This window comes from Oceanispirochaeta sp. M1, from assembly GCF_003346715.1.
In the GTDB taxonomy this organism is placed as follows: Bacteria; Spirochaetota; Spirochaetia; order DSM-2461; family DSM-2461; genus Oceanispirochaeta.
On the sequence record NZ_QQPQ01000021.1, the window covers coordinates 1 to 57,671 of the forward strand.

Genomic DNA, 57,671 nt, shown 5'->3' on the forward strand with positions numbered 1-57,671 from the left:
ATGAAAATATCAGAGGGAAACAGTACTACATATAGGAGGTTTAGTATGAATAACAATCAGGTTACTATCGATAAAATGAAGGAGATGAGACTTCATGGAATGGCCCATGCTTTCCAGACTCTACTTGAAACAGGGATGAATGAAAAGTACACAATAGATGAGCTTCTGACTCACCTCATCGACTCTGAGTGGGGAGACAGGAGTGAACGAAAACGAGCCAGATTAACCAAGGCTGCCGGGTTCAGGTACCAGGCAAGTATCAGTGAATTGGACTTCTCTCTGAATCGGAATCTGGATAAGAATCTTATGCTCCGTTTGTCAGACAGTGCATGGATCAGGGATGGAAAAGACATTCTGATTACAGGGCCCACTGGTGTGGGGAAAAGTTATGTCGGCAGTGCTTTGGGCCACCAGGCTTGTGATGCAGGATACAGTGTCTTTTATCAATTAACAGGTCGTTTATTGGGAAAGTTGAAGGATGCAAAACATGATGGAACATATCTGAAAGTACTCTCAAAAATCTATAAATCAGATCTACTGATTCTTGAAGACTTTGGACTCTCTCCTTTTGAAAATCAGGGGCGGCTGGCACTACTGGATATACTTGAAGATCGGCATGGAAGGAAGTCTACAATCTTTCTATCCCAGCTTCCGGTATCATCCTGGCACAGCCTTATAGGGGATTCAACAATTGCTGATGCAATCATGGACCGTATTGTTCACAGTTCTATCAGAATAGAGCTTCAGGGAGAGTCTGTAAGGAAGAAAATGTATAAAAAAACTTGACTCAAACCTGCCACCCGGGATTAGATGAAACCAGCGGTTGAAAAAAGCGACTTAGGTGGCAGGATAAAACCGGAATGGGTGGCAGTTTTCACCGGAATATCCAATTTCCAGAGAATGATCTGATAGAAGAGGATCATTACTTCTTAATGGGTGATAACCGATATAATTCTAAAGATCTTCGCCATGGGTTACATTCGCAAGATCGTTTCTTTATAAATGATCAGGAACAGGCTTTTGTTTACAAGTCACTATTAAATCCAACAACAGTTCATGAATCAAGAATAGAAGGATTTGTGTTCTTTCGTTTATTTCCAATTAACAGAATTGGAATCCCTGCCAAATAGACAGAAGGCCGGTTGTCAGTAGTATGGGTGTTTGACACTATTAGTGTAATGCACTAACATTAGGTATGATCAAAAGCTTCCACGATGATCAGACAGAAAGTGTCTGGAACCGGACACGGGTGAAAGGATTCCCTAGTGATATTTTTAAGGTTGCCAGAAGAAAGCTTGGTTTCCTTGAAGATGCCGTAGATATTAACGATTTACGTGTTCCACCAGGAAACCGCCTTGAAGCTCTAAAAGGTAATAGGGAAGGGCCGCATAGTATTAGGATTAATGCTCAATGGAGAGTTTGTTTCCAATGGGTTGATGGAAATGCTTTTGATGTTGAGATTGCAGACTATCACTAAGGAGGTGTCCCATGGCTCATGATTTAATTGAATTATCAACACCAGGAGAAGTCCTGAAGGAAGAATTCCTTGATCCTCTGGGAATAACATCTTATGCCTTGGCAAAAGCTATCTTCGTTGATCCTCCGAGGATTGCGAGTATTATTAAAGGGTCCAGGAAGATCACTGCTGATACAGCATTAAGGTTTTCTCGATTCTTCGGGAACTCTGCTGGATTTTGGATGAATATGCAGACTCGATATGATTTAGAAACTCAAGAAGAAGAGAAACATGAGGATTTAAGTAAGATCCACCTTTATCACACGGCTTCTTAAAATATCTGTCTACTTCCGTAGAAGTAGACAGTGCTTGTATTTCTTGGTAGTGAAGCATCAATACTCACGACTCTTGTTTTCATGCGTGCACCTTGTCTTCCTGGGTATGTAGAAACCCTTAATCGCTGAAGTTCTGCGGCCTTGTACTGAGGAAAACCAATGATCTATCTTGATCCTTTTTATTGTTCGCTAGATCAAGCTTTTTTTTATGTTGATTAGAAGCTTGAATTATTACTGAAATAGAGAGTGCTATGAGAAATAGTGATATTAGGATAAATAAATGGTCACTCATATTCCCTCCAGTAGTCCTGACATATAGTTATTAAGAATAAGATTCTATATTGTGGTTTTTGCTTACAATTACATCTTTAATATAGAAGGCATGCTTAAGATTTGTGTATTTTTCTAATTTTTCCATGCCGTGAGGTCTGTTTAATTCTATTATAATAAATAATGAAATAAGTAATTATAAAAAAAAAGACTGAACCGATAAATCGATTCAGTCTATTAAAAACTATCGGGCTGGGCGGATTTGAACCGCCGACCCCGTGTCCCCCAGACACGTACGCTAAACCCCTGCGCTACAGCCCGTTTTTAATGCCTGAGTAAATTACCACAGGCCTAATTAAATGTCAATCAGCTCTCTGCTGAATTCTCAGGCCTTCAGGAAATCTCCCAGTTCCCTGTAGTAGGTGAGATTATCCAGATCCGCCAGAAAAATATCCAATAGATCAGGATCAAAATAGGTCCCTCGTTCGGATTTCATATAATTGACGATCTCCTCTTTCTCCATGGCCTTTCTGTAGGGTCTGTCTGAAATTAGAGCATCATACACATCGGCTAGTATGAAAATCCTGGCAGCAAGGGGGATATCTTCACCCTTAAGACCTGAAGGATATCCTGTGCCGTCCCAGCGTTCATGGTGATGGTAAATAACCGGAACTGCAGGTTTGAGGAAAGGGATATTTATAACCGAGTCTCTTCCAATTTCCGGATGGCGTCTCATGAGTGTCCATTCATCATCATTTAGAGGTCCCTCTTTTTTGAGTATTCTGTCCGGTATCCCCAGCTTGCCTATGTCGTGGAGGAAGGCCCCCCGTTTCAGCTGTATCTGTTCGTCTTCCGGAAGATTGACTTTCAGGGCAATATTCAGACTGATGCTGACGACCCTGCGGCTGTGCCCCTGGGTTTCAATATCTCTGAGTTCCAGTATCCGGGCCCAGGCCTGAAGAATTTCATCATAGGAGAATTCGAGAATGTCCCGGCTCTTTTTTATGCTTCGTATGAGCTGCTCATTGGTCAGGGCACTGCCTAACTGAAAGAGGCTTAACTGCAGATAATTCAGAGAGGTCTGATCGGCCTTTCCAGGCATTAAAAGCTCAAGGTAGCCTTTCGTTTCCGATGTATAGAAGCGGCATCCATAATAGTATTCCTCTGCTTCTGTATGGAGCATAAGGGGAGTTTTGTCTTCGAGACTTCTTATTCCTTCATAATCATATTCCAGATAAGAACCGGAAAAATCGGGGATGTTCACTCTCTGATTATTAATCCCATCAGGCAGGGCGGCGATACAGACCGCTTCGGATTTATCTCCCTCTGCCAGAGACAGGCAGACCGTAGTACATTGAAGTTCTTTCTCAAGAGATCTAAGGACAATGTGAAGCCTTTCTTCAAAATCCAGACGGCTGTCCATCATGACCATGCCGCTTTGTCTCAGTTGTTCCTGAACCTTTATCTGTCTCATGTTTTCCTGATGCGCAATGATGAGCTGTTTATTGAACAGTTGGGATTTTGTGTAACGGCGGTCCATTCCTTTCAGGATAAGACGGATTGTCATGGATATTATGAGACTGACACAAAGTGCATTTGTGACGATAATCCACCAGTAAGCTCCGAATTCCAGGAACAGAAGATTACTGTCTTTTGCAAAATAGAACAGAGCACTCAATCCCAGAAATACAATAGTATTTATAATGACTACATGCCATGACTTATGACTGCTGGAAAAGACCAGTAATAGTACAATGGAAAGAGATATATAAAACTGACCGGCCCCCCTTGGACCTGTTGTCAGGAGTAAGGCAATACTGACGATATAAAATCCCCAGCTGACAAGCCCCTGTCTGACCTTGTATGGAATCCTGCGGAGAAGCCCCATTAATATAAAGAAAATATAAAAGAAGGGGAGGATCAATGAGGGGAAAATCATACCTTCTATATAAAACTGATAAGTCCCCGCTACCACGGCAGGCAGAGCCAATGTATATATAGTGATCATCAGGTTGATAAAGATAAACTGCTGCCAATATTGAAGGGACGCAGCTCTGGCTTGATCATCCTTTAGGATCATCAGATTTCTGAGTTTGAAAAAGAGTCTGTAGAATTTATAACCTTTGCTTGTCATTCTCTTACCATTCAGCTCTAATCGTAATCCACTGTTCTTGTAGAGGCAAATTAAATTTAGCTTCAGAGTTTTAATATTTCAGCATTTCATGGGATCCGAGGATTCTATTTTTGAATATTCCGTCTGAGAATATATCCCTCTTTTACCTCTGCTCCGGGAATGATTGTGCATGCCTTGCCGTGGTCAATTTTCTCAATGATATTCCCTTCGGGGTCTTTCAGTTTAAAGCCGCTGTCTGCCTGGTAAAGCAGGTCTGGTCCTATGTATTCAATTTCCTGACTGCTGAGAATCTGATTTTTTACGTCCAGGTCATATTCTCCCGGGGCAGTTTCTTTGCCGATGGAGCCAAGAAATTGATAGGGAGATGTTTCCATCTTTCCTGTGGGCTGTTCAATATCATCTTTTCCGAAGTAAAAACCTGTAGAAAATTCTCTATGGCTCACCTTCAAAAGCTCTTCCCTGTATCCTTCCAGATTGGAAACAGACTTTCCTTCCAGTGAATCTATCTTCTTGCGGTAGGCCCGTGTGACGATGGCCGTATAATAGATGGACTTCATGCGCCCCTCAATCTTAAGAGAATCCACACCCGCATCCTTGAGATCCTGGATGTAATCGATCATACAGATATCCTTGCTGGAGAGAATGGAAGTAAAACCGTCACCTTCGAAAATAGGGTAGTATTCTCCGGGGCGTTCAGCTTCTTCAAGTACCATTTCTGTATTCGCCGGACCTTCCAGAGGGCGGTAATCCCAACGGCAGGAATGAGCACAGCTTCCGTCATTGGCAGAGCGGTTAATCATCTCTTTACTCAGGAAACAGCGGCCGGAATAGGCCAGGCACATGGCACCGTGGACAAAAGTTTCAATTTCGATGTCCGGAACATCCCGTCTTATGCGGGCAATGTCCTTCAGAGAACACTCTCTCCCGAGTATGACTCTTTTAAAACCAAGATCACGGTAGAGTTTTACAGCATCGCTGTTCAGGGCGTTTGCCTGAGTACTCAGATGGAGATCCCTGCCGGGAAAGCGCTTCTGCATTGTCCTGACTATTCCGAGGTCACTTATGATAAAGGCGTCGAAAGGGTAGGCTTCGAACTGATCCAGTGAAGCATCCAGACGATCCAGGTCCTGATTGTGAAAGTAAATGTTCAGGGCACAAAAGAGCTTCTTGTCCCCTTTGATCCGGGCAATTTCAGCGGCTTCATCTTTGCCGAAATTATCAGCTTTTGCTCTTAATGAGAAGCTGTGAAGTCCGATATAGGCGGCATCGGCGCCATACTGATATGCGTATTTAAGTTTTTCTACATTTCCTGCAGGTGAGAGTAATTCCATGGTCCTAATTATGGGAGAAATCAGACTCTGGTCAAGAACTCCTCATGTCTGTGCTGATATATTTCCTATTTACCCGTATGTTCTGCTCTTCTGAATATATGTTATAATGGATTTTTAAGTTAAATCAGGAGTTATTTATGACGGAAGAACAGATTCTCTGCTGGTATGGAACTGATCCATTTGAGGCCGGGAAGGCATTAATGGAGGCCTCTGAAGTCTGGAAAAACTGGGGGGAAACTGAGCATATCGGCCTGAAACCGAATCTGGTGGTTTCAAAGACAGCTTCTTCCGGGGCTACGACTCATCCTGAATTTTGTGCAGGGATCATCACATTCCTGAGGGAACAGAATTTCAGCAATATAAGTATTCTGGAAGGCTCCTGGGTAGGTGACCGTACCGAGCGTGCCTTCAAGATCTGTGGTTATACCGACCTGTCAAAAAAATACTCTGTTCCTCTGGTGGATCTGCAGAAGGATTCTTCTATCAGCTGTGAGGCAACAAACGGTGATTACAGAATTTGTGAGTCCGTGTTGAATCTGGACCGCCTTATCAACCTGCCTGTTCTTAAGGGACATTGTCAGACCGCTATGACTTGTGCAATGAAAAATCTGAAGGGATGCATTCCCGACAGTGAGAAAAGGCGTTATCACAGTGAAGGTCTGTTTCAGCCCATTGCCGATCTTAATGAGATACTGAAGGCTGATCTTATCTTAGTGGATGCATTAAAGGGAGATCCAGATTTTGAGGAAGGGGGCAATCCCCAGACAATGAATTTGTTTATGGCAGCTCTTGATCCTGTTCTGATGGACAGTTATGCCTGTACTCTTCTGGGTCTTACCATAGATGATGTTCCCTATATCAGCAAAGGGGCGGCTCTGGGTGCGGGGATTCCCCATGTGGGTAAAGATACTCTGCTGCCTCTGAATAAGGGAGAAGGGTTCAGCAGTCTTCAGCAGTCCTCGCTTTCAAGACAATTAGCAGGTCATGTTCATGAGAAAGGAGCATGCAGTGCCTGTTATGCATCATTAATGCAGGCGTTGAAGGTCCTTGAGGAAGAGGGAAGTGCCCTGCCTGAAACAGTTAAGATCGGACAGGGATTCAAGGGGGTCCAGACCGACGGAATGGGGATCGGTAACTGTCTGAGCGGCTGTATTTCAAATGTCCCCGGATGTCCTCCTTCAAGTTCAGAAATTGCGTTTTTCCTCAAAAAAGGGTTATGAGCAAAGGGAATTCACATAAATTCAGGTAAATTCATGAAATAAAGATATTAATTAAACTGAATTCACACAAAGACCGATCTATACTATAGATAAGTAAAGATAGTTCAACCGGTCAGAGAGCGATCATTAAGATTCCAATATAAAGCCGGATGATATAAGTAACCCCGGGACAATGAAGCGGGGTTTTTTTACGCCCATACGGTTTTTCCTCTCCCTGAATTTCTTCAAATATTTTTTTTGTGATACTTTTTGTCTCCTGCCTTGTCTTATTCTTTATATAAACTCTAAAGGGGCGGTATTTTTTATTAATCGTCTATAATATGATGGATAGGCTGGGAAATACAGAATTTCTCAGGCTGTATAAGCTCAAAACCGATAAGAGGGATATATGCTTTTCATAGATATTGTTCACATCATTATCCTCGTTGTAAGTTCTTATTTTTTACTTAACACCATTATTAATATTCTTTATCTGCGATATCAGTCAAAAAACCCTTCTGTAAAAAAAGGTCCTAAAATTTCCGTGATGGTTCCTGCCAGAAATGAAGAGGAAAATATCAGATCCTGCCTGGAATATCTTCTGGATCAGGATTATGAAAATTATGAAATTCTTGTAATGAATGATAATTCCACTGACAGTACAGGAGAAATCCTTGATGAGATGGCCAGGGAATATCCCCGGCTGAGAATCTATAATGGGGCTCCTCTGAAAAAAGGCTGGTTCGGCAAGCCATATGCTCTGCAGCAGCTCAGCCAATATGCCACGGGGGATTACTATCTGTTTTCCGATGCAGATACAATTCACAGCAGAACAAGTCTTTCATTCTGTATGACCAATGCCCTCTACCATAAGGCCGACCTTGTTTCAGCATACCCCAGGGAGCTGATTGGAACCTTCGGTGAAGTTATGAATGTTTCGGCTATGTACATCATGACCACCATCATTATGCCCCTGCCCGCCATTGATTACATAAAGTGGAAACAGGCATCTTTCTGTCTGGGACAGTATTTTTTTGTTAAGGCTGATGTATTTAAAGAGATTGACGGTTTTGAAGCCGTAAAACATGAAATAACTGAGGATGTCGCTTTTGGTAAGACCGTGAAGCAGAGGGGATATAAGACGAAATTTCTTGATGCCCAGCCTCATGTGGCCTGTCAGATGTATAAAAGCTTTGCAGAATCATTCCGGGGTATTGGAAAGAATGTTTATAATGCTGTCGGACGAAATATATTTCTTCTCATAGGGATAATTATACTTGTTCTGCTTTTTATAGATTACCCTGTATTCAGGCTGATTATGGATCTTTCTGAGGGTAAGGTTTCTCTGGCTATAGTCTTTTCTGTGGTGATTTTCTTTCTGATGTGGTTACTCAATGTAATAGACAGAAAATTGCCTATCTTCAGTGTTTTTCTTTATCCTTTCCAATATCTGAATGTACTGGCCATGGCTCTGTATTTTACATTTAAGTTCAAGTTCGGTGAGGGGATTGTCTGGAAGAACAGGACTATGGATTAGTCAGGTATTCTTTTCGGTTTATTTTTTTTATCAGTAATATTGTGTACTACCCAGACAACTTTGTGCTGAATGTCTGCAGGATCAATCTCCAGAGGATAGAGATTCCCTTTGAATCTCTGGATGGATGAAGGTCCTTCAGTCATCTGTTCAATGAAATCTGATGATGATAATTCATATTCAATTTCCAACGCCTGCTCTGTGCGGACTACTTTTTCAAGAAGAGACTGAAAGTAGTCAGCTTTTTCCTTTATCAGAACATCGGGGTAACTTTTCCCGATGAGTACGGAACCATCTGAGTACAAAGCTCTGTTTGTGCCTCCCAGAAGACTCAGGTACTCTCCTGTATGACTCATTATAAATACAATGGTATTCTCTTCCTGGAGAACATGGACAATTTCATTCTGCAGATCACTGGACATATCCATTCCGGCGGCTCCTGGTGTGGGATCTTATTATAATTATACCCCTGAAATGGCCGGATTGGAATTATATTCTTACAATCGCCCTGTTGATGCAAGTTTTAGAACAGGTCCAGCTGCTTACCGTGACACAGTTCATCAAAGCTCAGTCCCATGTAGGGGAGAACCGCATCAGCCAGTGGGCGGATCTGTTTCTCTATATAGTGTTCGTAGTCAGGTTCCTTGGGATTCATCTGTATCGGAACAGGTCCCGCGGCTGTCATGATGTATTCAACAGATCTGATTTTGTGTCTCTCGCTGATGGGGAGGAGAAGAGCTGCTTTCACATGGGGGGGGACATTCTTTGTGTATTCTTCGGGAGCCTTACTCAAGCCCTTTTTATAGACCAGCTCATCATCCATCTTTCCGTTTCTCAGATCTTCTATATATTCCATAATCCAGGCCGCCGCATCTTCCTTATTGAAAAACAGTCTGAACAGTTCATATTGAAAATTCCGGGCCATCTCAGTCCAGTCTGAGCGTACGAATTCCATCCCCGTGAATTCAAGACTTGTGAGTCCGTTTTTATCAAGAAGGCCTGCATAGCGTTTACATGCTCCCATATCTGATCCTCTGAGTGGAGGAAGAAAGAAGCGTGAATAGAGTTTTTCAAATTCAATTTCAAGATGGGAAAAGACGCTGGATTCCTCCATCACTTTTTTTTCCATAAAATGGTTCACCCTGTCTGCCAGTTTCTGTGCAGCCTCCCGGGCATTGTGTTTCTCTTTATCCTTGAGGCAGACAAATACTGAGTCTGTATCACCATAAATGACCTTGTAATCTTCCTCTCTTAGCCAGCGTACGGTTTCTTTAAGAATCCACTGACCAGTGCCTGTTATGGCCCGGGGAAGGTCGGGGTTGTAGAAGCGGCAGCCTGTTGTGCCCATGGCACCATAAAAGGAATTCATTAGAATCTTGATAGCCTGTGAGAGCTGATCGTTCCTCTCCTCTTTTGCCCTTTGACGCAGTTCCATACAGTTCGCCAGGAACTCAGGAAGAATTGTTTCTGTTCTGGAGAAACTGTGGCCTGTGGGTGTTGTGATACTGCGGTCTGCCTTTCGAATCAGTGCCAGGGGGTCTATGTTGAATGTTCTGATGACAGAGGGGTAGAGACTCTTGAAGTCCAGGACAATGACATGTTCATAGAGCCCCGGCTCCTCTGAGAACACAAAGCCCCCTGCAGCACTTTCTCCAGCCTGAACATCTGAAGTATTCGGGGCGACAAGGCCATGTCTGTGAAGACGGGGAAGGTAAAAGAAGTCAAAAGCGGCTACCGTTCTGTTCACCTGATCAAGGGGAAGACCTGTCATCTCTCTTCTTGCCAGAATAAGCCCGATCAGATCCGTCTTTTTCAGAATATCGCTGACAAGAATACAGTCTTCAAGATTATATTTTGCCAGACTTTCGGGATCTTCCCTGTATCGCCTCTCTATTTCCTCTACCTTGGCAGCTCCGTCTCCGCCGATATCCTTACCACGGCCCAGAAGCGCCTGGGCTACTGTCTCAAGCTTGAAATTCTCGAATTTATAAAAGTTCTGTCTCATGGTCTGCAGGGCATCAATGATCTGCCTGCCTCTGCACTCTGCGGAGAAAAACCCGCTTCGGTTCTCCTTTATTTTCAGGGGCTGGCTGTCCCGGCCGAGGAGGATGGGAATCTCATGAAGTCTGTATCTTTTCTCCAGAACAGCAAGATCAAATCCTATGACATGCCAGCCGGTGATTATATCGGGATCCCACTTCTGTACCCAGGTCTGAAATGCTTTCAGTGTTTCAGCTTCACCCGGGCAGAACTGCATATCTCCCTTGCTTCCACTGTGGTCACTATGGATCAGTATCTTTTTGAATTCATCGATTACAGTGTTATAACCTGTCCCATGCATGGCGATGGAATATATCTCGCCGTCTTTGCCGGTTTCAATATCCAGTGACATAATCCTGAGCTCAGGCTGCCATTTCTCATCTACTTCCACCGCTGTTATGACAGGATTTGTATACTGAATCCCTCCGTTTATGCGCTGTCCTATGCCTTCCCATCTGATTCTGCCGGTAATAAAGCGCTCCATCAGATAGCGATCTGCAGGGTATACATCACTTTCAAATACCCGGTATTCCTGACTTGTAAGTTTATCCCGGCCTGCATAAAACTGATGCATGGAATTGAAGTAAAGAGCATCTACAGGGGTTCCTGAATAGTTTGTCAGTTTGAGGGATTTTCTCTTTGAGATATTTAGATCAGAGGGGAGCTGAGTATCTCCAGGAATGAAGAAAACCGGCTTATTATCTGTGATCAGGATAAAAAAGGGCCCCTCCGAACCTGTTCCGGTAAGATGAATTTCGTGGCTGCCCTTATTATCCAGACTCTCTGCTGTAAGTATGTACCCCTGCTGCATTACAATCTCCTGTCCTGTGATTATAGGCATGTAGGTTCTTTTATGCAAAATATCTCTTAAAAAGGAATATATCTACTGAATTTAAGGCTGATTTCTCCGGGCCCCTTCTGCTTTCACAATACTATTTTCTGGGGTACAATCGGGGCTGACTTGATGGACTTCTGTCTACGGTTATAAATTTAAAATACAGGAGAGATACTCTTATGGAGAACACTCTTAAAAAATATCCCTGGCTTACAGAGCTTTTTCTGCTGGTTTCGGGATCTTTGCTTTTTGCTCTATCCTTTCCAAACTTTATGTACCGATGGGGATTCGCATTCCTTGCCTGGTTTGCCCTGATTCCCATATTTATTCTGATCAACCGGGTCGGGTTTTTAAAGAGCATGTTATATGGAGCTCTTTATGGGTATTTTGCCTACAGTCTTTTGAACTTCTGGCTGGCTAAATTCAATCCAACGTCCTTTGTGGTAGTACCCCTTATCTATGGCATATATTTTATTTTCTGGTTTCCTGTCTTTAAATGGGCCGACTGGGCTTTTTCCCGCTGGGGATACATTCTGCAGCTGGTTTTCTGGCTTGGATTTGAAATCTTCAGAACAAGAGGATTTCTCGGCTATTCATACGGAATTATGGGATACACACAGTACAGAAACCCCGCTGTAATCGGAATTGCCGACATCACCGGGGTCCTGGGAGTTTCCATGCTTGTGGTCTTTCCGTCAATATGGATAGCCAGGTATATCCGTTTCAGGAAAGAGGAGGGGGCCTCCTTCGAAGTCTTGAAAAAGGCACGTTTTCTGGTAATCCCCGGTATTGTCTACCTTGTCATTCTGGCAGGAAGTCTGCTGTATTCAGGTATAAATAAAGTAGATTATGAAGATGGCCCTAAATGGAAAACCTCTCTGATTCAGCACGATATAAATGCCTGGCTCAGTGGTACGGAAGTCTATACCCGGGCTCTTGATAAACTTCTTGAACTGTCGGAAAAAACTCTGGAAGAGGATAAGCCCGATGTAGTTATCTGGTCCGAAACAGCTTTTGTCCCCTCTATTGAGTGGCATAACAAGCGACGGGATGATCGAGAGAGGCTGGCTCTTGTCCAGAAACTTATGACCTTTCTTGAGAAGACAGATACACCCTTTATCATTGGTAATAATGATACCAGACTCTCGGCGGGCAAGAAGGTCACCTATAATGCGGTTCTTCAGTTCGAGGGATCAGAGATTGCCGACAAATACCATAAAATCCATCTTGTTCCCTTTGGTGAGCATTTTCCATATGTAAAATTGTTTCCCCGATTCTATGAATATATTCTGGATAACGGAGCAACATTCTACGAAAAGGGAAGTGATTATACAGTCTTCGATGTAAACGGAGTGAAGGCTTCTCCCCTCATCTGTTTTGAAGATACATTCGGTTATCTGAGCCGTAATTTTATAAGAGAGGGTGCACAGGTCCTGGTCAATGTCACCAATGACTCATGGTCTCCTGCACAGGCCTGTTCTATACAGCACGTAGGTATGGCCGTATTTCGTTCCGTTGAAAACAGACGCTCCATGGTCCGGGCGACTAACGGCGGATTCACCTGTCTCATAGATCCCAATGGTAAAATTGTTGAGTATCTGGAGCCCTTTACAGAGGATGTCCTAACTGTGGATGTTCCTGTTTATGATGGTGATCCCACAGTCTATAATAGAACTGAATTTTTATTTGACCGGCTGATTATGGTCATGTCTGTTCTGGCAGCTTTGCTGCTGGCAGTGGTCACAATTCAAAGAAAAAGAGGTAAGAAATGAATCACAGCGATAGAATTATATCCTTTCTAGAGGAAATCAATAAAACTCCCCGAAAGTCGGGAAACCGCGGACCCATTACCGCCTATCTGAGAGGCTGGGCTGAGAAGAGGGGATACGAAGTAAAGCAGGATAAAACTGATAACCTGCTGATCAGGGTTCCCCCAACCCCCGGATATGAGAAGGCTCCAATAATTGTTCTTCAGGGACATTCGGATATGGTCTGTGAGAAGGTTCCCGAATCAAATCATGATTTTACAAAAGATGCAGTTAAGCTTGTAAGAGAGGGTGACTGGATAAAAGGAGATGGTACCACAATCGGTGCGGATAACGGAATCGCCATTGCTCTGGCAATGGAGCTGGTGAGTTCAGAAGATGCGGAGCATCCTCCCATTGAGATCCTTATTACCTCAGATGAAGAGATAGGCCTTGTAGGTGCGAATGCTCTGGAAGACGGTTTTGTGGAAGGTAAAGTCCTGATCAACCTGGACTCCGAAGAGGAAGGTATCTTTACAATCGGATGCGCCGGTGGCGCTGACAGTGATTTCACAGTTCCCGTCAATTCTGCAGCCCCTGGTTCTGCACAGTTTTACACCCTTACTCTGGGAGGTCTCAAGGGAGGTCATTCGGGTATGGATATTGCCCTCAATCATGGTAATGCTCTTAAAATGATTGAAAGGGTTCTCAGCAGTTTGAGTACTCAGAAGGGATTTTCTCTTGCCTCTATTAACGGTGGCAGCGGTGCTACCAATGCAATCTGCCGTGATGCTGATGCCGTGTTTGCAGCAGATGGAGATATCCGGCCTCTCATTGCTGAGTGGGCGTCACTGCTGAAAGGGGAATGCGGTACAGTGGAAGAAGATTTTTTTCTGACAGTGATCGAAGCTTCTGCTCCTGGAAAAGTTCTTAATGCAGACTCTGCCCAGCGTGTTCTCAGGACCATCCGTCTGACACCCCATGGTGTTGAAAAAATGTCATCAGATATTGAGGGACTTGTGGAAACTTCCAGCAACCTGGCCTGGGCTGAAATATCTGCCGATAAGGCCAGATTGCAGACAAGCCAGAGATCTGCTGTTATGTCAGAACTTAAAGATATGAACGAAAGAATGATTGCAGTTGCCGAGTTGGCGGGAGGCAGTTGTTTTACTCTGAACAAGTATCCTTCATGGAAACCCAATCCCTCATCGGCTCTCCTTGAAAGATGTACCCGTATTTACAAAGAGTGCTGCGGGAAAGAGGCTGTTGTAGAAGCTATTCATGCAGGACTTGAGTGCGGGCTGATCGGTGACAAGTATCCGGGAATGGATATGATTTCCATGGGACCCAGCATGGAAGCAGTTCATACTCCTGGGGAGCGTCTCTATGTCCCTTCACTGGAGCCCTTTCGTGATTTCCTTGTTGCTCTTCTGAAATCTTTTAAATAGTCGAACATTTTATCAGCGGCGCCCTTTAGGGGCGCCGCTGAATTGTCTTCTTTATAATGAGCCGGGCCACTCAGCGAAAGCTTCCACCCAGAAGTTTCTCCAGGGCGCAATGTCCTATCTGCAGGCCGAAGATGCCGGTTATGGTCGGCAGACTCCCCAACACCTTTCGTTTCCTTCCCCTGTCCAGTACCTGTTCATTCCTGTCGGGATTCTCCTCTTCTTCCGGATCTTTATAATCATATTCCACAGTCTCAGCAGAATAGAGGCAGGTGATCCCTTTTCCAACTCCTCTGCGCCGGAGTTTTTTCCGGATTTGTCTGGCAAGGGGGCAGGTATGAGTCTTCATCAGGTCGCTGCATCTTATTGAAAATGGATCAGTATGCACCGCGGCTCCCATGGATGAAACAATGGGAATACCCCTATTCCACGCATATTCCAGAAGGGTAAGTTTAGGAGCCATGGAGTCGATGGCATCTATCAATACATCCGGTTTTTCCGAGAAGATCTGCTCCATTGACTCATCATGGGCAAATATATTCAGGGCTGATACCTTGCATTGAGGATTAATATCCAGAATCCGTCTTCTGGCAAGTTCCACTTTGGATTCTCCGATTGTAGATTCCAGAGCCAGGAGCTGTCTGTTGATGTTTGTCAGATTGACCGTATCAAAATCAACGAGAGTGAAATATCCGACTCCGCTGCGGGCCAAAGCCTCCAGGGCATAACCTCCCACAGCACCGAGGCCGACTATGCAGGCTCTCTTCTCTGCGAGACTCTCTCTTTTCTCCCGTCCGATAAGACGGTCAATGCGTAAAAAGCGTTCCATTCTCTTTTACTAACCTGCTCAGGAGGGGAATGTCAATTCCAAATTTTGCGGAAACCCTTTTGTAATGCTCTGAAAGGCAGTCTGAATAGGAGGGTCTGTGATCTCTGTCCCCTCCCGTTCCGGAGGCAGATGCAGGGATACAATAGGGCCAGTCGGTTTCCAGAAGCAGCTTATCCCGTGGGATCAAGCGGGCCGTCTTCAGAAAGTCCTCATGATCCCAATGGCTTCCCTGCCCCAGAGAGATATACATTCCCAGTTTTATATATCGCTTCAGAATTTCTGATGACTCTTTAAAACCATGGATCATCATGGGTACTCCTGGATTCAGATCTGACAGGAAATCTGCCAGTGCTCCGGAGGCTCCAACCTGATGGAGAACGACAGGGCGTCTGTATTTCTCAGCAATTTCAATCTGCCGGCTGAGAATCTTCTCCTGAACTGCCTTGGGAACTGTTTTGTAAAAGCGTTTGTCCAGGCCGCATTCACCTATCCCTGCATGAGGATTCTGTTCTATGAGTTTTTCCAGCTGCGGCATCAGACGCTCCCAGTTCTCATTGATCCTCTCCGGATGCAGCCCCAGAAAGGGTACAATATATTTCGTGTCCAACAGAGTCTGCCAGTCATCAGGGCCTGCAGCACAGGAGATATATAGTCCTCCATCAGAAAAGGACTTCATATCAGGACACGGAGAATGGCTGCTGTGAAGATGGGCATCACTGTACATACTCACCCTGCCAGGTATTCCTGCTGGAATAGGCGGAGAATTGTCAGGGCTACAACGGTCAGGAAGAATATTCTGATAAAACGGGTTCCCTTGTTTATCACAAGATGAGAACCGACCCAGGCTCCGCAGACCTGACCTGCTCCCATAATAAGGCCGGGAAGAATTAGAATCTTTCCACCTATGATAAAGACTGTCAGTGCTACAATATTGCTTGTGAAATTTGTAATTTTGGTAGTGGCTGTGGCTCCCTTCAAGTCATAACCCAGAAAACTGATCAGGGCTATGGTCCATAGAGAACCTGTACCGGGACCGAAAAACCCGTCATAAAACCCCAGGGTCAGTCCTGCAACAGTGTAGAATACAGATTTTTTTACTCTGGCGTCCCTTTCCTTATGACCCAGATTGGGGGAAAGGAGTGTATAAAAAAAAACGGCAAGGAGAATAAAGGGAATTATTTTTCCAAGGAAATCTGCCGGAATTATCTGTATGAGAAGAGTTCCCAGAATGGCGCCGATCAGGGTGAAGACGACTCCTGTTAAAATCTGATCTTTGATAATCAGACCGGACCCGGCATAGCGGATAGCCGCAGTGCTGGAGCCGAAGGTGGACTGAACTTTATTCGTGCCCAGAGCCAGATGGGGTGGTATTCCTACGGCCAGCAGCACAGGAACGGTAATCAGTCCTCCTCCCCCTGCTATGGAGTCCACAAATCCGGCAGTAAGGGCGGTCAGGAAGAGAATCGTCAGTTTCAGTGCTGTAGGTTCAAATGTCATACAGCAACAATAGCCTGTGGGGGGGCTTATTGTACATATATTATTCATATCTGATCTGGCAGAATTCGCCAAATATCAGTAGAAATCCCACAGATCACTTTTCAAACTCCTTTTTTGAAGCCTGGAAATCAATTGGCACGGTCTTTGTATTAGCTATAGATAGACCCTTAGGCACTTTTGGTCTCCATGGGGTTAGTTTTTTATAATTGTTAAGGAGTTTTTGTAATGTTTGAATTAGCGTTTTTGGCATTTCTTTTTATATTCGGGGGCATCTTCATTCTGAAGTTTTTGTTTTTCTTTCTGGGCCTTCTCTTTTCGGGAATAGGTCTGTTTATTAAAATCATATTGACTGTGGTTGTGGCAGTCCTTCTCTTCCCTGTGGGGGCAACTTTACTGGGTGTCATCTTCTCAGGAGGGTTTATTCTTCTGCTTCTGGGCTTTATCTCGGTGGGAGCATTGATCTCATGACGGGGCTCTGGTATAGGGATATGGAATTCTTGAGAAATTATGACTGTTTTATGAATAATTCATTTTTCGATGGATTATACTTCTGGTGAAAAGCTCAGGAACTCAGGTTCCCGGCTTTCAAAACACGAGAGGGATATTTTTCATTCTTGTCGTAACAAGGAGTATAATTTGTATACTGCAACAGTCATTTATGAGTTTAAAGAAGAGGCTTTTGAAGAAGCCTGCAGCATCTGGGAAAAGGATATTCTGGCTCTTGGTCAGAAACAGCCGGGATTTGTAAGAATGCAGTTTCTGACGGCGCCGCCCAGGGCCATGGCTGTGGGAAGCTGGGAAGATGAGTCTTATGCCCGGGCTTTTATGCAGACCGGAGTTTTTAAAAAGTTACTTGAAAAACTGGCTCCCATGCTGGTTGGAGATCCCCGGTCCCAGATATGGAACCTGAAGTACTTTGCCGAATCAACTTGACCAATCATGTGAATCCCTTATCATAGGATCATGACATTTTTATGGTATGACCTGGAAACTTTCGGTAAGAATCCCCGTTGGGACCGTGTGGCGCAGTTTGCTGCGGTCCGAACTAATGAACAGTTTGAAATAATCGAAGATCCGGTGGTTCTCTACTGCCGGATAACTCCCGACTATATTCCCGATCCCTACGCTTGTATGATCACTGGAATCACTCCTCAGGAATCCCTTGAAAAAGGGCTCAGGGAGTATGATTTTATCAAAGCTGTGGATAAGGAATTCTCCCGCCCCGGGACCTGTGTGGCCGGGTATAACAGTATCCGTTTTGATGATGAGTTTATCCGTAACCTCTATTACCGCAACTTTATGGACCCCTATCGGAGAGAATGGGCGGACGGCAACAGCCGCTGGGATATTCTTGATCTTGTCAGGGCTACCCATGACCTCCGTCCCGATGGTATAAACTGGCCTCACCATGAGGACGGCAGACCCCTTTTTAAGCTGGAAAAACTCAGCGAAGCCAATAACATCAGCCATGAACATGCTCACGATGCTCTCTCTGATGTATATGCCACCATTTCCATGGCTAAGCTGGTGGAAGAGAAACAGCCCCGACTCTACAGCTATTTCTTTGAAAACAGACAGAAAGAGAGTCTTAAAAATATAATTAATCTGGAGACTCGGGAGGCTGTCGTACATACATCGGGAATGTTTACAGGCCCTCTGGGTTGTACTACCCTGATTGCTCCTCTGGTCGTTGATCCGATGATGAGGAACTCCATTCACTGTTTTGATCTGAGATATGATCCATCCCCCTTAATGGAACTGAGTGTTGAAGAGATCCGCTACAGAATCTTTACTCCCCGGAAACAGCTGGAAGAGGAGGGTCTGGATCGAATCCCGTTAAAGGATCTTCATCTGGGGAAATGTCCCATTGTGGCACCCCTTTCTACTTTGGATGATGCTGCTGCCCAGAGGCTCGGCATTGATAAGGAGCTCTGTCTGAAACACAGTCAGATCCTCAATACTGATCCCACACTGCTGCAGAAAATCAGAGAGGTATTTAATCAGGATAAGTCAAAGTACTATCCTGTGGTGGATGATCCTGATCTGCAGATCTACTCGGGGGGGTTCTTCCGGGATGATGACAGGATCAGAATGAAGATCCTTCACCAGACTCCGCCGGAGGAACTGAAGCACCAGACTCTTAACTTCTTTGATCCCCGCATCCCTGAGATGCTGCGTCGTTTTATAGGAAGGAATTTTCCAGATACTCTGGATGAACAAGAGATGAGTGCCTGGAAATCCGCCTGTGCGGGAAGAATCCTTTTTCCCAAGGCCCGGGGTGCTCTGGATCACGGAGCTTTTCTGAAGGTTCTTGAAAATTTAAAGTATTCAACCGATGTTACACCTCAGCAGAAACTGGTGGTGAAGGAACTGGAAAAATATGAGGAAATTCTGAAGGATCAGATCCTTAAATATGCTCCCCGGGAGTAATAATAGAAATAATCCCGGGATATATTGATTTAAGCTAAAGGCCTTTCAGTTTTTTGAGTTCTTCCTTTGTCTCTCTCAGGTCTTTCATCAGGGAGAGCATACGGACAGAGTTTTTCATTCTGGCCAGAAATAAATTCACATCAAAGGGTTTCATTATATAGTCATCCGCACCGAACAGCAGAATCTGACTCATGGATTTATAGCTTCTGATTCCCGATATAGCGATGATAACCTTATCACCGCCTCGTTTTCTGAGTTCAACTACAACATCCTCACCTGGAATATCAGGCAGAATAAGATCGACCAGATATATGGAGAATTCCTCCTGTGATTTCAGAAGTTCCCTGGGGTTCTGGAAATACTGTACATTCCTGATGTTATTGAGCTCAAAAATACTTCTGATAGCCGTAAGGGCTACCTTGCTGTCGTCCAGCACCGCGATGTTCAGTGCCTGCAGCTGCAGTGTGAAACTGTCTTCATTCAAATATATATCAAAATATTTATCCAGACGATTCTTGGAAAGCTCGGACTTGAGAATATAATCCACTACGCCCATCTCGAAAAGTTCTTCTCTGGATTCGAGGGAATTGTTGGAGGTCACCGCAATAATCGGGACCCGGGCATGGGGAGACTTTTTCAGATTTGAGATAAAACTCTCTCCCGAGGTATCCGATAGTTCGAGGCCCGTAATGATCAGATCGATATCTTTACTTTTCAGAATTTCGAGAGCAGCCTTTTCTCCCTCGGCCTCTTCAAACTGAAGTCCTTTCTCTATGGCGATGTTCCGGATAATCTTCCGGACAAACGAACTGTTATCCACATGTAATATTTTTTTCATTCTTTTATTATATGTGATAGAAGAGCGGGGTGCCTGGAAATCTTGTCTAAATAGTTTCTATATATATATTTGAAAATATATCCATAAAATTGGCGTTTTGAATAATAAATCATTATATTATTTCAAGAAGAGGATTTTGCTATGAAAATTAAACTAACGGTAATTCTATTATTTGTAATACTTATTATATCCTGCGGCAGTGATAAAAAGGATGATATAAGTTCGGCCAGTTCTTATGGTGAAACAGGCGAGAAGGAAGCGGTTCCTGTATATACTCAAAAAGCCATTGAAGAGCCCTTTTTTACCTCAATAGATTCCTCGGGAATTATAGAGGGGATAAGAGAAGCGGATATTATTTCAGAAACCAGTGGTCTTATTACCGAGGTGTTCTTTGAAATAGGTGATTATGTAAATGAAGGTGATGTTCTTCTTAAAGTGGAAGACCGAATGGCTGGTATCAGTTTTGAATCTTCCAGACAGGATTATGAAGCTGCCAGAATAGAATTTGAAGCTCTTGAGAAATCATTCAAGACAGGAGGATCTTCTCAACTGATTTTCAGTCAGGGACGGGCCAGGCTGGAATCTGCAAGGCTTCGAATGGAACAGGTCCGGGATACTTTTGATAATACCAGTATTAAAGCACCCTTTGATGGATATATCAGTGGTCGTGATATTTCTATCTCCGTAGGAAGTTATATTCAGCCCTCAGTGGCAGTGACGCATATTGTTGATACTTCCTCATTCAGACTTCGTCTTACTCTCGGGGAGGATGAAATACCTCTTGTGAAGAAAGGAGATGACGCTCAGATTATATTGAACTCTCTGCCTGATCTGAATATAAAGGCGACTGTTGACGCTGTCTCTCCCGGAAGCAGCCGTACAGCTGGAGGGTTCCCTGTTATTCTAAGCTGGAAGAATGAGCTGAACGGAAGTGTAAAATCGGGAATGTCAGCCGCAGTCAGGATCAAGCCCGATAACATGGGTACAAATATGCTGATTGTACCCTCTTCCTCTATCGTCAGTAGAAATGGACTGAACTATATTTTCAGAGTGAAAGATAATACAGCGGAAGCTGTTGAAGTCAGATTGACTCAGTCTCTGGGAAACCGTGCCTCCATTTCAAAGATACCGGGAACAGATCTTATGGTAGAACCTGGAGATCTTATCATTGTTACCGGACTGAATACTCTTATTCCAGGAGATTCGGTAATCCCCAGTTTACTGGAGGACAGCTTGTGAATATAGGAAGATTTTCGGTAAAAAACCCTGTTTTTCTAAACATCCTGATGGTTACCGTACTTATCCTTGGAGGTCTCAGTCTTAGCCGTATGCCCAGGGAGCAGTTTGCGGAAGTACCCTTTTACTGGGTTAGTATTCTAGTTCCCTATCCGGGTGTGGCTGCCGAAGATGTAGAAAAACTTATTACTATTCCTGTAGAAAACGAAATGCAGGGACTGGATAATCTAGATAAAATTCAATCTGTCACATCAGAGGGAGTCTCATCAGTACGTGTTGAGTTTGACAGTGGAATATCCCAGGATGAATTTGATAAGCTTTTTCAGGATGTCAGGGCAAGGTTTAGTAAGGTTTCTCTTCCAGAGGGGACTCTGGAGAGTACTGTTGATGATTTTTCTTCAAATGATTTTCTGCCTGTGGTTGAGCTGGTTCTTTCAATCTCCAACGAGGAAGCCGATGAAAGCGGTTCTTCTTATGCCGCTCTCATAGAGGAAGCCGAACGTCTGCAGGAGCAGATCCTTCGTATTTCAGATGTTTCCTCTGCAGATTTTATCGGCGCCAGGGACCGGGAAATCTTTATTGAGGTTAATCCCGGAAGCCTCGAAAGTTATGGACTCAGTGTTAATGAGATGGTTCAGGCAATACAGGGGAGAAATAGTAATGTGCCTGGAGGTACTTTGAGCAATGGACGGCGTCAAATGCTTGTCAGAACTATTGGTGAGCTTGGGTCTGTTGAAGAATTTAAAGATGTAATTATCAGACAGACCGCCGATGGCAATGGTTTTCTACGGATGGGGGATGTAGCAGAAGTTAAAGACGGCTATGATCCCCGCGGTGTACGCTCAAGATTCAACGGCAGGACAGCCGTGACAATCCGGGTTGCCAAGGTTCCCCGTGGGAATTCTATTGCAATAGTGGAAGAGCTGAGAGAGCTGAGTGTCAAATGGGAAGAGTCTTTACCTCCGGGAATCAGCCTGGATATTCAGAATGACTCAACCATACAGATCAGGGACAGCATCGATATCCTGGTGAATAATGCCCTCTTCGGTCTGATTCTCCTGGTTGTTCTTCTTTTTGCCTTTGTTGGACTCCGGAATGCGCTGATGACTGCATTGGGAATTCCCGTAACTTTTGCTCTGACTTTTCTTATTCTGGATCTGAGTGGTGAGACCTTTAACAGTAATACCCTTTTTGCCCTTGTTCTTGTATTGGGTCTTATAGTGGATCATGCCATTGTAATCATCGAGAACAGCTTTCGTCTTGAACAGTTGGGACTGGAACGCCGGCAGGCTGCCATTGACGGGACCAATCAGGTTGTACTCCCTGTTTTTGCAGCGACTGCGACAACGGTAGCTGCTTTTATTCCCCTTATGCTCCTCCCTGGAACCATAGGGAGATTCCTCAGGATTATTCCTCTTACAGTTTCTATCGCCCTCATCGTCTCAACCCTGGAAGCTGTTATTTTTCTACCTTCTCATTATGCCGACTGGCCGGAGAGAAAAAGAAAGAAGAATAGAGAGGAGGGCTTTTATTTTCATAAAGTTCAGAATGGCTTCTCAGAAATTCTTGGAAGGATTTACAAAAAAAAGAAACTTTCTGTAATAATCATCTTTGTCTTCAGTATAGCTTCATTTTCTCTTGTTCCTTTCCTGAATCAGGATCTTTTCAGTGCGGAAGATTTTACCCTCTTTTATATTGATGTGGATCTGCCTCCCGGTTCCTCTCTTGAAAGTACAGAGGATCTTATTGAAGAGTATGAAGAGAGACTGATCCCACTTGTCGGAAATGGAGAAATTGCGGGAATCAACAGTTTTATAGGATTCCGTGGAGAGAGCGCCGGTAATACTGTACAGGGTAATCTGGGACAGATTGTGGTTGATCTGACTGAAAAAAGTGAAGGACGTGACAGGAGCATAATCCAGATTATGGCCGAGCTGAAATCTCTCACATCGGATATTCCCGGAGCAGAGCAGATCATTTTCCGGCGGGCTACCAACGGTCCTCCCACATCATCACCTGTTTCCTATAGGCTTTTCGGGGACTCCTACAAAGATCTTACAAGAGTCAGCTCTGTAATAAGAGAAGAGCTTGGATCTTATCCTGAACTGTACAATATAAGGGATAATTATGAATCAGGAACACCCGAACTCAGGGTTGTAGTAGATGGCGATGCTGCAGCCAGGAATGGAATGTCTGCAGTCTATATCGGACAGTTCATAAGAGCGTCTCTGGACGGTGTCAGGGCCAGCAGTTTTTTCCAGAATAACAAGGATGTTGAAATCTTCATAGGATTCAGCGCTGCAGGAGAATTGAAGGCGGAAGAGCTTTCCCAGTTGAAGATTCTCTCTCCCTCGGGCAGTCAGGTTCCTCTCTCTTCACTTACCAGGCTGGAGCAGGGGAACGCCCTTGCATCTATAAGGCGTCTGGACGGTAAGAGGGAGATCACAATAACCGCCGATGCTTATGACAATTCAGGGCTCCGGGATATCAACGGGGAGATTAAGGCACTCTATGAGCAGCAGTTTGAGAGAAGATATCCTGATATGCGCCTCTCCGTGGGGGGGGAATTCTCTGATCTGGATGATCTGCTTATTCAGATCGCCAGGATATTTCTTCTGGGGATATTCCTTATCTACCTGATTCTGGGGGCCCAGTTCAACTCATATTCACAGCCCTTTCTCATTCTCCTTACGGTGCCCTTTGCCTTTGTGGGGGTGGTAATTTATCTCTTTATTTCAGGGACGCCTTTTTCCACGACAGTACTCTATTCTGCGGTGGCACTGGCAGGAATTGCAGTCAACGATTCCATCGTTCTCATCTCATTTGTAAATGAGCTGCGGGATGAGGGAATGGCTGTTGCTCAGGCCGTTCTGGAGGCCGCCCGAACAAGATTAAGGCCTATTTTATTGACTTCCCTGACTACTATCGCAGGTCTGCTGCCTACGGCACTGGGACTGGGAGGAGAGTCCGTTGTCTGGGGACCTATGGCCAGTACTATCATATTCGGTCTTATATTCTCAACAATCACAGCCTTGATTCTTATCCCGGCCTTTTACGGGATTCTCTATGACAAAGGAGCTGAAGGTGAATAAATCCTTAATAATCATTCTGATGTTTTTCATTCCTCTTTTTGTTTCGGGGGCCCTTGAGAACTCTGAGCAGTTTCATGCTGCTATCAATGATGCAAGAGATATCCATTACTCCGGAAGAGCCTCAGAAGCTGCAGTTTCCAGACTTGACAGGCTCATGAATTCTCTCAATGATTCATCCGAAGGATCTTCAGTCACCGAATATTACAGAAAATATTCTGAAATATATCTCTTAAAAGGACTGTTTCTCATTGATATGGGTGAAAAATCCCTGGCTTCAGATGTGCTGGCAGAGGGTATTGATTTCTGTGAAACCCGGTATCTTGAGGGGGGTGAGCAGTTTTTTCTGGTTCAGACCGCATTACTTAAATCTCACTGGATGCTTCTTCAGAAAACTTCTGTACTCATCAGGACAGGAGGCGAGATTCAGGAAATGACCGATCTGGCTTTGGAGCTTGATCCTGATGATTTCACTGCCCGTCTGCTGTCTGCCCAGGGTTTGATTAATGCCCCGCCGCTATTTGGAGGAAATCCTGTAGAAGCCGCCCGGATTCTAATCTCATCCGAGTCTCTCATAAGAAACGAATATGATCGTTTTGATCTGTATCTGACCCTTGCGGATGCCCGGCGTAAGAAGAAGGCCTGGGATGACGCAGGGGGATGGTGTACAAAGGCTCTTTCCCTGTTTCCTGAAAATGCTGATGCCCTGAAGATGCAGGATTTGATCACAGCCAGGAAAAAGTAGTCGAGATTGTTATGCAGGAAGGCCGTTTAGGCTGTCGATCCCGGAAGACGTCAGTAATTTTTATATTCCGTTCATACTTTGTTCATAGTTACTCTGTATTATACTGGTGATATGAAGACAATACTTGTTGTAGAAGATGAACGCGGAATCAATGAAATGGTCTGCGATTATATGGAAGCCCTGGGTTTTTCCACAATCTCCGCCTATGACGGAATGGAGGCTCTCAAGGTTTTCCGTAAGCAGGAGATAGATCTTGTTCTCCTTGATATTATGATGCCCCGGCTGGACGGTACAGAGGTTCTGCGGGAAATCCGTAGAGAATCTGATGTCCCTGTTATTATGGTAACTGCAAAAACAGAAGAGGGTGACACCGTTCTGGGACTGGAACTGGGAGCGGATGACTATATTGCCAAACCCTTCAGCATGAAAGAACTGGCCGCCCGTGTGAGAACTGTTCTAAGACGTTCGGCCCCTAAACAGAGCACTGCCCCTGAGGTTTCAGAAGAGGAAGAGCTGGTGATAGCCGATCTGAAAATGGACCGGGCCAAACATTCTGTTTCCGTTCGTGGAGCCCATGTTGAGCTCACAGCGGCTCAATTCGATATTCTTGCCAAATTGGTGAGATCTCCGGGACGTGTCTTTAACAGGATGGATCTGCTGCAGGCTTTTCAGGAGGACCCCTATGAGGGTTATGAACGCTCCATTGATGTCCATATTAAAAATATCCGTAAACTGATAGAAGAAGATCCGGCACATCCCGAGTATATTCTCACTGTCTGGGGTGTGGGATATAAAATGCAGGATTCGGAGTGAATATATCGTTAACCGCCCGTCTCATAGCCATTATGATGCTATCGGTGTTTCTCAGCTCTCTTGTGAGTATCCTTTTTGTGAGCTCTGTTACGGTTCAGCAGGTTCGGGGCATGAATATGCAGAGGGATATGAATATTGCCATTGTGGTTGCCGATTCTCTAAGCTCTGCAGCGGACAAAGGTGAACTGCAGCTGAGCCGTGCTATTGCAAGTCAGGGAATGCAGGGAAGCAGGTCTCCTATGGGTGAAGGAAGGATGGGTCAAGGAAGGATGGGTGAAGGAAGGATGGGTGAAGGAAGGATGGGACCCGGCAGGATGAATCCACCAGAAGAGCCTCAGAGATCTCCTTTAAGAAATATTCTGCCCGGACAGACTCTGGTTCTGGCAGATGGCGATGAGTTCATACCTCTGATCATTACTGATGAAAAGGGCAATATTCTGCAGGGACAGTACCGGGATGCCCATGATAATGATGAAAATCATCTCAGTTCAGAAATCTATAAACAGGGTGCTCCCTACTATATGAATGATAAGATCACAGGCTATGTTCTGGCAGGTAATCAGGCTGGACAGACTGAGAGCCGTGGAGATATCCATCAGATGACATCCATTGTCAGGGGAATCCTTCTGTATCCGATTATTTCGGCCCTGCTGGCATCTTTTTTCGGTGTATTTCTCCTGAGAAGGGCTCTCCGCCCCCTGAAAAGTCTTCATCTTGGTGTGCAGACATTGCAGAAGGGTGAGTACTCCTACAGAGTGAAAATCCCAGATTCAAAAATCACCATCAGGGATGATCTGACCATGCTCTCCGAAGGATTCAATGAGATGGCCGCATCCCTTGAGGCTTCGGAAGAGTGGAAAAAACAGATTATTTCAGATACGGCCCATGAACTGAGGACTCCAGTCAGCCTTATTATGGGAAATCTGGAGATGATTCTGGATGGTGTTTATAAAGCCGACCGCAGCAGGCTGGAATCTCTTCATCGGGAGAGTACAGTTCTGGCAGAGCTGATAAAGAATCTGCAGGTTCTGGCAAGTGAAGAATCAAAGCGGGGCAGTACTGAGAAGATAGAATTCTCTCTCTCAGAACTGGTCGGCCATACGGCAGAAGATTTCAGGGCTCTTGCAGTTCATAAGAATATATCTGTTCAACTTGAGGACAGCGGGAATATCAAATTTAAGGGTGATATGAACAAAACCAGACAGGTTTTGAAGAATCTGATGGTCAATGCTTTGAGGCATACACCCGATAATGGTTATATAATTATGCGCTGTCTTCGTCAAAAAAACTGCATAATTGTAGAAATTGAAGATTCAGGGGAAGGAATTTCTCCAGAGTATAGAGAAAAAATATTTAATCGTTTTTTTAAAATTGATAAGTCCAGGAATAGTGAAGGAAGTGGTCTGGGATTATCCATAAGCAGAATAATTATTGAGAACCAGGGAGGCACCCTCAGTGCACATGAAGGACGTCATGGCTCCGCCCTGTTCAGGATCTCTTTTCCCGAAAATGAATTAGGATGAAACTCTGCCCTGGGAATCCGGGTAGTATGCGGTCATTGTTAAGTCTAAAGTAAGGAATTGTTCACACAAAACCGAAATAACTTGAAGCATTCTTGATAGAATCTTCACATAATCTTGACAATCAAAGTCTAAGATTGGGTCAAGTTCATTGGGGAATGTATTGGTCTATAGATACAAAAGTCATGTCGTTGGCTTGACTTTCGAAGATGAGATTATTATATTTTGAAATGAATTAGTAAGAAGCTTCAGGCGGAGTTTTCCTCCTTTTCTTCACTGAAGTACTAATACAGAATGGACTTGGTTGTTAACTGAATCCTACAGGAGAAAAAGATTGATTACCTTTTTTTCCAATTACTTTTTGTGTCCCTGAAGTTTCCTCCTTTTCTTCAGGGACTTTTTTTGTCCAAAATATTTCGCAGCACTATTTTCGTTTGAACATAAAAACTGCAGCTAATATGTGCGAAGGTTTCAGATAGGGAGAAGGCTCATAGCCAGCCCGATTATTCCTCCGAACACACCGCCCCATAATACCAGCCAACCCAGATGCTTCTTTATCATATCCTTGACAATTTCCTTCACCATGACCGGAGTAAGTTCATCCAGTCTTTTCTGGACGATGGATGATACATTTTCAATGATATCCGAAGCTGCTTTCTCTGTGTCCATGGACCCCGCCAGCATGCTGTGGAATTCAGGACTGGATGTTTCAGACAGGATTATCTCTTTTGTTTTTTCTATGAAAGGAGCTCTGAATCCTTCGATAACCGAAGCCCCGCCGAACATCCCGAGCATTCCCCCTAAAGAAGATGCCAAAATTGTTTCACTCAGACCTTCGAAGATCCTGTCATAATTTACTGCATCCGCCGCAGCAGAAAAATCGACCTTGTCCGTAAGAACTCCTGTCTCACTCTCCATCAGTCTGGAGACATTTTCCTTTGTAAAGAACTGATCCATGATCAAAATTTTAATTCCACCCTTGAAATCTTCAAAATGGAGAGGAATAACTCCCGATCCGTAAAGACCCGGGACTCTTTCAAAGAGCATATGGATTGCCAGCCAGTTTGTTACGGCTCCGGAGAGTGCGAAAAATCCGACAGATCGGATCTGATCTGCGAAAAAGGGGCTTATATAACCGATTCCGATAACCAATAGAGTCACCAGAGTCGTCATGCTGTTCATATTCATTTATTCTGCCTTTGGGGATGATTTATCATGCCCGGTGTATTTTTAGAAATTCTTCTGGTATATTAGAAAGACATGTACAGAAAATCAAGACGGATTCTGAGTCTGTTTATTATAATGCTGATTTTTACCAGTACACTCTCATCACAGGAACGCTGGTCCGGACCTGCCGCACTGGATGATTTCCGATTTGACAGAATGGGGATTTATGCCATCGGCTGGTCCGAAAAGGGTGAATTCTCTTATGGAATTGTATCTCCTGCAGAGACAGGGGGTTCCTACTGGCAATGGTATATTCTTGATCTGATTGACGATGTCATCCTTTTCGAAAGCCCCCGCTGGACCCTGCTGGATGGACAGACTCCCCGGGAACTTTGGGCACTCCATCCCGAATGGTACCCTCAGCTGATTCGTTTTGGAATTACACCGGAAAACAGCTTCAGGGCAGGAGGGCAGATATTTGAACAGGGAGGATCATCCTACAGGATGACCTACACTCTAGACCGCTCGGAATCGGAGACACATCCCGGAGGTATTACCAAGAATATTCAAATTGATCTTTTTAAGAATAACAGCAGTGGTAAAACCGTATACAGCTATAGTCCAGGTGAAGAGGAAGCTCTTGTAGAGGACATGATCCTTAAGGGCTATATTCTGAGTCCCTTCGAAAAAAGGACAGCCATAGTCGCCCTGGAGAAATCTGCTGAATCAGGAGAAAAGGCCTCCTGGAAGTACCGTATTATCGGTGCTCATCTGACGGTGGGTTTCTCCATTGTAAAACAACAGGGAAGTGCCCTGGCCGAGGCTGTTCTGAATGGGCAGTATTATGTATCCCGAATGCTGATTGAAGAGGGTGCTGATCCTGATTCTAAAGATTCCAGAGGTTTTACTCCGCTGCTTATTGCCTCCCGCTTGAGTCATTGGAGAATCGCGGCTCTTCTTATTGAATCCGGTGCCGACGCAGATCCCAGTGATGACAAAGGACGTACCCCTCTTCACTATGCTGTGGAAGAGGGAGATGAGCAGACAGTCAGAACTCTTTTAAAAGCGGGTGCCGATCCTGATCTGAAAGATCTGAATGGTCAATCTCCCCGGCAGCTTGCCGAGGCATCGGGTACAACTGTGATTCGTAGACTGCTTCGCTGATCTCTTCTATTTGTGATAGGGCTCATTTCTATTGATTCGGTAGGCTCTATAGATCTGTTCCAACAGGATGACTCTCATCATCTGGTGAGGGAAGGTCAGTTTTGAAAAAGACAGAGAGTGGCGGCTGGAGCTGCAGAGTTCCTCATCAAGGCCCAGGGAGCCTCCAATAACAAAGACTATATGAGAATGACCCTGGTGAGGCAGTGCATCCATCCAGCGGGCAAAGCTTACAGAATCCTGTTCTTTCCCTTTAATTTCCATAGTCACCAGATAGGAGTTTCCGGGAATCTTCCCTCTGATTTTATCACCCTCTTTTTTCCGGATGATCTTCATGTCTTCTTCTCCGGCATTTTCCGGACATTTCTCATCGGCCACCTCAATCACCGAAAGATTACAGTAGCGTCCCAGACGTTTTGAATATTCCTCAATAGCTGATTTCCAGTATTTTTCTTTAAGCTTTCCCACTGTAATAACAGTTACTTTCATAATATCTCCCCGGATAACAGCTATTGAACAATATTAATTAAAAAAAATCTTCAATTTTCTGTGCGAATGTTAAATATGCGTTAAATTCCTGATTTAGATAGTTTCAGTGTTATATTTTAGGTTAATTCAATAAATATGAACCTTTTGGATGATATACAAATCCAGTAAACCATGCGAATTCTATAAGTAGAGTATATCTAAAGGGAGTCTTTGATGGCTGACGAATACAATATGGAAATGATCAATACCGATGACAATTGGAATAATCTTGTGTCTGAAGTACTGAAGGGTATGCCCGAGCTGGAAGAGCGCAGAGAGTATATTCTGGAACACAGACTCTGCAAGCTAATCGGAATGCTCCCTTTTATTGCCGAAACGAAACAGCCTCTCAGGGATGGGTTTACAAATCTGTCCCTCTTTCTACTAAGCAAACATACACCTGTAAGAGATGTTTATGAACATAGCCCTCAGGATGATCAGGATATTATGCGTCCATTGATTCCCTACTGCCATTTTACCGGGGGAGATGAGAAGATTCTTTCCAGAGGAATGCACCTGGTGGCAATGGTGCTGATTATGGATTACAGAAAGAATATGGATCAGGATCTTGATCAGAACCGCTACAATCCCCTGAATTCGGGACAATGGAACTATGAGGGTATTATGGAAACTCTGAGTCTTTGTGTTGAGGATATTTATTGTCCGGAAATGGATGAGATTCTCTCAGTTAAGTATGTTCCCTTTACCCAGTGGGCTCTGGGAGCCTGATCCCGGTAGACTATTCTCTCAATAATAAAATCGTGTAAATCCCCTTTCTATATATGAATCCTGAACTGCTTAACCCCGGTTATGTGTCAGGCATTGCTGTTATTCCCCTCCCTGGTATATACATTCTCATAGATACAACGGCCGGTATTTGTCTGGACGGTCGTGTCGTTCAACAGACCTGATCGCTTTTTTTAGAGAATAGCTGTATCTGGACATTTAATGTCAATTTATGATTTTATATAAATTAGAAATCTTTTTCCGGGGGAATTATGTGAGTGAGCTCAAAAACAAAGTTGAATCATTTTTAAGAAAGTATAAGATGCATTCGGATTCTGTAGATCTGAACAAATGTGTTCAGGACTTTATGGGAGAAATGGAGAAGGGACTTGCCGGAAACAGCAGCATCGCCATGATTCCCACTTATATTGAAATTGATAATCCCATACCCCCCTCAAAAAAAGTTGTGGTAATAGATGCGGGAGGAACAAACCTTAGAACCGCTCTGGTTTCATTTGACGAAAACTATAAACCCCTTATTGAAAACTTCAATAAATACCCTATGCCCGGAACAGGCGGAGCTGTGGGTAAAGATAAGTTCTTTGATATGCTGGCTGATTATATTGTTGACCTTGTCCCTAAGGGTGATAAAATCGGATTCTGTTTCTCATATCCCACCGAAATGTTTCCCAATAAAGACGGAAAGCTGATCAAATTCAGCAAGGAAGTTGAGTGTCCTGAAGTACATGGTGAACTGATCGGAGAAAACCTGCTGGCCTATCTCAGGAAGAAAGGTGTCACTGAGGAACGGGAAATTGTCATTCTTAATGATACGGTGGCTACTTTGCTTACAGGAATGATCTCTTTTCCCGATCAGGTTTTTTCCGCCTATGTCGGTTATATTTTCGGAACTGGTATAAACAGCTGCTATGTTGAATCAAACAGTAATATTAAAAAACTGAGGGGCATGGATCCTTCGCATAATCAGGTTATCAATACGGAATGCGGCTCATTCGGCCTGCCTCCCCAGGGAGATATTGATAAGGAACTGGATGCGGGAACAAGTGATCCCGGTCATTACTTCCTGGAAAAGATGGTCTCAGGCGGCTATTTCGGTCTTGTTGTTACAAAAACACTGGATAAAGCAATTCAGGATGATCTGTTTACCTCAGAGGCCAAAGATATACTCAGTGATCTGGGGCGTTTAAGCACCAAGGATGTAGATGATTATCTCCATAATCCCAATGACAATGGAAATATTCTTGTAAAGGCTCTTAAGGGCTGTTCGATTGAGGATAAAGAGACTCTCTTTTATCTGATTAATAATCTTCTGGATAGAGCTGCTCGTCTGGCGGCCTCTTCTCTGGCGGGAACTTTGCTGAAATCAGGAGAGGGTAAATCACCTCTAAGGCCTGTATGTCTGACCGTTGACGGCACTACTTTTTACTGTTTCTATCAGTTTAGAACCAGAGTAGAGCAGTATCTGCGGGAAATCCTCTCGGGTGATCAGCAGCGGTATTACGAAATAGTCCGGGTTGAAGATGCACCACTTCTCGGTGCAGCCATTGCCGCACTGACCAATTAGCCGGGGATTTTCAAAACCAAATTCAGAATTTCTATATTTATGTGAAACTTGTCTGGAAAAGCTCTCTTAAAAGGCTGATAATTTGTATTGGATATTTAATAGGAGAGAGACTTGTCTGGTACAGAACTTCTGACAGGAAAAAAAATAATAATAGCTGATGATGAAGACTTCATTCGCTGCCACCTCTGTAAACGGCTGGGTGATATGGGACTAACGGTTCTTGAAGCAGCTACAGGACAGCAGGTTCTGGATCTTCTCGAACAGTTACCGGATCTTATCCTTATGGATGTCAGAATGCCCGAGGTAGACGGCTATGAGACTACCCGGATTATCAGATCCGGTGAAAGGGCATCTGATATTCCCATAATTCTCCTTAGTGCCCTGGCAGGAGAAGATGATATTGATATGGGTCTTCAGGCAGGTGCTGATGAGTTCCTGTGCAAGCCTGTAACATTTGCAGTCATTCTTGAAGCGATCTCAATAAAACTGGATTCTCTTCGAATTTCCTGAATATCAAGAATAGTGTATAATATCTCTGAGGACAGCCCTGTATGGATATTAAAGCGATTAATGAGCTTGAACGCAGACGTCTGCAGAAGCAGATGTTTGCACTTGAAGATGAAAAGGAAGCAGTAGAAGCAAGATACAAGTATCTTCTTCAGCAGGCACGGGTCGGTTTGTTTACCCTTAACTCCATTGACTGCCGCCTGAAGGATGCCAACAGTGAAATGGTGCAGCTGTTTCTCTGTGACGATCTTAATGATCTGAAACTGCATCTTATGCCCCATCCGGAAGATCAGTTCTACTTTATTGACCCCAGGCATTTTGCAAATCTGGAACCAGGAGAGGCTGTCTCTTTTTCACTTCACTCTTTCAGGAAGAACGGAGATTCTTTCTGGGCCAGAATCATTCTGCAGGCTCTGGAAGGTCTGGATGTTCTGGAAGGAATCATCACAGATATTTCAGATCAGGTTAAGGCGGATTCAGAGCTGCGCAAGGCTATTGTTCTGGCAGAACAGGCTCAGCAGGAAGCTGAAGAGGCTAATAAAGCAAAGAGTCGTTTTCTGGCCAATATTTCTCATGAGATAAGAACCCCTCTTAACGGAATTATCGGTTTTACCGAGATCATCATGGCTTCTCTGGATTCCCCCGAAGGGCAGATGTATGGCGATAAAATCCTGAATGAATCTGAAAATCTGATGACCCTGATTAATCAGCTTCTTGATATTTCTAAAATTGAGGCAAATCAGCTGGAGCTTAATAACAGTTCCTTCCCTCTCAGGCCTCTGATGTCTGAGTCCATGAGTTTTATCCGTCTGAGGGCCAGGAATAAAGGGCTGAAGCTGACTGTGGATTATGACAGCAGAATTCCAGACTTTATCTGGAGTGATTCTTACCGTCTCAGACAGATTCTTCTGAATCTTATGTCCAATGCTGTCAAATTCACCTCAAAGGGCGGAATTGAACTGAAGTCTGTACTGGAAGAGGAAAAAGGAAATGATCTGCTGATCCGTTTTGAAGTGCACGATACGGGAATTGGAATTCACGAGGATATGCATCGAAGTATTTTTGAAAGCTTTGTTCAGGCGGATACCTCAATTTCAAGGAACTACGGGGGGACGGGTCTTGGAATCACTATTTCGAGAGATCTGGTTAATATAATGGGAGGCCGGATCTGGTGTGATTCCACTGAGGGGAAAGGTTCCATATTCTATTTTACTATCCGCTGCAGGAAATCCGAAGCCGTTGTCCATGAAGAACGGCTTCGGATTTCCCGGGAGGGGGCAGTAGAGAGCCTGGAGGGCATGACAGTTCTTGTTGTGGAAGATTATCCCACCAACAGGGAAATCGTACAGCACCACCTGCAGAGTGCAGGCTGTGAGGCTGACCTTGCCCGTAACGGGCTTGTCTCTCTGAGTAAAATTCAGGAGAAAAAATATGACCTTGTACTCATGGATGTACATATGCCTAAAATGGACGGTATGGAGGCAACCAGGAGAATCCGGAGGATGGATGGATATGGAGAGATCCCCATTATCGGTATGACTGCCAACGTTCTCAGCTCTAATCAGGAGGAGTGTAGAATTGCCGGAATGAATGATGTCCTGACCAAACCGCTCCGTAAGAAGGAACTTCTTGAAGCCATGACATTCTGGTATTCCCGAACTGAATCTGCAGTTCCTGATGAAGAGAGTGATGAACCTGAGTCAAACAGTCATGAGTCAGAAACTGATAATACTATTCCTTTCGATTATAAAGGTTTTCTTAATGAGATGGACGGAGACCGTGAAGCTGTAAATGAGATAATTCTCGGATTTATGGATAACCTTGAGCTCCAGACTGAGATAATCGAAAAGGCTATTGAAGAGAGAGATCTGATTCTTATCCATAGGGAGGCTCACTCCATAAAAGGGGGAGCATTGAATCTCGGTGCAAATGATCTGGCATCCTGGTCGCTTGCCCTTGAAAAAGCGGCTATGGAGAAATATTCCGATATTATTCCCCATCTGTTTGTAAAACTTAAGCAGTGTATTTCCGATTTCCTCTCCTGTCGTGACAGATTCTCCTCCATCGTATAAGATGTTCCTATGAAAAAAGACGCTCTGGTCCTCTATAAGCAGGTACCCGCAAGGATTCTTGAAATCCTCTCAGATAAAATTGTCATATCCCTTCCCGACGGGAAGGAGAAGAAAGTACGTCCCAAAGATATAATTCAGCTGCATAAGGGTCCGATTAAATCGGTAAGTAATATTCAGCTTCCCGAGTCTCAGACCGAGGAAGCCTGGGAATTGCTTCAGGGAGAATCTCCCAGTCTTGAAGAGCTGGCTGAGCTCGTATTTTCTGAATTCACTCCCGAATCAGCCTGGGGTGCTTTTCTTCTGTTGAACAGAACTCCCTGGTTCAAAGGAACAGTGGACGATATTATAGTCAGAACTCCTGAAGATGTGGAACGCATTCAGAAGGAAGAGGCTGAGAAGAAGGAGGCCGAAGAGCGCTGGTCTTCATTTATTACAGTCCTGAAAAAGGGAGAGATTCAGGAAGAGAACAGGGGTTTTCTTACAGATCTTGAACAGTACTGCCTCCAGAAAAGTAAAAAATCCCGGATTCTTCAGGATCTTGGAAAGCAGCAGAGTCCCGAGAACGCACATCGGCTGCTTCTGCAGCTTGGAGTCTGGGATCTGCGAAGAAATCCCTGGCCTGAACGCTATGATATGCCCCTGGAAGCTCCCTCCTTTGATCTGGAAAAGGGACCTGAGGTTGAACGCCGGGACCTGACTCATTTGGAGGCTTTTGCTATTGATGATGAGGGTAACAAGGATCCCGATGATGCCCTGAGCTTTGCCGATGGGAAATTCTGGGTACATATTGCTGATTCTTCCTATCTTATCCCCGCAGGGGGAGAGGCGGACAGGGAGGCCCGGGGCAGAGCTGCCAATCTATATATCCCGGAGACCACGGTTCCCATGCTTCCTCATGAAGCAACCGAAAAACTGGGACTGGGTCTGCAGGAGATTTCTCCTGCTCTCTCCTTTGCTTATACCCTGGATGATGATTTTAATATAACAGATTGTGAGATCTGTTTTTCTACAGTAAAAGTCACAAGGACTACTTATAGTGCTGCCGAGACAAGGCTGGGAGAAGAACCTTTTAAAAGTATGAAGCAGGTCACTGACCGCTTTAATATCTGGCGCCGTGAAAACGGTGCAATCTTCCTGCAGCTGCCCGAGGTTAAAATCCGTGTTGCCGAAGACGGGGAGATCAGAATATCACCCATCGAGGAATATGCCAGTCGAGACCTGGTGGCGGAAGCCATGATGATGACCGGATTCCATTGTGCACGTTTTGCCAGGGATGAAGGGGTCCCCATACCCTATGTTGTACAGCCTGCTCCCGAGGGAGATCTTCCCGAGACATCCAAAGACGATCCGGCTTCCATGGTACAGCTCAGAAGATTTATGAAACGCAGTCAGACTACTACAATCGGCGGTCCCCACAGCGGAATGGGTCTTCCGGTCTATACACGTGCCACCAGCCCGCTGAGGCGCTACTCCGACCTCCTTGTTCAGCAGCAGATCCGTCTCTATCTGGCAGGTCAGCCTCTTTTGAGTGAAGAGGATATCCTTGAGGGAACCGCGTCCTGTGAATCAGTCACCGGAAGGGTCAGTCTTAGTGAACGGTCATCCAATCTGCATTGGAAGCTTGTTTATCTCTCAGAGAATCCGGACTGGGAGGGTGAAGGGATCATTGTGGGCCGCTCTGACAAGCAGATGGTTTTGCAGATTCCTTCTCTTGCCCTTGAAACAAGGATAGCACTCAAGGAAAAATTAGCCCTCAACAGCAGAGTCACTGTTGCAGCGGAGCGGGTAGATGTACCCGCTCAGCAGGTACAGTTTAAGGTCAGGGATTGATTTGCGGACTGTGAGGGGGTAATATGAAGATCATGAAAGCGGTCCTGCCTGTTTTTCTTTTATGTCTGATACTCCCACTGACGGCTCAGGAAAGGGTCTCTTTTCCCGGTAATCTGGAATATGATCCCTTCTATGCTGTTCAGGTAGAGGATAGTGACGGTAATAATTACACCCTGAATAATGCCAGTTATCTCAGTCCCGAAGGGGAGAATAAGTACTTTGTATGGTTCAGACGGGGAACAGACCGGGGGCTTGCTGAATATCCTCTGGATCTCTATAAGGTCTCCCGTTTCGAGCTGACCGGCAACTATGAAGTGTATCCCGACGGCTATACACCCTGCAGGGTGGAGCTCAGTTCGGGTGACAGTTTTGACGGATTTCTGGATACCAGCGGCTATCTGGGAGGGATGGACCCCGACTTCGGTGTCTATGCCCGGATCTATCTGCAGTATAACGGTGTGAAGAGTGTTGAGTTTCTTCATGACGGAACTTATATGCGCTGCCCCTTCTGCGGAGCTCTTTTCTATGATGACGGGATAATAGAATGTCCCTTTGACAGGACTCCTCTGGAATCCCAGAACTGAAATAAACCTTTATATCTTTTCTACCTCTTCACCATGCCAGGCATAGGATGAAGGAATTCCCAGTTTTCTGAAAGCGCAGAGCCATTTATATCCCGAAATCCTCTGATCAGGAAAGAAAAATACGTAGAGTGTTTTTTCATGATAGAACTCCAGTTTCTGCCGGGTCATCACGTGTACCCCATTCATTTCGTCAAAGGGGATTAGACGAATATCTCCCTTTTCAGGTTTCAGCATCACATGGTCTTTGAACAGAGCCATGGAACCCTTTTTTGTCCATATCTGAAGAGGGGCCATTCTGAATCCGGTTTTAATTTCGATCTCAGTATCCAGCATAAAGGGTCGTTCTGAGTCCTCTGCCTTATAGGACGCCAGCATCTGGGGGAGCACTTTTTCCTGCCACTTATTCCATTCCATAATGGTTTTATGTCCGGCTGCGGGAGACTCTGATTTTTCAGAATCTTTGTAGCTGAACTGATACTGATCATCAAGTGTGCCCTTATATCCGCAGGATGTGCAGCTTATGCTGTTCCCCTGGGATTTCAGGGTCGCTATACCGCGGCAGGAGGGGCATATAAAGAGAATATCTTCCAGGTATTCCGCTTTTTTTTCAGATTTATAGACCCATCCCCTTTCGGGGATTGTTAAATCCATATCCTGATAGTTGAGTACCTTCTCTAATTTCTCAAAGATGCTGTCCGGATCCAGAGCCTTGATCTCTTTGCTGTCAGTAAAAAGGGGGTGAATCGTAAGCTCCATCGGTCCCTTCCGTTTGCCTGTCCCCCAGCGGGGATAAACTGCAGATCCTCCGGCAAAAATAGGCACATAAACCGGTATTTTAAGCAGTTTGATCAGTTTGGCGGTTGAGTAGAAGAGAGGCATACTGCCTCCGTCCCAACTCATCTGACCTTCTGGATAAACACAGATATTTTTCTTTTTGTTTTTCAGATCCATCATATGACGGATGGCTCCCAGATCACTTTTTGCTTTGGCTTTGGGGAATATTCCGATAAGGGACAAGAGGAATCCCACAATAGGTTTTCTGAAATGAGATTCGGACCCCATACAGTGCAACGGGTCCGGGAAGAGTATAGTTAAAATAGCAGAATCCCACATCATTATATGGTTGGGGAGAAGAAGGTAGGGAGCCTTCATTTCTTTAATTATTTCAGGATTTGTAATTTTCACTGGATAGAATATTTTAAACCAGACCCCTGCAGTGTATTTCATAAAAAGGTAAATACCTTTGTTGAAAACCTTAGCGCGTTTCACTCAATACCTCTTTAAAATTCGAAGTCCTCGGGAAGAGGGTTGTAATGCATATCAATATCATCGATGGTCCATCCCTCCGGGAGGCAGAAGTTTAATTTAATGTCTGCAAGTTCCTTTGGGGATATCTCATCACCATGGTAGATTACAAATTTCTTCTTTCTGAATAAATATACCACACGACCCCTGGGGATTGAATCGTATTCTGAACGGAAACTGGGAGGTAGTTTATCAAGTACACCCTTTTTATTCATAAGAAACCAGGCCGCATAATGACCTACTTTGTAATCCACAGATATGGATGTGATCATACCCTGGGTGACAGGAGCTGATTCTGAATAATAAAGGGAGTCCTGATAACTCCAGAAGATGCCGACCCTGGGTTCGGGGTCCAGAGGTAGAAATGGAAATTCACTCACCGCGGCAGATCTCCTTTGCCTCTGAAAAGATCAGGAAAACTTCTTTCAATACTTCTGCGGAAGAAGTAGTTCTTTTCGCAGAGGATATACCCTCTTTTCCATTCCTCATGCAGTTTTATTTCTTCTTCACTTAAATCTCTATATTCAAGAGCTTCTGTTTTTTCGGGAAGCAGTCTGCATGAGACTGAGAGCAGATTGTGCTGAATCCCGGGAAGTTTCAGAAAATCAAGAAGAGATCCTTCGGGAAGCATCTCATTTTTCAGTACCAGCTGAAGGGGGTATACTCTGGGTGAAAGTGCTCTGTCCATTCCCGGCAGATGGGGAAGAGCTGCAGGAAATCCGCTCTGTATGGGGAATGACCTGGCCGGAAAGAAGGCGAAAAGATTATTTCTATATGTTTCTTCCAAAAAGAAATCATCCTGTTCAACTATTCTGTGATTAAGTAGCTGGTCTATATAAATAGCGGCTGCCTGTCTGATCCCTTCCCGGCCCGTCAGAAAGCCCGGGTCATAGGGCGAAACACATCCAGACAGAGATGCCAGTATGCTTAGAAAAAGATCGGGGTGTAGTTTGTGGCCCGATGGGAGTACCAGGGTATCAGTGACCTGACCCCGTGACGGGGTCATTGTACTCTGAAGAATAAAGGCTACGGTTTTTTCCGCCTCATAGGGAAGGGAGGCATTCTGAAACTGAAGCACGAAGTCCGGCATCAGATCACCCGTCATCTGGCGGTGAATCAGCTCATCAGCAATACTGATAACTTCTCTTATTTCGACCTCTACCTTATGAAGTGAACTCCATACCCTTATCTGATCTTTAATACAATTCAGTCCGGGCTCGGTCCAGAGTAAGTAATTATTCTTTTCAACGGATGTCCCATAAACTTCTATACGCCTGGGATCATGGTAGACCGAATTATTCAGAGTCAGTTCCCAGCTGTTGTCAGCAGCGGCTCTCAGATTCGAGGTTCTGAGATTCTCCAGCTCTTCGTTCAGGAAGATATCTCCAGAAGGAATCATTATTCTGATGCCTTCTATCTCACTCATTAAAGGCAGCAGTTCCATAAAGGGTATCGCAGTGAATCCTATACGGCTTTCATCATTATCGGAGAATTTAACCTGAAGAGATTCCAGGTCTTCCTGATGATAGCTGTGCCAGAGAATATCATTAAAATAAATATCCAGAGAAAAGAGGGGGGAAGAGACCATTACAAGAAGTAGGATGATGACAGAACGGCTCATTTTCATTTCATGAAATTGTATCCTTAACGCCATTACCTGGCAAGTCAATCTTGAAAAAAGGGTTAGCTTAAAAAGAGGTTTATGGCTTGTTCGGGTTGTAGCTCTCTGTTCAGGATTGAATAAACCAGCTGGATTATGGGCAGCTTCAGGTTGTATTTTTCTCCCAGAAGTACAGCATACTGTGCGGCAATTGCCCCTTCAGGGAGGTAGCCGATGCTCCCGATATTTTCTATCAGGTCATTAATGCCTTTGTACTTTTCATGAATTCTTTTCAGTACGATGTCCCGTCCAAAACGTCTGTTTCTTCCGTACTGGGAACGGCAGGTTACATCCAGGTCTCCTACACCCGCAATGGATGTGAAGGTTTCAGGGTGTGTGGATCCAAGGCTTTTTCCAAGGAGCTGGATCTCGTTAAGTCCTGCCGCAAAGAGGAATGATTCTGTGTTGTCTCCCACCCGATCAGTAGTCTCTTTGAGGGCATCCAGAATCCCGAAGGCTATGGCCACAACATTTTTCAGAGCGGCGCAGGTCTGCACACCCACCACATCCAGTGAGGAGAAAAGCCGTGTATTGGGTGAGCTAAGAAGTTCTCTGAACTCAATGGAGTTTCTGGGATTGACGGAAGCGGAGATGAGTCCGGTAATCTTTCCGGCACCGATCTCTTCGGCATGGCTTGGTCCTGAAATATATACAAGATTACCCTTGTAGAAACCGGGAAGATAATTTTCCATGGTTTCCAGAATAAACTGGGGGCCGTTCCTGCCGGGGGCGAATCCCTTGGTTATTGTGGCAATCAGGGTTTCCCCTTCAAGTATGTTGGGAACAGAAAGAATCTGCTTCAGCGTATCCACCAGGAACAGTGAGGGAGTGGCAAGGATCAGGTAATCTTTTCCCGTTGCTGCCTCTACAATATCTGTGGTTGCTCTTACAGAAGGGGGAATTGTAACTCCCGGAAGAAAATCACAGTTCTCCCGTTTTTCATTGATGTCCCGGGCGCCCTCTTCGGTAAAGCTCCAGATTGTTGTATCCAGATTTTTCTGACCAAGTATTTTTGCGATGGCCGAGCCGAAGGCTCCAGCACCGATAATTCCGATTTTTTTATCACTCATAATATTTCCTTCCTTGATTCTCTATTGGGTCCCCGATTGGAAACCCTGTCTTTCATTCCGGTATTGCCCTGCCTGTCAGGACCTGTACCGGAGAGTATAGTTTATGTCTTCCTTATGAAGCAGGAGTTTGACAAGGGGGAGAGAGATTCTCATTGTAGAATTGTTCAGTTTCTGTCCTCCTGTCTGTTCCACGATGGTACCATCCACCGTAATAAGGAGTTTCAGTGAGGCTGTCCTTATGAGAGACTTCAATGCACTCTCGGTAATTCCTTCACTGTCGTCAAATATAAAGAGCAGCATTTCGGTATATTCTGCCTCGCTGATATTGTTTTCGGGTAGAAAGTACTGAAATCCAGGGTCTTGAAGCATGGGGAAAAGCTGAAAGATCTGATCAAAATTATCATCGTTGATTCTTATATCCAGCTGCCGCATTCCGCCGCCCAGTTCTGTATAACGGAGTATGTTGTTATCTGAGGCCCCTCGGGCAGACATAAAGAGTTCTTCAATATGGTTGAATCTTAATGAACCCGTGAACTGTCCTTCTCCAGGTGATTCAACCTGGATATCCGTGAAAAAGGGATTCTGGGCTATTTCCGCAGCAATTGAATCGGCTTCAAGGCGGTCTCTCCCGCCTGCTCCTGAATTACTCAGGTCTGTCAGATCCTGAAGGGTTGTCAGGAAGAATGGTTCAAGATAAACACCGTTTTCAACAGTGCCTGATCCATCCTTGTTCAGATTGATCTGTTGATCAACGGCACAGGAATAGAGAAATGAAGATAGAGATAGAAGTATGATGAGTTTCTTCAGTTTTTAGTCTCCTATTCTACAGGAGTAAATAACATCACTCCTGTGTCTGAATCAGTGAAGGCCCGGGGGCCTGATAGTAATAAAACAGACTTAGTCCTAAATGATACAATAAAGGATCGGGAAATAAAAGTGCCGGAATTGATCAGGTATTTGTCCTTGGCTCTTAATGCACTATAATAGGGTAATTTTACTAAGGGAGAACTCCCCATGGATATACGGGAATTGAAGCTGTTTCTTAAGCTTTCCGAGACTCTACACTATACAAAGACCAGCCATCTTATGGCAATCAGCCCATCCGCTTTAAGCAGAACCATTCAGAGAATGGAAGATCAGGTGGGGCAGAAACTCTTTTTCAGAGATAACAGGGGAGTTGTTCTGACTCCGGCGGGAAGCCGGTTCCGGGAATATGCTCTGTCTGTTCTGGAGGATTGGCAGAAGCTTCAGAATGATCTGTCTGAAGAGAGCCGTGACGTCAAGGGAGACCTGATTGTCTACAGTTCCGTAACGGGGTGTTATACAATTCTTCCCGATCTACTGGAAAAATCCCGTCTGAAGTATCCGGGTATTCATATAAATCTTAAAACAGGCTCCGCCGCCGATGCGGTCGCTTCCGTGATGAGCGGTCTGGCCGATCTTTCTGTAGCCGCCGAACCCGATTCTCTGCCCGAAAATCTTGTTTTTCTCAGCGTTACAAGTACGCCTCTGCAGTTGATAGCTCCCGTAACGGAGTGTCATCTGACAGACCGTCTTCAGACCACAGGCACCGCCTGGTATGATCTTCCTCTTATTCTTCCCGAAAAGGGACTCTCCCGCAAAAGACTTGATCGTTTTTTCAAGGCGATGCAGATTCAACCTGAGGTCTATGCCGAGGTGGATGGTAATGAAGCCATCATTGCTCTGGTCAGCCTTGGTTTCGGTCTCGGAGTTGTCCCCTCTCTTGTCAGAGAAAACAGCCTTATCCAGGAAAAAATAAAAGTTCTTCCCGATGTCCTTGATCTGGAGCCCTACAATGTGGGGATCTGTGTAAACCGCCGTAAGAGTCAGACTCCCATATTGAGAGCCTTCACATCTCTGCTGTCCGGAGTAGACGGTGATTCTGATGAGGCCGGAGATATTCTTTGATGGAAAAAACAGACGCGAAGAGACTGCAGATCCTAAAAATCCTCTCAGAAGAAGACCAGCCTCTTTCAAGTCAGGTCATAAAGGAGCGCCTTCAGGAGCGGGGAACTGCCCTGAGTGAGCGTACTGTCCGTTTTCATATGCTTGCCCTCGACAAGGCCGGACTCACAGAGTACAAGGAAAAAAAAGGGCGCTACCTTACATCGGGCGGCCATAAGGAGATTGCCAGAAATCAGGTCTATGACCGGGTTGGTTTTCTCTCTTCCCGCATTGATGAGCTCTCTTATCAGATGAATTTCAACTGGAAAAAAAGGAAGGGGACCGTACTGGTTAATGTGAGTCTTGTTCCTCTGGAAAACTCATCAGTTGTCTATCATCTTATGGCTCCTGTATTTGAATCAGGATTGACAATGGGACAGAAAGTGGCTGTCTTCCGTCCCGGTGAGAAAATCGGTGATACCGAGATCCCTCCCGGATATTTTGGACTGGGAACGGTCTGTTCCATTACTCTGAACGGAGTCTTCTTAAAAAGCGGCATTCCTGTGACCTCTGTTTTTGGCGGACTTCTTGAGATCTCCGGAAGCCGTCCCGACCGTTTTGCGGCAATCATCAACTACAACGGGACAAGCGTTGACCCCCTAGAAGTTTATATCAGCAGCGGAATGACCGACTGCCGGGGAGCTTCTGAGGCGGGGCATGGCTTTATCGGGGCCAGTTTTCGTGAGATTCCCGCCGGCAGTCTGGATCAGGTGACTGAAATACATGCAAAGCTGACCGAGATGGGGCTGGGTGGAATTCTCAAAATAGGCTATTCCGGGCATTCTCTGCTGGATATTCCGGTTGCCGACGGACGTATTGGTTTGATTACTGCGGGAGGACTAAATTCTATCTCCGCCCTGACGGAAGCTGATATTGCCGTTAAGTCAAAAGCCCTCTCAGGGATGATTGAATATGATCAGTTGATAATGTATACCGAGCTCTATGACGCCCTCAGTAAAATCCGGAATAAAAGTCAGTCTTTCTGATTGAACAGTCGGATTTCCGCCGTTTCCAGATGATTCTGTGAGCGGTGATCTTTGGCAGCCACGTTTTTCGGCCATGTCAGAGCAATCTGAAGAATATCTCCATGGGAGATCAGGAGGATATCTTTTCCCTCAAACTGTTCCTCCATTCCGTTTATAAAAGAGATAAACCGTGCTCTCACTTCATCCGGGCTTTCCACAGAGTTATGGTTATTTCCTCCGTCCAGAACATCCTTTTTCCACACTTTTTTATAGTTTGAATCACCGGACTTCTCATAATCTCCAAAATTTCTCTCTCTTAATGATGCTGTGAGAGTAGGGATTCCTGTCTGGAGTATTTCTGATACCAGAGATGCGGTCTCCATCGTTCGTAAAAAGTCCGAGCAGTAGATCAGAGTTTCTCCATCCAGACAGCTGGAAGATTCCAGGGATTCCCGGATCTGCTGTCTGCCTGTTTCGGATAGACCGTAGCTATTACATCCATTGGCGGGATCGCTGATAATAATACTCTTTTCATTGGCCAGACTCCGTCCATGTCTCATGAGATAGTATTTATTTTTTAGTGTGTCGGGAGTCATATTTTCCTTCCTGTTCTGGAACTTTTCACTGATATAACAATTATAAACAGCTTTTATCTTTAGCGGAATAGGCCTTGACTGATGAATGCGTAATATTTAGTCTTAACTATAATGAAATTAGCAATAACACATGACTGGCTGACTGTTCCAGGGGGCGCTGAAAAAGTCGTCAAACGCTGGTATGATATTTACCCTGATGCTCCTATTCACACCACGGTGTATGACCGCAAGAAAATCGGTCATATCTTTGACAGCAGCAGAGTCGTTCCCTCCTTTATGCAGAAGGTTCCTTTTTCAAAGAAACACTATACCAAGATGCTCAGTCTTATGCCCCGGGCCTTTGAGGAGTTTGACCTGTCTGAATACGATGTGGTGCTGTCATCCTCATCTTCCTGTGCCAAAGGGGTGATCACCACTCCTGATTCTGTTCATATTGCATACGTACATTCTCCCATGCGCTATGCATGGGATCTCTATCATGAATACTATGCCTCTTCGGGAGCTCTGGCCCGTTTTGTAATGCGTAGAACAATGCCCGGAGTAAGACAGTGGGATATGCTCTCCAGCCAGAGGGTGGATTATTTTATTGCCAATTCCAACTTTGTCGCCCGGCGTATCAGAAAGTATTACCGCCGAGAAGCGGATGTAATCTTTCCTCCGGTAAATACTGAATTTTATACCCCCGGTGATCCCGGAAGGGCCGGAGAAGGGGAAGACTACTATATGATCATCTCCCGATTTGTCCCCTATAAAAAAATAGATCTTGCCATTGAAGCATGTAATGCCCTGAACAGGCGTCTTGTGATTATCGGAGGCGGTCCGGATGAACAGCGTCTGAAAGATATGGCGGGTCCCACAATCGAATTTAAAGGCTCTCTCAATGATGAAGAAGTCAGGGATAATTACAGGGGCTGCAAGGCTTTTCTTTTTCCTGCACTGGAAGATTTCGGAATTACTCCCGTGGAGGCACAGGCCTGCGGACGTCCCGTTATCGCCCTGAAGAAGGGAGGAGCCCTTGATACGGTTATTGCCGGAAAAACCGGTGTCTTTTTTGAAAAACAGGACAGCGAAAGTCTTACGGCAGCCATGACTGAACTTGAAGGTATGAGCTGGGATTCTGATTTTATCCGCAAACATGCCGAAGGCTTTTCCAATGAACGTTTCGACCGGGAAATTACCGATTATGTCGATGAAAAATGGACAGCCCGCTTAAAGGAAATAACTTGAAAATACTCTTTGTCTGCTCCGCCCGTGAATGGGGTGGGAATGAGAAGTGGTCAACCATGGCCATGAATGAACTTGAGAAACAGGGACATAGTGTGAGCATCCTTTTAAGGAATCCCCTCCTTGGCAAAAAATTTGGAAAGCCCTGGCTTTTTGCTCCCTTTATTACAGCCTTTGATCCTTTTACTTTCCTGATTACTTTTTTTATCCTTCTTTTTAAAAGGCCCGATGCCATAGTCAGCACTAAAAAGGCCGAGTATTTTGTGCTTGGTGTATTAAGCCGCCTTTTCCGTATCCGTCATATTCTCAGGCTGGGGATTGTCAGGGACCTGGACAGCGGCTGGCGCCGTTTTGTCTATACCCGTCTGAATGAGGGAATTATAGTCAACGCTAAAAGAACCAAGGATAATTTTCTGAAATATGACTTTGTGGATCAGGATAGAATCAAACTGATCTATAACGGTATTCCCGAGATTAAGACCGGCAGTGTTCCCGAGAGAAAGGACAGCCGTCTGAATATTGTTTCAGTGGGAACTCTTACTCCCCGAAAGGGATTTCATCTTCTTTTTGATGCACTGGCTTCTCTGCCCGAGGATGTCCGGAAGGGTATCCGTCTCACCATTGTGGGCAGCGGACTTATGAAGGCCGAGCTTAATAAACAGATTAAAGATCTTAAGCTGGAAGATTCTGTTGATATGGCCGGGTTTCAGAGTGATCCTGTCCCCTTTCTGCAGACAGCGGATATCTTTGCCCTGGTGTCTGAAAACGAAGGAATCTCCAATGCCCTGTTAGAGGGGATGATGCTGGGACTTCCGGTTCTTACGACATTATCGGGAGGAACCGAAGAGTTTCTGGTGGATAATAAAAACGGATTTGCAGTGGAACGAGAGGCGGTTGCCATAGCCAGGCGTATGGAAGAACTCTATGGGCGCAGAGCCGAACTTCCTGCCATAGGTGCTGCCGGAACTGAGACAGTAAAAGAGTTTTTCTCCCTAAGCCGTATGGGTCGTGAAGTGGAAGCCTTTCTGGAGACTCCCCGTGACTGAACATTCGGGCACCGGGGAACAATCGGGTGCTGGGGAACATAAAAAGATCCTTCACCTTTTTCCCGAGTTTAAACGAGGGGGAGCGCAGATCAATGTTCTCCGTTTTATCAATGCCAGTCTTGATGATTTTGAGCATCATGTGGCTGCAGCTCCCCAGGATAAAACCCTTGAGGCTGAATATGATGCTTCAGGGACAGTTGTTCATCCCATAGATATGACCTCTGTAAAACTGAGGAGTATCCGTGCCCTTGTAAAACTGATCAAAGAGCTGAAACCCGACATTGTTCATGTGAACGGAAAGGGTGCAGCCTTTTATGGATTTATTTCATCTTTCTTTACGGTCTTTCAGGTTCCGGGACGCCGTTCTCCTGAAAGTCGTTCCTACCGTATGTTTCATACCATGCGGGGGTTCCATATCAAATATTCAGGTATGAAGCTTAAGGCTTATCTTGCGTTTGAACGTGCAGTTGCCCGAAGGATGGATGGAACCGTACTGGTTTCTCCTTCTGAGAAGGAGCTGCTTAATACTAAAATCCCGGGTCTGGATCAGAGCCGCCTTTTTCTGATACCCAACGGCATCAATATTAACGATGCAGAGCTGCCCGCAGATATCTCCCGCTGTCTTGAGTCTTATTCAAAGAATATAGTCACCCTTTCCCGTCTCTCTCATCAGAAAGACCTGATCACCATGGTGGATGCCTTTGATCTTTTTGCCGGTGATATAGGGGATGCAGCCCTCCATGTGATGGGCGGCGAGACTCCTCAGGACAGGGAATATGCCGGGACTGTGCGGAGGCGTATAGAACAGTCTCCCTATAAGGAGAGGATCTTTCTATGGGGTTCAGTAAAGGATGCGGGCAGTCTTCTCCGCTACTTTGACCTTTACTGGAGCACTGCGCTGTTTGAGGGGCTCCCTACTGCTGTTGTGGAAGCGGCTCTCTGCCGTATTCCCATAGTAGGAACTGATTGTGTGGGCAATAAAGACCTTATCATTCCCGGAAAAACAGGTATACTCACTTCCCCCGGGGATGCTTCTGATAATGCAGAAGGAATTCGGGAAGCTGTTACTTTGCTTGAGAAAGGAAAATTCGTATCGTTTGTGGATGAGGCTGAAAGAATCTGCCTGGAATTTTCACCTGAAAATAATGTATTGAAAATAAAGGAAATGTATCGGTCTGTTTCTGAAGACTGACAATTCTTTGACTGTTAATTGTTTGTATATGTAAAGGCCCTTTGGCCATTGGAGAACTACTATGAAAAAATCTATCCTTGTGATGCTCGCATTACTACTTACTCTGACCGCAGGTCTCTCTGCGCAGAGCCACAATGCGGTGCCCCTGAGAGATACCGCATTATATAATTTCCTTGAACAGGCCGAGATGAAAGGATACACGGGACAGCAGAGAGCCGTCCGTCCCTATCCCCGCTCTCTGGTTGTTTCTCTCCTGGAGGATGTTAAGAAATATCAGCCTAAGATGAGCCCTGCTGAAAAAGGGGTCTTTCTGGATTTCTATGATAAATATGTTGTGGATGAAGACCGGAAATTTCTTAAAGACGGTGATATAAGAGTTGAAGGTGAAATATTTACCCTGAGAGGGGAAGTTGATGCCGAAATGCATGCTCAGGCAAAACTGAATGATATCACAGCTTCAGGGGGCGAGGTTATTGCAGCGGTCCGCTTAAAAGGTGATCTCGGCAGTTCTGTTTCCTGGGGACTGGATCTTGAAGGCGGCGCCTATGCGGCGGATGAATATGATAAGGATACAAGTTACGGTCCCACTGCCTGGGCACCCTATACTTATACAAAACAATGGGACGGAGGTATCCACCCCATTGATGGGCTGAATTACTTTGCAGCCATGCCTGACGGTCTTGCTTTTGGATATGCATATGATGCCGAAATAGCGGCCTCTTTCTGGGACAATGCTGTGGATCTCCGCTTCGGACGTCTCAGACGTGACTGGGGTATGGGAGAGGGAAATCTCTTTCTCAGCAGCACAGCCCGCCCCTTTATGGGTTTTGAGGGATCTATTAATCCCTGGAAGTGGTTTAACCTCTCTTTCCTCACAGGAACATTGGAATATGGGGAAAGCTATAGAAATGTTGATGATTACAATATAAAGGGAACCTCACGGACTCAGCAGAATATGTTCTCAATCCTTCAGCTTGAAGTGATGCCCACGGACTGGTTGTATCTCGCTTTTTCAGACAGCGGTGTCTATATGAAACGTCCTGAGCTGGGATATCTTCATCCTCTCTACAGTCAGTTCTCCTATCAGAACAATGTGGGAGACTTTGATAACATGGCCATGGGTGGAACCATTGCTCTAAAGAAAGCCGGATGGGGAAAGGTTTACTTTTCTGCCTTTCTGGATGAAGCACGCTTCAATCATCCCGATTTTTTTGGAAACTATGCCAATATGTACAGCTATCAGACCGGAGTTGAAGTACCCGTCCCCGGACTTCCCTGGACCACAGCTTTACTGCAGTACACAAAGATTGAACCCTTTACCTATACCCATTACACAGTTAACAGTTCTCCCTGGTATAACGGATTGGATATGGAGACTGACTATCTGAACAATGGGGAATCCCTTGGATACAGCCTTGAACCCAACTCCGACGAGCTTATGCTGAAGCTCAAGTCTCAGCCCAAAAAGGGATTTACCGCAGAGTTTGGTTACAGGATGGTTCGCCATGGAACAAATGCGGGGAGTTATTACGATGCCTGGGGCAGCGGTGGATATCTGCAGGATGATGCCGGGAACTATATTGATGAAGATGGAAATCCTGTAACAAATCCAAATCCAGATGATCCTGATTTTAATGGTGTCGCCCTGACTCCCGACAACGACCCCAACGGCGCCTACGGCCAGGAGGGCAGCAAGGATTTCCTCAAGGACGCAGTCTACGAATGGTTTCATATCTTCAGTCTGGGCGGAAGCTGGGATCTCACCAGCAGCGGAACACCCATCGCCTTCGGAGCAAACTATGATTATGTACTGAAGTACTACTCAGACTATAAGAACACAGGAAACTTCAAGGCCGTTAATTCAGGATCTTTCCTGAATGAAAACAACCACCTCCTGTCTCTGACAATGACAATTTATCCTTGATCACACCGTGAACTCAATATGAAAATGAATAAGTTATACTGGATAATTCTATTACTACTCTTTATAGGAGGCCTGACATTTTGTGAGGATCAGGAGATAGGATGGGTCATCAGTCCTGAATTGCGTTTTACCACTCTTGATGAGCAAAAATTAACAATGGTGGGAGGACAAATCGGATTAGTTCTTGATCAATGGATATTTGGAGCCGCCTTCTATTATGGGACATCAGACATAGTAAGTTTAGTTGATGTCAGTAGTGAAGATAATGGAAATTACAGCTTCGCCTTTCCCCGAAACTTGATATATGGAGGAGGGGTTGTTGGGCGTAGTTTTTTTGCCCGTAGTTTTGTTCAACCCTATCTGGGCTTATTAGCAGGAGGGGGAGGGTCTATGGTCGCAAATAGAGGCGATGGAATCTTCATTGTAGAACCGCAGCTCGGAGCAGATATTATAATCTCCAAGGTTCGAATTTCCGGAGTCGTCTCTTATCGATTCAGTTTCTTTTCTGACTGGTTTCCAACATCCTGGGTCTCTGGATGGAATTACGGAATTATCTTAAAAATTTACAGTCATTAATTATAAAATAAAAAATAACTATATACAATTGGTTGCTTTTATAAAATTATGGTTTATTATTATAATATCATATTCTAAGGAGTTTCTAATGAAAAAAGCGTTACTAATTTTCCTTTCTGTTTTATTTGTATTCTCATTTATGGCTTGCGATGACAGCCCAATGGAAGTTTCCATTGAGGATTGGAATGCCGATCAACAGTTTAATTATGCTTTAGAAGGTAAGACCTTCGCAACTTCTGAACCTTTTGTAATTGTGAAAACGAATACGAATACAGCAACAAGTGATTCAGTCACGAGGACTTCTCTTGTAGATCAGAATGTGTCTGCCATTTATAGCGAGCTGACTGATAATGCCGGTACATTTTCAATGTCTTATTCTTTGACTTTCACATCTGCATTTGATGTGGCCTATGTTGATACGGCAACCATTGGTTATTCAATTGCTAGGATTAATGCACATGAGAGTGGTGGAAATGATTGGTTTGATGATGAGGCTTGGGAATATGTCATTGGTGATTTCGCCACTGCAAGTGTTGGATTTGCTGGTAAAACACTCAGATCCGTATCTGTTTCAGGAACCTATAAGAAAATTGAAAAACAGAATGGAGTTAATTATTATGATATAATTATAACCTCTTATAATGAGAATACTCCTGATAACAATGTAGCTGATGGTACTACTAAGTCTGGAACATATCCTGCTACAGTTACTGGATCGACCTATACAGAGGCTGTTAATGACTGGACAATGAAAGTGTCACCAGGTGATAAATACAGCCTAATTACAAGTGCAGATGGAGTTGATTATCTTGAAATGGAATTTTCAGATATTGGTTTTAAGGATGAGTGGAGAACTTATGATGTAATGTACACTGCACCATAATTTTCTTTGATAGCTATGAGTATTTGAGGTTGTCCTTTCTGGGACAACCTTTTTTTCGTCTCTTTTCATATTCAGATTATCTCTCTATATCTTTTATACCAGCTGGCAAACTTCTCGATTCCCTCTTCCAAAGTAACCTTTGGAGTGTAGCCTGTAAGGGCCTCAAGCTGTGACGTATCCGCCCAGGTCATGGGAACGTCACCGTCCTGCATGGGAAGGAACTCCTTTTTGGCTTCCATACCGAGATTCTTCTCAATAATCTTGATGAACTCCAGGAGGTCCACGGGGGAACCGTGCCCGATATTGAGAATCCTTGCGGGTACCCTGTCTTTACCAGCCGACATGGGCTTCTCTACCAGGCGGGATATGCTTTCGGTGATATCTTCTACAAATGTGAAATCCCGCTTCATATCTCCGTTGTTGAAAACCTGAATGCTCTGACCGGCGATAATCTTCTCTGCAAATGAGAAGTAGGCCATGTCGGGACGTCCCCAGGGGCCGTATACAGTGAAGAAACGGAGACCCGTACAGGGCAGTCCATAGAGGTGGCTGTAGGAGTGGGCCAGAACTTCGTTGGATCTTTTTGTTGCCGCATAGAGGCTGATGGGTTCTGTTACAGGATCATCTTCATGAAAAGGAACTTTCTTATTGGCACCGTATACCGATGAGGATGAGGCATAAAGCAGATGTTCAATTTTGTTGTGACGGCAGCATTCAAGAATATTCATAAAACCCTGGAGGTTGCTGTCCACATAGCTCTGGGGGTTTTCGATGCTGTAGCGAACTCCCGCCTGTGCTCCCAGGTGAATTACCTGGGTAAAATGATGCTCCTTAAAGAGAGCCTTCATGTTTTCTGTGTCTTTAAGATCTGCTTTATAGAAGAGCCAGCCCCTGTCATTGCTTATGGCTTTCATCTCCGGAGTCTTTTCATCCACCTGAAATCCCCGTTCTCCCAGACGTCCATACTTGAGGGCAGGATCATAATAGGAGTTCAGGTTATCTGTCAGGACCAGTTTGTCACAGTCTTTAAAGTAGGGGTGTCCCGAGAGATGGAATCCCACAAATCCGGCACCGCCGGTGATAAGTATATTTTTCATATTTTCCTCTAGTAGGCGTTTTTATTTACAAAACCATTAAAGACAGTCAAAAGAAGTATCTTCAGGTCCAGAGCAAAACGCCAGTTCCGGATATAGTACATATCGAATTGGATTCTTTTTTCAAGACTTGTATTACCCCGCCAGCCGTTGATCTGAGCCCATCCTGTGATTCCGGCTTTCATTTTATGACGGAGCATATAGCCGGGGATTTCATCCTTGAACTCCTCAATCAGTTCGGGGCGTTCCGGCCTGGGACCGACAAGACTCATATCTCCTATCAGTACATTCCAGAATTGGGGGAATTCATCCAGGCTGGTCTTTCTGATAAATGATCCGAATTTAGTCTTGCGGGGATCATCTTCTGTTGTCCAGGTGAATCCGTCTTCCTTGTCTGCTCCCTGACGCATGGATCTGAATTTCCACATCTTAAAGACTTTCCCATCCTGGGTCATTCTCTCCTGGCCGTAGAATATGGGGCCGGGGGAAGTGATTTTTACCAGTACAGCAATAATCAAGAGCATGGGAGAGAGGACCAGCAGTCCGAAAAAGGAGCCGGCTATATCCGTCGCTCTCTTACCTATAAGGGCAAATTGATTCGTGGCAGGTCTGTTGATAAAGATTAAAGGCATTCCAAGTACATCTTCGATGGTTGTTCCGATAAGGGCATAATTCACCTGTGGAATCAGTATGATGGGTATGACCTGGTTGTAATGGCCTTTAATATATTTTTCCTGCCTGCCGAGATCCCTTCCCGAGTACCCGACCATGATACTCCAGGGATCAAATCTGGCCACTTCTTTATCCACATCCTCATAACTGCAGGATGGAATTCCCAGCTCTTCGGCCTTCCCTTTAGAATCCGCCCAGCAGCATATTTCAATCGCCATTTGAGGATTCTCCATAACTTTTTTTATCAAGCGGTCCACATGCAGGCCGTGACCAATGAGAAAAACAGTTTGCCTGAGCTCTCCTTTAATCACCTTCATCATAAGATGGTTTCTGAAGAATACTCTGTTCATGATCAGTAATATCTGGTTGATCAGGAAAAAGATAATGAGTGTAAGACGTGATATTCTGTCTGACTGAAGGTTGTATCCTGCAAAAACAAAAAAGATCTGAATCTTAATATTCAGCATGAGCAATTTGGAAAACTCTCTATGCCAGGCATGGAGAATCTGCTGCGTATAGAATCGCTCTCTGTATAATAGATAAGCCGCCACCAGAACAGGGATCGGCATCAGATATAGGAAATGTATAAAGGATTTATAATTGTTCTCCAAAACCATAAAGCGGATATGGGTCGCAAGAAGCCAGGAGAGACTTACAAGAGCCAAGTCAGTGATATAGTGGAAAAATATATAAGACTTCCATTGTTTATTAAGCATGTTTATTCCTGTGTACTCTCTTTAACAAAGATACCATTCTAATCTGATATGGTTACTCTGTGTAGCACTAAAGTATAATGTATTACTCATTAATTAAATAAAAAAATACATTAGCTGATTCTGGGCATCCCTTTATTCATGGAACTTTTAGTTTTAGAATGGAAATCAGGAGGGTGCTATGTGTTTCAGTGTTGCATTGACAAGAGAAACCATTGAAAATGATCCCCGTTTTCATCATCTACTGGATGAACTGTATCAAAATCCGGGGTTCAGGATATCAGGTTTCAGTTTTCCGGGGCTACCCGTTTTAAGGGAAGATTTAAATTCAGCAGGGGATCTGCTTCACTGGGGGCTGATTCCCGCCTGGGTAAAGGATTCTGACAAAGCTGGAAAGATACGCTCCGGTACCATAAATGCCCGCTGGGAGAGTCTCTCTGAAAAACCCTCATTCCGGGAGAGCTGGCCCGCTAAGCGCTGTATCCTTCCTGTAGAGGGGTTTTATGAACCTCATCTAAAGGGTACGACAAAGTCCACCTGGTATATCCGGCCCAGGGATAAAGGGCTGATTTATCTGGGAGGAATCTGGCAGGAAAATCGGAATCTTCCTGTAGACTGGCCGAATCTGACTTTTTCAATCCTGACTGTTGAGTCCAGAGATCTTCTGCAGAAAGTACATAATGAAAAACCCCGAATGCCTGTCATGCTGAGCCGTGAAGCTGCATCAGACTGGCTTGGTGAGGAACGGCCTGACCTCAGTGACAGTCACTGGCATCTGAATCAGGAGAGTCTTGAAGCCTGGGAATGCCTGCCCGGAGGACGGGAGAAAGCTCCCCCTGGAAAGGAATGGACTCAGGGACATTTGTTTTAATAAGTTGATTGTATTGCTTCCCGGGGGTATAATTAATCAATCAGTCAAATAATAAATATTTACACTTGAAATAATCGGAGGAACTGTGAAGAACTGTTTTAGAAATGATGCCAGGCAGAAGGTCTGCGGCACTGCCCGTTTCGCCGATGATTTCTCTTTTCCGGGAATGGCTCACTCCGTTCCTGTATACAGTGATTTTGTCCATGCACGGATACACTCTATTCTTATTGAGGACGCACAGAACATGCCCGGCGTTCTTGCCGTACAGACCTGGAAAGATGTACCAGGGAACTTATGTTCAGGTCAGATTGATCAGGATTGTCCCATTCTTGTAAAAGACCGCATCCGGAGTACGGGAGATGTGGTTGCGATTGTAACGGCTGAAACCAGAGAACAGGCCATTGCCGCTTCCCAGAAGGTCAGGGTGGAGGCAAAAGTTCTTCCGGTAATTCTTAATACTGAAGAAGCCATGAAAGCTGATGCTGTTGTTATTCCAGAGGGACGTCCCGGAAACATTGTAAACCACCACAAGGTCCGCAAGGGTGACCCAGATAAGCTGATGGCTGAATCCGATATTATTATCGAAGATTTTTTTGAGACCCCCCTGGTGGAACATGCCTATATGGAGCCCGAATGCGGTATCTGTGTACCCCGTGATGACGGGGTTTTAGATATTTATGGCTCTGTTCAGCATCCCTTCAGCACAAGACGTTTTATCTGTGCTTTTCTGGGACGGCCTCTGGCATCGGTTATTGTTCACGCACATGCGGTGGGCGGAAGTTTTGGCGGCAAGGATGATACAGCTTCATTGGTCTGCGCCAGAGCTGCTCTGGCTGCTGTTGCCCTTAAGAGACCTGTGAAGCTTCGTTATGACCGCCCCTGGTCCATGAGGGAGAGCTATAAGAGAAATCCTTATAAGATGTGGTACAAGGCAGGATTTTCAAAAGAGGGGGTACTCCTTTCTGTCATCAGTAAAACTCTTTCCGATTCGGGAGCCTATACCTCCACAACTCCCTGGTCCACATGGCGGTCGGCAGCACAGAATGTGGGTCCCTATGCCCTTGGAGATATAAGAGCCGATGTGTACGGTGTTGCCACCAATAATATATTTACCGGAGCCATGAGAGGCTTCGGATCTCCCCAGACAAATTTCGCCTTCGAACAGATTATGGATATGGCTGCCGAAAAACTGGGGATGAGTCCTTTGGATATTCGAAAAAAGAATGCAGTGACACAGAACAGCGAAACCATCACGGGACAGATTCTGGACGATCATACGGTCAGTCTCTGTGAAGTCCTTGATAAGACTGCCTCTTCCATCTCCTATGAAGAAAAAAGAAAGAAATCCTCCTATGGAAAACCCGGTAAAGACGGACTTTTGTATGGAATCGGCATAGCCTGTTCCTATAGAGGATGCAGTCTCGGAGCCGAAGGGATGGATTTCTGCTGTGCTTCAGTAAATGTTCAGTTTGACGGCTCCATTGTTATGGATGTTTCTGTTTTTGAAAACGGACAGGGCGCCCCCAGTGCCATGATCATTCTGGCATCCGAGATGCTTGGTGTTCCGGTGGATAAAATTCATTATCAGGCTTCAACAACTGCCTCTATTCCTGATGGAGGAACAACTGTCGCCTCCCGTGGAACCCTTGTGGGCGGCGCTGCAATCAAGGATGCCGTTGATAAGCTCAAGGTAATCCTGGCTGGAGCTCTCAAGACGGATCTTGTTGACGAAGGTGAAGAGATTGAGTTCCGGGATGATCGGATTTTCGGCAGCCGGGGACGTTCCCTCAGCTGGGAGGAAGCCGGTAAGAAAATGTATCTGGCCCGGGTATATCCCTTTGCATTCGGTACATTTCAGGCACCTCCGGTTTCCTGGGACGAGGAGAATGGACAGGGTGATGCCTATTTTTCTTATGTCTACAGTGCCCAGGCAGTAGAACTTGAGATAGATCCTGTGAAAGGAAGTTGCCGAATCCTGAATATTGTGGCCTCTCATGATATCGGCAGGGCGGTGAATCCTCCCATGGTCATAGGACAGATTCAGGGCGGTATAGTGCAGGGCGCCGGTATGGCTCTTACAGAAAAATTTCTTGTGGATGATGAGGGAAAGGCTGTGTCTTTGAACTTTTCAAAATATAAGATTCCCCGGGCAACTGATATCCCCGATATTACGGCTCATATTATTGAGAACCCGGATCCACTCTCACCCACAGGGGTGAAAGGAATAGGAGAACCGGCTCTGGAAATCATCTCTCCTGCAATCGCCAATGCCGTTGCCGCTGCCACCGGGATACATCTGAAATCCCTGCCCCTTGATATAAAATCATTGAAGATAAGCGCTGAGGAGCCTCCAACAGTATGAGTAAGATAATTGTAAATGGAAATGAATATATTGTCAGTGAGGAACATGAGTCTCTGACTCTTCTCCACTATT

52 protein-coding genes and 1 tRNA gene (1 of these 53 running past the window's edge) are annotated in these 57,671 nt (G+C 44.9%); 34 read left to right on the forward strand and 19 right to left on the reverse strand.

Annotated features, from left to right (window positions below; genetic code table 11):
• Positions 1-45 precede the first annotated feature (45 nt).
• The 4 genes from istB (at position 46) to DV872_RS15285 (ending at position 1,791) form a co-directional block, all read left to right on the forward strand.
• Complete coding sequence (istB, locus tag DV872_RS15270; RefSeq protein WP_114630898.1) at positions 46-786, forward strand: IS21-like element helper ATPase IstB; 741 nt, start codon at positions 46-48, stop codon at positions 784-786.
• 74 nt (positions 787-860) lie between these two features.
• Entirely contained in the window at positions 861-1,130 is a 270-nt protein-coding gene (locus DV872_RS26995) for a S26 family signal peptidase (RefSeq protein ID WP_114630820.1), read from the forward strand.
• 65 nt (positions 1,131-1,195) lie between these two features.
• Positions 1,196-1,477: a type II toxin-antitoxin system RelE/ParE family toxin gene (locus tag DV872_RS15280; protein WP_114630821.1), complete on the forward strand. Its 282-nt coding sequence runs from the start codon at positions 1,196-1,198 to the stop codon at positions 1,475-1,477.
• Between the two features lie 11 nt (positions 1,478-1,488).
• A complete protein-coding gene (locus DV872_RS15285) occupies positions 1,489-1,791 on the forward strand; it encodes a HigA family addiction module antitoxin (RefSeq protein WP_114630822.1) in 303 nt (100 codons plus the stop codon).
• A 517-nt stretch (positions 1,792-2,308) separates the two neighbouring features.
• Here the strand turns inward: DV872_RS15285 and DV872_RS15290 are convergent.
• The 3 genes from DV872_RS15290 to DV872_RS15300 all read right to left on the reverse strand — a co-directional run bounded on the left by DV872_RS15290 (position 2,309) and on the right by DV872_RS15300 (position 5,526).
• Positions 2,309-2,382, reverse strand: a tRNA-Pro gene (locus DV872_RS15290).
• A 64-nt stretch (positions 2,383-2,446) separates the two neighbouring features.
• Positions 2,447-4,195, reverse strand: coding sequence for an HD-GYP domain-containing protein (locus DV872_RS15295; protein ID WP_114630823.1), 1,749 nt, complete (start codon positions 4,193-4,195; stop codon positions 2,447-2,449).
• 104 nt (positions 4,196-4,299) lie between these two features.
• A complete protein-coding gene (locus tag DV872_RS15300; RefSeq protein ID WP_114630824.1) occupies positions 4,300-5,526 on the reverse strand; it encodes a U32 family peptidase in 1,227 nt (408 codons plus the stop codon).
• Between the two features lie 137 nt (positions 5,527-5,663).
• On the opposite strand from DV872_RS15300, the gene DV872_RS15305 reads away from it, so the two are divergent.
• On the forward strand, positions 5,664-6,746 hold the full coding sequence (locus tag DV872_RS15305) for a DUF362 domain-containing protein (RefSeq protein WP_114630825.1): 1,083 nt from the start codon (positions 5,664-5,666) through the stop codon (positions 6,744-6,746).
• Positions 6,747-7,134: 388 nt separating this feature from the next.
• The gene (locus DV872_RS15310) at positions 7,135-8,262 is read left to right on the forward strand and encodes a glycosyltransferase family 2 protein (RefSeq protein WP_114630826.1); all 1,128 of its coding nucleotides are present in this window, start codon (positions 7,135-7,137) and stop codon (positions 8,260-8,262) included.
• Here the strand turns inward: DV872_RS15310 and DV872_RS15315 are convergent.
• Positions 8,259-8,687: a hypothetical protein gene (locus DV872_RS15315; RefSeq protein WP_114630827.1), complete on the reverse strand. Its 429-nt coding sequence runs from the start codon at positions 8,685-8,687 to the stop codon at positions 8,259-8,261. The two genes, DV872_RS15310 and DV872_RS15315, sit on opposite strands and share 4 nt — an antisense overlap.
• 95 nt (positions 8,688-8,782) lie before the next feature.
• A complete protein-coding gene (locus DV872_RS15320; protein ID WP_158546997.1) occupies positions 8,783-11,110 on the reverse strand; it encodes a DNA polymerase II in 2,328 nt (775 codons plus the stop codon).
• Between the two features lie 203 nt (positions 11,111-11,313).
• Between DV872_RS15320 and lnt the strand changes: the two genes are divergently transcribed.
• Positions 11,314-12,906 (forward strand): apolipoprotein N-acyltransferase, encoded by a 1,593-nt coding sequence (lnt, locus tag DV872_RS15325; RefSeq protein WP_114630829.1) that lies wholly within the window; start codon positions 11,314-11,316, stop codon positions 12,904-12,906.
• The gene (gene pepD / locus DV872_RS15330; protein ID WP_114630830.1) at positions 12,903-14,327 is read left to right on the forward strand and encodes a beta-Ala-His dipeptidase; all 1,425 of its coding nucleotides are present in this window, start codon (positions 12,903-12,905) and stop codon (positions 14,325-14,327) included. Before lnt ends, pepD begins: the two co-directional genes overlap by 4 nt.
• Positions 14,328-14,397: 70 nt before the next feature.
• On the opposite strand, the gene DV872_RS15335 is transcribed toward pepD, so the two are convergent.
• The 3 genes from DV872_RS15335 to DV872_RS15345 are packed head-to-tail and all read right to left on the reverse strand — an operon-like array spanning position 14,398 to position 16,650.
• Positions 14,398-15,153, reverse strand: coding sequence for a ThiF family adenylyltransferase (locus tag DV872_RS15335; protein ID WP_114630831.1), 756 nt, complete (start codon positions 15,151-15,153; stop codon positions 14,398-14,400).
• The gene (locus tag DV872_RS15340) at positions 15,131-15,877 is read right to left on the reverse strand and encodes a TatD family hydrolase (protein WP_114630832.1); all 747 of its coding nucleotides are present in this window, start codon (positions 15,875-15,877) and stop codon (positions 15,131-15,133) included. Before DV872_RS15340 ends, DV872_RS15335 begins: the two co-directional genes overlap by 23 nt.
• Before the next feature lie 2 nt (positions 15,878-15,879).
• Positions 15,880-16,650, reverse strand: a complete 771-nt coding sequence (locus DV872_RS15345; RefSeq protein ID WP_114630899.1) for a TSUP family transporter — start codon at positions 16,648-16,650, stop codon at positions 15,880-15,882.
• 225 nt (positions 16,651-16,875) lie between these two features.
• On the opposite strand from DV872_RS15345, the gene DV872_RS15350 reads away from it, so the two are divergent.
• The 3 genes from DV872_RS15350 (at position 16,876) to sbcB (ending at position 19,080) form a co-directional block, all read left to right on the forward strand.
• Positions 16,876-17,118: a hypothetical protein gene (locus DV872_RS15350; protein ID WP_114630833.1), complete on the forward strand. Its 243-nt coding sequence runs from the start codon at positions 16,876-16,878 to the stop codon at positions 17,116-17,118.
• 168 nt (positions 17,119-17,286) lie between these two features.
• Entirely contained in the window at positions 17,287-17,583 is a 297-nt protein-coding gene (locus DV872_RS15355) for a hypothetical protein (protein ID WP_114630834.1), read from the forward strand.
• Positions 17,584-17,613: 30 nt separating this feature from the next.
• Positions 17,614-19,080: an exodeoxyribonuclease I gene (gene sbcB / locus DV872_RS15360; RefSeq protein ID WP_114630835.1), complete on the forward strand. Its 1,467-nt coding sequence runs from the start codon at positions 17,614-17,616 to the stop codon at positions 19,078-19,080.
• 34 nt (positions 19,081-19,114) lie between these two features.
• On the opposite strand, the gene DV872_RS15365 is transcribed toward sbcB, so the two are convergent.
• The gene (locus DV872_RS15365; RefSeq protein ID WP_114630836.1) at positions 19,115-19,918 is read right to left on the reverse strand and encodes a response regulator; all 804 of its coding nucleotides are present in this window, start codon (positions 19,916-19,918) and stop codon (positions 19,115-19,117) included.
• A 141-nt stretch (positions 19,919-20,059) separates the two neighbouring features.
• On the opposite strand from DV872_RS15365, the gene DV872_RS15370 reads away from it, so the two are divergent.
• From DV872_RS15370 to DV872_RS15390, 5 genes are all read left to right on the forward strand, one after another.
• Complete coding sequence (locus DV872_RS15370; protein ID WP_114630837.1) at positions 20,060-21,157, forward strand: efflux RND transporter periplasmic adaptor subunit; 1,098 nt, start codon at positions 20,060-20,062, stop codon at positions 21,155-21,157.
• Entirely contained in the window at positions 21,154-24,246 is a 3,093-nt protein-coding gene (locus DV872_RS15375) for an efflux RND transporter permease subunit (protein ID WP_114630838.1), read from the forward strand. The genes DV872_RS15370 and DV872_RS15375 overlap by 4 nt, the downstream gene beginning before the upstream one ends.
• Positions 24,239-24,988 carry a M48 family metallopeptidase gene (locus DV872_RS15380; protein WP_114630839.1) on the forward strand — a complete coding sequence of 250 codons (750 nt, stop codon included), beginning with the start codon at positions 24,239-24,241 and terminating at the stop codon, positions 24,986-24,988. Before DV872_RS15375 ends, DV872_RS15380 begins: the two co-directional genes overlap by 8 nt.
• 111 nt (positions 24,989-25,099) lie before the next feature.
• Positions 25,100-25,801 carry a response regulator transcription factor gene (locus DV872_RS15385; RefSeq protein ID WP_114630900.1) on the forward strand — a complete coding sequence of 234 codons (702 nt, stop codon included), beginning with the start codon at positions 25,100-25,102 and terminating at the stop codon, positions 25,799-25,801.
• Positions 25,798-27,324, forward strand: a complete 1,527-nt coding sequence (locus tag DV872_RS15390) for a HAMP domain-containing sensor histidine kinase (RefSeq protein WP_114630840.1) — start codon at positions 25,798-25,800, stop codon at positions 27,322-27,324. The genes DV872_RS15385 and DV872_RS15390 overlap by 4 nt, the downstream gene beginning before the upstream one ends.
• 468 nt (positions 27,325-27,792) lie before the next feature.
• Here the strand turns inward: DV872_RS15390 and DV872_RS15395 are convergent, their stop codons facing one another.
• A complete protein-coding gene (locus tag DV872_RS15395; RefSeq protein WP_114630841.1) occupies positions 27,793-28,509 on the reverse strand; it encodes a DUF445 domain-containing protein in 717 nt (238 codons plus the stop codon).
• Between the two features lie 72 nt (positions 28,510-28,581).
• On the opposite strand from DV872_RS15395, the gene DV872_RS15400 reads away from it, so the two are divergent.
• Positions 28,582-29,652 carry an ankyrin repeat domain-containing protein gene (locus tag DV872_RS15400; RefSeq protein WP_114630842.1) on the forward strand — a complete coding sequence of 357 codons (1,071 nt, stop codon included), beginning with the start codon at positions 28,582-28,584 and terminating at the stop codon, positions 29,650-29,652.
• 6 nt (positions 29,653-29,658) lie between these two features.
• On the opposite strand, the gene rlmH is transcribed toward DV872_RS15400, so the two are convergent.
• Positions 29,659-30,138 (reverse strand): 23S rRNA (pseudouridine(1915)-N(3))-methyltransferase RlmH, encoded by a 480-nt coding sequence (gene rlmH / locus DV872_RS15405; RefSeq protein WP_114630843.1) that lies wholly within the window; start codon positions 30,136-30,138, stop codon positions 29,659-29,661.
• Between the two features lie 213 nt (positions 30,139-30,351).
• On the opposite strand from rlmH, the gene DV872_RS15410 reads away from it, so the two are divergent.
• The 6 genes from DV872_RS15410 (at position 30,352) to DV872_RS15435 (ending at position 37,481) form a co-directional block, all read left to right on the forward strand.
• The gene (locus DV872_RS15410) at positions 30,352-30,906 is read left to right on the forward strand and encodes a hypothetical protein (protein WP_114630844.1); all 555 of its coding nucleotides are present in this window, start codon (positions 30,352-30,354) and stop codon (positions 30,904-30,906) included.
• Positions 30,907-31,177: 271 nt separating this feature from the next.
• Positions 31,178-32,488 carry a hexokinase family protein gene (locus DV872_RS15415; RefSeq protein ID WP_158546998.1) on the forward strand — a complete coding sequence of 437 codons (1,311 nt, stop codon included), beginning with the start codon at positions 31,178-31,180 and terminating at the stop codon, positions 32,486-32,488.
• A 111-nt stretch (positions 32,489-32,599) separates the two neighbouring features.
• Positions 32,600-32,998: a response regulator gene (locus DV872_RS15420; RefSeq protein WP_114630846.1), complete on the forward strand. Its 399-nt coding sequence runs from the start codon at positions 32,600-32,602 to the stop codon at positions 32,996-32,998.
• A gap of 41 nt (positions 32,999-33,039) precedes the next feature.
• Positions 33,040-35,067 (forward strand): response regulator, encoded by a 2,028-nt coding sequence (locus DV872_RS15425; RefSeq protein WP_114630847.1) that lies wholly within the window; start codon positions 33,040-33,042, stop codon positions 35,065-35,067.
• Between the two features lie 9 nt (positions 35,068-35,076).
• Positions 35,077-36,897 carry an RNB domain-containing ribonuclease gene (locus tag DV872_RS15430; protein ID WP_114630848.1) on the forward strand — a complete coding sequence of 607 codons (1,821 nt, stop codon included), beginning with the start codon at positions 35,077-35,079 and terminating at the stop codon, positions 36,895-36,897.
• A gap of 23 nt (positions 36,898-36,920) precedes the next feature.
• Complete coding sequence (locus DV872_RS15435; RefSeq protein WP_114630849.1) at positions 36,921-37,481, forward strand: hypothetical protein; 561 nt, start codon at positions 36,921-36,923, stop codon at positions 37,479-37,481.
• A gap of 9 nt (positions 37,482-37,490) precedes the next feature.
• Here DV872_RS15435 and DV872_RS15440 read toward each other — a convergent pair whose 3' ends face one another.
• From DV872_RS15440 to DV872_RS15460, 5 genes are all read right to left on the reverse strand, one after another.
• Entirely contained in the window at positions 37,491-38,750 is a 1,260-nt protein-coding gene (locus tag DV872_RS15440; RefSeq protein WP_114630850.1) for a 1-acyl-sn-glycerol-3-phosphate acyltransferase, read from the reverse strand.
• A gap of 11 nt (positions 38,751-38,761) precedes the next feature.
• The gene (locus DV872_RS15445) at positions 38,762-39,166 is read right to left on the reverse strand and encodes a hypothetical protein (RefSeq protein WP_114630851.1); all 405 of its coding nucleotides are present in this window, start codon (positions 39,164-39,166) and stop codon (positions 38,762-38,764) included.
• On the reverse strand, positions 39,163-40,413 hold the full coding sequence (locus DV872_RS15450; protein ID WP_114630852.1) for a hypothetical protein: 1,251 nt from the start codon (positions 40,411-40,413) through the stop codon (positions 39,163-39,165). Before DV872_RS15450 ends, DV872_RS15445 begins: the two co-directional genes overlap by 4 nt.
• 56 nt (positions 40,414-40,469) lie before the next feature.
• The gene (locus tag DV872_RS15455; RefSeq protein WP_114630853.1) at positions 40,470-41,516 is read right to left on the reverse strand and encodes an NAD(P)H-dependent glycerol-3-phosphate dehydrogenase; all 1,047 of its coding nucleotides are present in this window, start codon (positions 41,514-41,516) and stop codon (positions 40,470-40,472) included.
• Between the two features lie 75 nt (positions 41,517-41,591).
• Complete coding sequence (locus DV872_RS15460) at positions 41,592-42,008, reverse strand: hypothetical protein (protein ID WP_114630854.1); 417 nt, start codon at positions 42,006-42,008, stop codon at positions 41,592-41,594.
• Positions 42,009-42,530: 522 nt separating this feature from the next.
• Between DV872_RS15460 and ilvY the strand changes: the two genes are divergently transcribed.
• Both ilvY and DV872_RS15470 read left to right on the forward strand, forming a co-directional pair.
• The gene (gene ilvY, locus DV872_RS15465) at positions 42,531-43,445 is read left to right on the forward strand and encodes an HTH-type transcriptional activator IlvY (protein WP_114630855.1); all 915 of its coding nucleotides are present in this window, start codon (positions 42,531-42,533) and stop codon (positions 43,443-43,445) included.
• Entirely contained in the window at positions 43,445-44,467 is a 1,023-nt protein-coding gene (locus tag DV872_RS15470) for a DUF128 domain-containing protein (RefSeq protein WP_114630856.1), read from the forward strand. Before ilvY ends, DV872_RS15470 begins: the two co-directional genes overlap by 1 nt.
• On the opposite strand, the gene DV872_RS15475 is transcribed toward DV872_RS15470, so the two are convergent.
• Positions 44,455-45,042, reverse strand: coding sequence for a histidine phosphatase family protein (locus DV872_RS15475; RefSeq protein ID WP_114630857.1), 588 nt, complete (start codon positions 45,040-45,042; stop codon positions 44,455-44,457). The genes DV872_RS15470 and DV872_RS15475 overlap by 13 nt on opposite strands.
• A 111-nt stretch (positions 45,043-45,153) precedes the next feature.
• Here DV872_RS15475 and DV872_RS15480 point away from each other — a divergent pair, with 111 nt between their 5' ends.
• The 6 genes from DV872_RS15480 (at position 45,154) to DV872_RS15505 (ending at position 51,887) form a co-directional block, all read left to right on the forward strand.
• Positions 45,154-46,269, forward strand: coding sequence for a glycosyltransferase (locus tag DV872_RS15480; protein ID WP_114630858.1), 1,116 nt, complete (start codon positions 45,154-45,156; stop codon positions 46,267-46,269).
• Positions 46,266-47,312 carry a glycosyltransferase gene (locus tag DV872_RS15485; RefSeq protein ID WP_158546999.1) on the forward strand — a complete coding sequence of 349 codons (1,047 nt, stop codon included), beginning with the start codon at positions 46,266-46,268 and terminating at the stop codon, positions 47,310-47,312. Before DV872_RS15480 ends, DV872_RS15485 begins: the two co-directional genes overlap by 4 nt.
• Positions 47,305-48,504, forward strand: coding sequence for a glycosyltransferase (locus tag DV872_RS15490; RefSeq protein ID WP_158547000.1), 1,200 nt, complete (start codon positions 47,305-47,307; stop codon positions 48,502-48,504). The genes DV872_RS15485 and DV872_RS15490 overlap by 8 nt, the downstream gene beginning before the upstream one ends.
• A 61-nt stretch (positions 48,505-48,565) precedes the next feature.
• Positions 48,566-50,428, forward strand: coding sequence for a hypothetical protein (locus DV872_RS15495; RefSeq protein WP_114630861.1), 1,863 nt, complete (start codon positions 48,566-48,568; stop codon positions 50,426-50,428).
• A gap of 24 nt (positions 50,429-50,452) precedes the next feature.
• Positions 50,453-51,004, forward strand: coding sequence for a hypothetical protein (locus DV872_RS15500; RefSeq protein WP_147283184.1), 552 nt, complete (start codon positions 50,453-50,455; stop codon positions 51,002-51,004).
• 88 nt (positions 51,005-51,092) lie between these two features.
• Complete coding sequence (locus DV872_RS15505) at positions 51,093-51,887, forward strand: hypothetical protein (RefSeq protein ID WP_114630863.1); 795 nt, start codon at positions 51,093-51,095, stop codon at positions 51,885-51,887.
• 71 nt (positions 51,888-51,958) lie between these two features.
• On the opposite strand, the gene DV872_RS15510 is transcribed toward DV872_RS15505, so the two are convergent.
• Positions 51,959-52,984, reverse strand: a complete 1,026-nt coding sequence (locus DV872_RS15510) for an NAD-dependent epimerase/dehydratase family protein (RefSeq protein WP_114630864.1) — start codon at positions 52,982-52,984, stop codon at positions 51,959-51,961.
• 8 nt (positions 52,985-52,992) lie between these two features.
• Positions 52,993-54,369, reverse strand: coding sequence for a sugar transferase (locus tag DV872_RS15515; protein WP_114630865.1), 1,377 nt, complete (start codon positions 54,367-54,369; stop codon positions 52,993-52,995).
• 178 nt (positions 54,370-54,547) lie between these two features.
• Here DV872_RS15515 and DV872_RS15520 point away from each other — a divergent pair, with 178 nt between their 5' ends.
• From DV872_RS15520 to DV872_RS15530, 3 genes are all read left to right on the forward strand, one after another.
• Entirely contained in the window at positions 54,548-55,237 is a 690-nt protein-coding gene (locus tag DV872_RS15520) for an SOS response-associated peptidase (protein ID WP_114630866.1), read from the forward strand.
• Between the two features lie 85 nt (positions 55,238-55,322).
• Positions 55,323-57,599 carry a xanthine dehydrogenase family protein molybdopterin-binding subunit gene (locus tag DV872_RS15525; RefSeq protein WP_233516431.1) on the forward strand — a complete coding sequence of 759 codons (2,277 nt, stop codon included), beginning with the start codon at positions 55,323-55,325 and terminating at the stop codon, positions 57,597-57,599.
• Positions 57,596-57,671: the 5' portion of a (2Fe-2S)-binding protein gene (locus DV872_RS15530; protein ID WP_114630867.1), read on the forward strand. It continues 419 nt past the right edge of the window; only the first 76 of its 495 coding nucleotides appear in the window; its start codon is at positions 57,596-57,598; the stop codon falls past the right edge of the window. Before DV872_RS15525 ends, DV872_RS15530 begins: the two co-directional genes overlap by 4 nt.

Bases quoted from the DNA above. Each gene is read 5' to 3' on its own strand.
- istB (WP_114630898.1), top strand. From the start codon at position 46: ATGAATAACAATCAGGTTACTATCGATAAAATGAAGGAGATGAGACTT.
- DV872_RS26995 (WP_114630820.1), top strand. From the start codon at position 861: ATGGGTGGCAGTTTTCACCGGAATATCCAATTTCCAGAGAATGATCTG.
- DV872_RS15280 (WP_114630821.1), top strand. From the start codon at position 1,196: ATGATCAAAAGCTTCCACGATGATCAGACAGAAAGTGTCTGGAACCGG.
- DV872_RS15285 (WP_114630822.1), top strand. From the start codon at position 1,489: ATGGCTCATGATTTAATTGAATTATCAACACCAGGAGAAGTCCTGAAG.
- DV872_RS15295 (WP_114630823.1), bottom strand. From the start codon at position 4,195: ATGACAAGCAAAGGTTATAAATTCTACAGACTCTTTTTCAAACTCAGA.
- DV872_RS15300 (WP_114630824.1), bottom strand. From the start codon at position 5,526: ATGGAATTACTCTCACCTGCAGGAAATGTAGAAAAACTTAAATACGCA.
- DV872_RS15305 (WP_114630825.1), top strand. From the start codon at position 5,664: ATGACGGAAGAACAGATTCTCTGCTGGTATGGAACTGATCCATTTGAG.
- DV872_RS15310 (WP_114630826.1), top strand. From the start codon at position 7,135: ATGCTTTTCATAGATATTGTTCACATCATTATCCTCGTTGTAAGTTCT.
- DV872_RS15315 (WP_114630827.1), bottom strand. From the start codon at position 8,687: ATGGATATGTCCAGTGATCTGCAGAATGAAATTGTCCATGTTCTCCAG.
- DV872_RS15320 (WP_158546997.1), bottom strand. From the start codon at position 11,110: ATGCAGCAGGGGTACATACTTACAGCAGAGAGTCTGGATAATAAGGGC.
- lnt (WP_114630829.1), top strand. From the start codon at position 11,314: ATGGAGAACACTCTTAAAAAATATCCCTGGCTTACAGAGCTTTTTCTG.
- pepD (WP_114630830.1), top strand. From the start codon at position 12,903: ATGAATCACAGCGATAGAATTATATCCTTTCTAGAGGAAATCAATAAA.
- DV872_RS15335 (WP_114630831.1), bottom strand. From the start codon at position 15,153: ATGGAACGCTTTTTACGCATTGACCGTCTTATCGGACGGGAGAAAAGA.
- DV872_RS15340 (WP_114630832.1), bottom strand. From the start codon at position 15,877: ATGTACAGTGATGCCCATCTTCACAGCAGCCATTCTCCGTGTCCTGAT.
- DV872_RS15345 (WP_114630899.1), bottom strand. From the start codon at position 16,650: ATGACATTTGAACCTACAGCACTGAAACTGACGATTCTCTTCCTGACC.
- DV872_RS15350 (WP_114630833.1), top strand. From the start codon at position 16,876: ATGTTTGAATTAGCGTTTTTGGCATTTCTTTTTATATTCGGGGGCATC.
- sbcB (WP_114630835.1), top strand. From the start codon at position 17,614: ATGACATTTTTATGGTATGACCTGGAAACTTTCGGTAAGAATCCCCGT.
- DV872_RS15365 (WP_114630836.1), bottom strand. From the start codon at position 19,918: ATGAAAAAAATATTACATGTGGATAACAGTTCGTTTGTCCGGAAGATT.
- DV872_RS15370 (WP_114630837.1), top strand. From the start codon at position 20,060: ATGAAAATTAAACTAACGGTAATTCTATTATTTGTAATACTTATTATA.
- DV872_RS15385 (WP_114630900.1), top strand. From the start codon at position 25,100: ATGAAGACAATACTTGTTGTAGAAGATGAACGCGGAATCAATGAAATG.
- DV872_RS15395 (WP_114630841.1), bottom strand. From the start codon at position 28,509: ATGAATATGAACAGCATGACGACTCTGGTGACTCTATTGGTTATCGGA.
- DV872_RS15400 (WP_114630842.1), top strand. From the start codon at position 28,582: ATGTACAGAAAATCAAGACGGATTCTGAGTCTGTTTATTATAATGCTG.
- rlmH (WP_114630843.1), bottom strand. From the start codon at position 30,138: ATGAAAGTAACTGTTATTACAGTGGGAAAGCTTAAAGAAAAATACTGG.
- DV872_RS15410 (WP_114630844.1), top strand. From the start codon at position 30,352: ATGGCTGACGAATACAATATGGAAATGATCAATACCGATGACAATTGG.
- DV872_RS15425 (WP_114630847.1), top strand. From the start codon at position 33,040: ATGGATATTAAAGCGATTAATGAGCTTGAACGCAGACGTCTGCAGAAG.
- DV872_RS15430 (WP_114630848.1), top strand. From the start codon at position 35,077: ATGAAAAAAGACGCTCTGGTCCTCTATAAGCAGGTACCCGCAAGGATT.
- DV872_RS15435 (WP_114630849.1), top strand. From the start codon at position 36,921: ATGAAGATCATGAAAGCGGTCCTGCCTGTTTTTCTTTTATGTCTGATA.
- DV872_RS15450 (WP_114630852.1), bottom strand. From the start codon at position 40,413: ATGAAAATGAGCCGTTCTGTCATCATCCTACTTCTTGTAATGGTCTCT.
- DV872_RS15455 (WP_114630853.1), bottom strand. From the start codon at position 41,516: ATGAGTGATAAAAAAATCGGAATTATCGGTGCTGGAGCCTTCGGCTCG.
- DV872_RS15460 (WP_114630854.1), bottom strand. From the start codon at position 42,008: ATGTCTGCCCGAGGGGCCTCAGATAACAACATACTCCGTTATACAGAA.
- ilvY (WP_114630855.1), top strand. From the start codon at position 42,531: ATGGATATACGGGAATTGAAGCTGTTTCTTAAGCTTTCCGAGACTCTA.
- DV872_RS15470 (WP_114630856.1), top strand. From the start codon at position 43,445: ATGGAAAAAACAGACGCGAAGAGACTGCAGATCCTAAAAATCCTCTCA.
- DV872_RS15475 (WP_114630857.1), bottom strand. From the start codon at position 45,042: ATGACTCCCGACACACTAAAAAATAAATACTATCTCATGAGACATGGA.
- DV872_RS15480 (WP_114630858.1), top strand. From the start codon at position 45,154: ATGAAATTAGCAATAACACATGACTGGCTGACTGTTCCAGGGGGCGCT.
- DV872_RS15495 (WP_114630861.1), top strand. From the start codon at position 48,566: ATGAAAAAATCTATCCTTGTGATGCTCGCATTACTACTTACTCTGACC.
- DV872_RS15500 (WP_147283184.1), top strand. From the start codon at position 50,453: ATGAATAAGTTATACTGGATAATTCTATTACTACTCTTTATAGGAGGC.
- DV872_RS15505 (WP_114630863.1), top strand. From the start codon at position 51,093: ATGAAAAAAGCGTTACTAATTTTCCTTTCTGTTTTATTTGTATTCTCA.
- DV872_RS15510 (WP_114630864.1), bottom strand. From the start codon at position 52,984: ATGAAAAATATACTTATCACCGGCGGTGCCGGATTTGTGGGATTCCAT.
- DV872_RS15515 (WP_114630865.1), bottom strand. From the start codon at position 54,369: ATGCTTAATAAACAATGGAAGTCTTATATATTTTTCCACTATATCACT.
- DV872_RS15520 (WP_114630866.1), top strand. From the start codon at position 54,548: ATGTGTTTCAGTGTTGCATTGACAAGAGAAACCATTGAAAATGATCCC.